Origin of the sequence: Hymenobacter montanus (genome assembly GCF_014699115.1) — a bacterium.
Lineage (GTDB): Bacteria > Bacteroidota > Bacteroidia > Cytophagales > Hymenobacteraceae > Hymenobacter > Hymenobacter montanus.
The window spans coordinates 115344-173014 of sequence record NZ_JACXAD010000004.1 but is presented as its reverse complement, the minus strand read 5'-3'; the positions used below and the strand labels follow the sequence as shown (position 1 = coordinate 173014).

47 protein-coding genes, 4 tRNA genes and 2 pseudogenes (2 of these 53 cut by a window edge) are annotated in these 57671 nt (G+C 57.2%); 15 read left to right on the top strand and 38 right to left on the bottom strand.

Translation table 11 applies throughout. The features are described 5' to 3' along the window. From IC235_RS04965 to IC235_RS04850, 24 genes are all read right to left on the bottom strand, one after another. Positions 1-3518: the 5' end (the start) of a T9SS type B sorting domain-containing protein gene (locus tag IC235_RS04965; RefSeq protein WP_191004062.1), read on the bottom strand. It extends 10273 nt beyond the left edge of the window; 3518 of the gene's 13791 nt are visible here — the first part of the coding sequence; its start codon is at positions 3516-3518; its stop codon lies off the left edge, out of view. Between the two features lie 1037 nt (positions 3519-4555). Then, positions 4556-4861: a 30S ribosomal protein S10 gene (gene rpsJ, locus IC235_RS04960; protein ID WP_035567915.1), complete on the bottom strand. Its 306-nt coding sequence runs from the start codon at positions 4859-4861 to the stop codon at positions 4556-4558. 38 nt (positions 4862-4899) lie between these two features. Beyond that, complete coding sequence (fusA, locus tag IC235_RS04955; protein WP_191004061.1) at positions 4900-7038, bottom strand: elongation factor G; 2139 nt, start codon at positions 7036-7038, stop codon at positions 4900-4902. 111 nt (positions 7039-7149) lie between these two features. Next, on the bottom strand, positions 7150-7617 hold the full coding sequence (gene rpsG / locus IC235_RS04950) for a 30S ribosomal protein S7 (RefSeq protein WP_046245256.1): 468 nt from the start codon (positions 7615-7617) through the stop codon (positions 7150-7152). A 102-nt stretch (positions 7618-7719) separates the two neighbouring features. Beyond that, entirely contained in the window at positions 7720-8148 is a 429-nt protein-coding gene (rpsL, locus tag IC235_RS04945) for a 30S ribosomal protein S12 (protein ID WP_190925666.1), read from the bottom strand. 329 nt (positions 8149-8477) lie between these two features. Beyond that, on the bottom strand, positions 8478-8801 hold the full coding sequence (locus tag IC235_RS04940) for a DUF3467 domain-containing protein (protein WP_191004060.1): 324 nt from the start codon (positions 8799-8801) through the stop codon (positions 8478-8480). A 7-nt stretch (positions 8802-8808) separates the two neighbouring features. Beyond that, positions 8809-9387: a GNAT family N-acetyltransferase gene (locus tag IC235_RS04935; protein WP_191004059.1), complete on the bottom strand. Its 579-nt coding sequence runs from the start codon at positions 9385-9387 to the stop codon at positions 8809-8811. Beyond that, entirely contained in the window at positions 9372-9605 is a 234-nt protein-coding gene (locus IC235_RS04930; RefSeq protein WP_191004058.1) for a hypothetical protein, read from the bottom strand. The genes IC235_RS04935 and IC235_RS04930 overlap by 16 nt, the downstream gene beginning before the upstream one ends. Positions 9606-9651: 46 nt before the next feature. After that, complete coding sequence (locus IC235_RS21965) at positions 9652-9804, bottom strand: DUF3467 domain-containing protein (RefSeq protein ID WP_223847087.1); 153 nt, start codon at positions 9802-9804, stop codon at positions 9652-9654. Between the two features lie 7 nt (positions 9805-9811). Next, positions 9812-10237, bottom strand: a complete 426-nt coding sequence (locus tag IC235_RS04920) for a hypothetical protein (protein WP_191004057.1) — start codon at positions 10235-10237, stop codon at positions 9812-9814. A 127-nt stretch (positions 10238-10364) separates the two neighbouring features. Further along, on the bottom strand, positions 10365-14717 hold the full coding sequence (gene rpoC, locus IC235_RS04915; protein ID WP_191004056.1) for a DNA-directed RNA polymerase subunit beta': 4353 nt from the start codon (positions 14715-14717) through the stop codon (positions 10365-10367). A 416-nt stretch (positions 14718-15133) separates the two neighbouring features. Then, positions 15134-19003, bottom strand: a complete 3870-nt coding sequence (rpoB, locus tag IC235_RS04910) for a DNA-directed RNA polymerase subunit beta (RefSeq protein WP_191004146.1) — start codon at positions 19001-19003, stop codon at positions 15134-15136. A gap of 277 nt (positions 19004-19280) precedes the next feature. After that, entirely contained in the window at positions 19281-19664 is a 384-nt protein-coding gene (rplL, locus tag IC235_RS04905; RefSeq protein WP_191004055.1) for a 50S ribosomal protein L7/L12, read from the bottom strand. A 65-nt stretch (positions 19665-19729) separates the two neighbouring features. Then, on the bottom strand, positions 19730-20278 hold the full coding sequence (rplJ, locus tag IC235_RS04900) for a 50S ribosomal protein L10 (RefSeq protein ID WP_191004054.1): 549 nt from the start codon (positions 20276-20278) through the stop codon (positions 19730-19732). Positions 20279-20293: 15 nt separating this feature from the next. After that, the gene (gene rplA / locus IC235_RS04895) at positions 20294-20992 is read right to left on the bottom strand and encodes a 50S ribosomal protein L1 (protein WP_191004053.1); all 699 of its coding nucleotides are present in this window, start codon (positions 20990-20992) and stop codon (positions 20294-20296) included. Between the two features lie 18 nt (positions 20993-21010). Beyond that, positions 21011-21454, bottom strand: coding sequence for a 50S ribosomal protein L11 (rplK, locus tag IC235_RS04890; RefSeq protein WP_191004052.1), 444 nt, complete (start codon positions 21452-21454; stop codon positions 21011-21013). A 194-nt stretch (positions 21455-21648) separates the two neighbouring features. Further along, on the bottom strand, positions 21649-22215 hold the full coding sequence (gene nusG, locus IC235_RS04885) for a transcription termination/antitermination protein NusG (protein ID WP_068191701.1): 567 nt from the start codon (positions 22213-22215) through the stop codon (positions 21649-21651). A gap of 12 nt (positions 22216-22227) precedes the next feature. Further along, positions 22228-22422 carry a preprotein translocase subunit SecE gene (gene secE / locus IC235_RS04880; RefSeq protein WP_191004051.1) on the bottom strand — a complete coding sequence of 65 codons (195 nt, stop codon included), beginning with the start codon at positions 22420-22422 and terminating at the stop codon, positions 22228-22230. A 64-nt stretch (positions 22423-22486) separates the two neighbouring features. Beyond that, positions 22487-22557 (bottom strand) — tRNA-Trp (locus IC235_RS04875). Between the two features lie 362 nt (positions 22558-22919). Continuing rightward, complete coding sequence (gene tuf / locus IC235_RS04870; protein WP_046245268.1) at positions 22920-24110, bottom strand: elongation factor Tu; 1191 nt, start codon at positions 24108-24110, stop codon at positions 22920-22922. A gap of 167 nt (positions 24111-24277) precedes the next feature. Then, positions 24278-24349, bottom strand: a tRNA-Thr gene (locus tag IC235_RS04865). Positions 24350-24441: 92 nt separating this feature from the next. Further along, positions 24442-24514 (bottom strand) — tRNA-Gly (locus IC235_RS04860). Between the two features lie 68 nt (positions 24515-24582). Then, a tRNA-Tyr gene (locus tag IC235_RS04855) sits at positions 24583-24662 on the bottom strand. Between the two features lie 170 nt (positions 24663-24832). Beyond that, a complete protein-coding gene (locus IC235_RS04850) occupies positions 24833-27451 on the bottom strand; it encodes a M1 family metallopeptidase (protein ID WP_223847086.1) in 2619 nt (872 codons plus the stop codon). A 67-nt stretch (positions 27452-27518) separates the two neighbouring features. Here IC235_RS04850 and IC235_RS04845 point away from each other — a divergent pair, with 67 nt between their 5' ends. From IC235_RS04845 to frr, 3 genes are all read left to right on the top strand, one after another. Further along, a complete protein-coding gene (locus IC235_RS04845; RefSeq protein WP_191004049.1) occupies positions 27519-28022 on the top strand; it encodes a biotin/lipoyl-containing protein in 504 nt (167 codons plus the stop codon). A 41-nt stretch (positions 28023-28063) separates the two neighbouring features. Further along, positions 28064-28864, top strand: coding sequence for a UMP kinase (gene pyrH / locus IC235_RS04840; RefSeq protein ID WP_191004048.1), 801 nt, complete (start codon positions 28064-28066; stop codon positions 28862-28864). 102 nt (positions 28865-28966) lie between these two features. After that, the gene (gene frr / locus IC235_RS04835) at positions 28967-29530 is read left to right on the top strand and encodes a ribosome recycling factor (RefSeq protein ID WP_191004047.1); all 564 of its coding nucleotides are present in this window, start codon (positions 28967-28969) and stop codon (positions 29528-29530) included. Between the two features lie 77 nt (positions 29531-29607). Here the strand turns inward: frr and nadD are convergent, their stop codons facing one another. The 6 genes from nadD to IC235_RS04805 all read right to left on the bottom strand — a co-directional run bounded on the left by nadD (position 29608) and on the right by IC235_RS04805 (position 33949). After that, positions 29608-30204, bottom strand: a complete 597-nt coding sequence (gene nadD / locus IC235_RS04830; protein WP_191004046.1) for a nicotinate (nicotinamide) nucleotide adenylyltransferase — start codon at positions 30202-30204, stop codon at positions 29608-29610. Further along, positions 30201-30785 carry a guanylate kinase gene (gmk, locus tag IC235_RS04825; protein WP_191004045.1) on the bottom strand — a complete coding sequence of 195 codons (585 nt, stop codon included), beginning with the start codon at positions 30783-30785 and terminating at the stop codon, positions 30201-30203. Before gmk ends, nadD begins: the two co-directional genes overlap by 4 nt. A 29-nt stretch (positions 30786-30814) precedes the next feature. Continuing rightward, positions 30815-31114 carry a hypothetical protein gene (locus IC235_RS04820; protein WP_191004044.1) on the bottom strand — a complete coding sequence of 100 codons (300 nt, stop codon included), beginning with the start codon at positions 31112-31114 and terminating at the stop codon, positions 30815-30817. Between the two features lie 75 nt (positions 31115-31189). Further along, positions 31190-31834: a sigma-70 family RNA polymerase sigma factor gene (locus IC235_RS04815; RefSeq protein ID WP_191004043.1), complete on the bottom strand. Its 645-nt coding sequence runs from the start codon at positions 31832-31834 to the stop codon at positions 31190-31192. 295 nt (positions 31835-32129) lie between these two features. Further along, positions 32130-33188, bottom strand: a complete 1059-nt coding sequence (locus IC235_RS04810; protein ID WP_191004042.1) for a glycosyltransferase family 9 protein — start codon at positions 33186-33188, stop codon at positions 32130-32132. Continuing rightward, complete coding sequence (locus tag IC235_RS04805) at positions 33185-33949, bottom strand: glycosyltransferase family 2 protein (protein WP_191004041.1); 765 nt, start codon at positions 33947-33949, stop codon at positions 33185-33187. The genes IC235_RS04810 and IC235_RS04805 overlap by 4 nt, the downstream gene beginning before the upstream one ends. 130 nt (positions 33950-34079) lie before the next feature. On the opposite strand from IC235_RS04805, the gene IC235_RS04800 reads away from it, so the two are divergent. From IC235_RS04800 to IC235_RS04790, 3 genes are all read left to right on the top strand, one after another. Next, a complete protein-coding gene (locus IC235_RS04800; protein ID WP_191004040.1) occupies positions 34080-35279 on the top strand; it encodes a hypothetical protein in 1200 nt (399 codons plus the stop codon). Positions 35280-35407: 128 nt separating this feature from the next. Beyond that, on the top strand, positions 35408-35638 hold the full coding sequence (locus IC235_RS04795; protein WP_191004039.1) for a hypothetical protein: 231 nt from the start codon (positions 35408-35410) through the stop codon (positions 35636-35638). A 103-nt stretch (positions 35639-35741) separates the two neighbouring features. Then, positions 35742-36284, top strand: coding sequence for a GNAT family N-acetyltransferase (locus tag IC235_RS04790; RefSeq protein WP_191004038.1), 543 nt, complete (start codon positions 35742-35744; stop codon positions 36282-36284). Between the two features lie 66 nt (positions 36285-36350). Here IC235_RS04790 and IC235_RS04785 read toward each other — a convergent pair whose 3' ends face one another. From IC235_RS04785 to IC235_RS04775, 3 genes are all read right to left on the bottom strand, one after another. Beyond that, positions 36351-38363: a T9SS type A sorting domain-containing protein gene (locus IC235_RS04785; protein ID WP_191004037.1), complete on the bottom strand. Its 2013-nt coding sequence runs from the start codon at positions 38361-38363 to the stop codon at positions 36351-36353. Between the two features lie 289 nt (positions 38364-38652). Further along, positions 38653-39630, bottom strand: a complete 978-nt coding sequence (locus IC235_RS04780; protein WP_191004036.1) for a glycoside hydrolase family 43 protein — start codon at positions 39628-39630, stop codon at positions 38653-38655. A gap of 41 nt (positions 39631-39671) precedes the next feature. Continuing rightward, entirely contained in the window at positions 39672-39890 is a 219-nt protein-coding gene (locus IC235_RS04775; protein WP_191004035.1) for a hypothetical protein, read from the bottom strand. 995 nt (positions 39891-40885) lie between these two features. On the opposite strand from IC235_RS04775, the gene IC235_RS04770 reads away from it, so the two are divergent. From IC235_RS04770 to IC235_RS04740, 7 genes and pseudogenes are all read left to right on the top strand, one after another. Further along, entirely contained in the window at positions 40886-43627 is a 2742-nt protein-coding gene (locus IC235_RS04770) for a T9SS type A sorting domain-containing protein (RefSeq protein WP_191004034.1), read from the top strand. 3 nt (positions 43628-43630) lie between these two features. After that, positions 43631-43828 (top strand): M36 family metallopeptidase, encoded by a 198-nt coding sequence (locus IC235_RS22445; RefSeq protein ID WP_191004033.1) that lies wholly within the window; start codon positions 43631-43633, stop codon positions 43826-43828. An 83-nt stretch (positions 43829-43911) separates the two neighbouring features. Further along, positions 43912-44433: pseudogene (locus tag IC235_RS22440) on the top strand (M36 family metallopeptidase); the annotation flags it as partial. A gap of 4 nt (positions 44434-44437) precedes the next feature. Then, positions 44438-44626: a T9SS type A sorting domain-containing protein gene (locus IC235_RS04755; RefSeq protein WP_191004031.1), complete on the top strand. Its 189-nt coding sequence runs from the start codon at positions 44438-44440 to the stop codon at positions 44624-44626. A gap of 593 nt (positions 44627-45219) precedes the next feature. Beyond that, on the top strand, positions 45220-45696 hold the full coding sequence (locus IC235_RS04750) for a hypothetical protein (RefSeq protein ID WP_191004030.1): 477 nt from the start codon (positions 45220-45222) through the stop codon (positions 45694-45696). A gap of 741 nt (positions 45697-46437) precedes the next feature. Then, entirely contained in the window at positions 46438-46794 is a 357-nt protein-coding gene (locus tag IC235_RS04745; protein WP_240540699.1) for a glyoxalase superfamily protein, read from the top strand. A gap of 462 nt (positions 46795-47256) precedes the next feature. Next, the gene (locus IC235_RS04740; RefSeq protein ID WP_191004028.1) at positions 47257-47745 is read left to right on the top strand and encodes a carboxypeptidase regulatory-like domain-containing protein; all 489 of its coding nucleotides are present in this window, start codon (positions 47257-47259) and stop codon (positions 47743-47745) included. Positions 47746-47771: 26 nt separating this feature from the next. Here IC235_RS04740 and IC235_RS04735 read toward each other — a convergent pair whose 3' ends face one another. From IC235_RS04735 to IC235_RS04720, 5 genes and pseudogenes are all read right to left on the bottom strand, one after another. Then, positions 47772-48977 carry a hypothetical protein gene (locus tag IC235_RS04735; protein ID WP_240540698.1) on the bottom strand — a complete coding sequence of 402 codons (1206 nt, stop codon included), beginning with the start codon at positions 48975-48977 and terminating at the stop codon, positions 47772-47774. 228 nt (positions 48978-49205) lie between these two features. Next, positions 49206-49511 (bottom strand): annotated as a pseudogene (locus IC235_RS22750) (DUF4974 domain-containing protein); the annotation flags it as partial. A gap of 46 nt (positions 49512-49557) precedes the next feature. After that, complete coding sequence (locus IC235_RS04730; protein WP_191004026.1) at positions 49558-50613, bottom strand: FecR family protein; 1056 nt, start codon at positions 50611-50613, stop codon at positions 49558-49560. 101 nt (positions 50614-50714) lie between these two features. Beyond that, a complete protein-coding gene (locus IC235_RS04725) occupies positions 50715-51446 on the bottom strand; it encodes a head GIN domain-containing protein (protein WP_191004025.1) in 732 nt (243 codons plus the stop codon). Between the two features lie 125 nt (positions 51447-51571). After that, positions 51572-52147, bottom strand: a complete 576-nt coding sequence (locus tag IC235_RS04720) for an RNA polymerase sigma-70 factor (RefSeq protein WP_191004024.1) — start codon at positions 52145-52147, stop codon at positions 51572-51574. Positions 52148-53244: 1097 nt separating this feature from the next. On the opposite strand from IC235_RS04720, the gene IC235_RS04715 reads away from it, so the two are divergent. Both IC235_RS04715 and IC235_RS04710 read left to right on the top strand, forming a co-directional pair. Next, entirely contained in the window at positions 53245-53970 is a 726-nt protein-coding gene (locus tag IC235_RS04715; RefSeq protein WP_191004023.1) for a thioesterase II family protein, read from the top strand. 336 nt (positions 53971-54306) lie between these two features. Further along, positions 54307-57671 carry the beginning of a non-ribosomal peptide synthetase gene (locus IC235_RS04710; protein WP_191004022.1) on the top strand. Its footprint extends 4387 nt past the window's final position, so only the first 3365 of its 7752 coding nucleotides appear in the window; the start codon lies at positions 54307-54309; its stop codon lies off the right edge, out of view.

Sequence of the window (57671 nt, the reverse complement as noted above, 5' to 3'; positions counted from 1 at the left end):
GCTCCCGTAAGGAGCAAGGTGCTGCCCGGCCGAATAATGGCTACACCCTGAGCCGAAAGCTGATTGACCACGCCGGCCCGCAGGCCCGGGTGAGCCTGGCCATCAGGAATCATAAAAATGCTGGTTTCCTGGCCCGTCGGCAACGGTACCGTTGCCCCAGTCACCAGGTCGGTGTACGACCCGCTTTGCGCCAAATTTGCCTCACCGCCCAAGGCGTTGCTGTTGAGCACGAACTGGCGCAACGAGCCCTGGCCGGCGTCGTTAGTGTTAACGATGGTCGAAAAGTTGAAGCCGAAGTCAACTCCGGGCGCCCCTGCCGTCACGGTGGCCACGCTCTGGGCCACGGTTGTGGGCGTGTTCAAGTCGCTCAAGCGCTGGCTCCCCGTATTGGCCGGCGCGTCCGCTTTCTCGGGTGCCTCCCCGCCCACCCGGTCCGGGCTGCCGTTGTAGGTCGGCACCGGCAGCAGCCCGGCTATGTAACCGGGCCGGCTGCTGCTCACCGTGCCGCTCACCACCCGCACCGTGTACGTGCCCGCCGGCACACTGAAGCTGTACTCCCCCGCGGCGTCGGTCGTCGTCGAGCTCAGGAAAGTGCCGGTGTTATCGTATAACTCGACGGTGGCACCAGGCCGGGGCACGCCCGCGCTGGCCGCCAAGCTGCGCCCGGCGCTGCCGCCGTAGTTTACGTCCTCGAACACGACGCCCGTAAGCAGCGCGCCCACGGCCACGTTACCCCCAAACTCGCTCGTGTTGCCGCCCAGCGTAGCCGTGGCCGTGAGCCGGGCCCCGGCCGCGGTCACGGCCGCCTGCTGGGCGGGCGTCAAGCTGCTGAGCGGCACGCTGAAGGCAAACTTGTTCGTGTTGTCTCGGCCCTGGGCCAGCCCATTGACGGCTCCTGGCCCGTAAGCGCCGGTAGTATTGTCAGTGTCCTGGGCCGAGCCCTCGGTGGCGGCGAACAAATAAGTCTGGCCCTCGCCAAAGCCCGTCGGGTCAACTGCGGCCGCGTAGAGCTCCACCAAAGCACCCGGCCGAGCGAAGCCCCGCACCATCAGGTTGCCCCCCGCTATAGTGACCGTAGCCAGCACCGGGAAGTTAAGGAAGTTGTTGGTGCCAGTGTCGGTGTCGTTCAGGTCATTGAGCGTCGGGCCATCTCCCAGATAGTTGCCTAACGGTACGAGGTCCAGGCCCAGGCCACCGTTGGCGGCGAAGCTGTTTTGGGAAAATACGTTGCCCGTGGCCCCGGTACCAACCAACACCCCGTTAAAGCGGTTACCCGTAATGCGGTTGAGCGTGGTAGCGTTGTTACTGCTCCAAATATGGATGCCCTGACCTTCGAGCCCAGCCACACCATTGTTGCTGACGGTGTTGTTGCGCAACGTGTTATTGCCGCCCCAGGTGAGGTCGTCGTTATTAAACGTATCGATTCCTTCGCAAGCGTTGTTGATAAAAAGGTTACCTACTATGGTTATGCGGTCCGAGCGGTCGTTCACTTCGATGCCATCGCCATGGCGGGCGCTCTCCAGACCGTTGCCGCGAATTTCATTGTTGCGTACCACGTGCCCGGTCCCTCCGGTGATAACCGAGACCCCTGCCGCGCCAGCAAATCCAATCAGGTTCTGGCGCACCACATCGTTGGCCGACTCCTGCAGCATCACGTTGCTGTACGACGTGCGAACGCCCGCGCCGGGGTCAGTGAATGAGGTGGCCGGTGTACCCAGCACGTTGCCTTCTATAAGCACCTGTTGGCTGTTTAATCCGGCGGAGGCGAACACGTTGATGTTAAAGCCATAAATTGCCAGGCCGCGCACGGCTGAGGTAGTAGCCGTTTGGCTGAACTCCACCCCATTGCCAACGCGCGCCCCGCGTAGCTGCACCTCGGGGCCGTCGAGCTGCACCAGCACCGAATCCTGCACGCCTACGGTGCCGCCCGTGCCCAGCACCACATTATTGGTATTCCCGATGTTGGCCGTTTGGGTGGTGCCGTCCACCACCGTGTTCGGGCTACTGATGGTGGCAAAGGCCGCGGACGAAACAATGTCGACTAACCCATTGGAATTTAAGCCACTGTTGGGCCCACCCTGGGCGGTACCATCGTAGGGCCGGAAGCCGGGACGCACGGTGCCGGCGGCCGTGGTGCCCCCGTTGGGTACCATGAAAATGCTGGTTTCCTTACCCGCCGGCAACAGCTGCAGGCCCCCGGTGGCAGTCCGCCGCGTGCCGCTCTGCACTAAGCTTGCTTCGTCGCCCAAGGCGTTGGCGTTAGCAATGAACTGGCGCAAGGAGCCTTGCCCGTCGAGGTTAGCGTTAACAATGGTCGAGAAGTTGAAGCCGAAATCGACCCCGCTGGCCCCAGTTGCCCCCACCGTCACGGCGGCCACGCTCTGGGCCACGGTTGTGGGCGTGTTCAAGTCGCTCAAGCGCTGGCTCCCCGTGTTGGCCGGCGCGTCCGCTTTCTCGGGTGCCTCCCCGCCCACCCGGTCCGCAGTGCCGTTATAGGTCTGTATTGGCAGCAGCCCGGCCACGTAACCGGGCCGGGCCGAACTCACCGTGCTACTCACTACCCGCACTATATAATCGCCAGCAGGCAGGGTATCGAACAGGTACTGACCAATACTACCCGGCGTAGTACTGGTAGTGGTGGTCCCGATCAAAGCCCCGGTAGTGGCGTTATACAGCTCCACAGTAGCTCCACCCAGCGGGGTGGTACCGCTCGTATTCAGCGGACGTCCGCCCCCCCCCCCGTAGTTGGGGTCTTCAAACACTGTTCCTGCAATACTGTTGACGGCTCGTAACCCGATAGCCGCTATGCCCAGGTCGTCACCATACGGTCCGATGGCCAGATCCTGTACGCGCAGCACGGCGCTGGTCTGGCCGGGGGCGGTAGCAAAGATTGCCTGGCGCCGGTCCCATAAATCGGTTCCTTCATGGCCACTAAGCGGGTCGCTGTCTTCCCACACCTGAAAAGAAGCGTACGTAGTGAATGCCGTGCCCGCCTGATCAGAAACCTGCAACTCCAGGATGGGATTAACACCAAACGAAGTGGTCGGCGCAATCGCATTAGAGGTGTATAACGAGAAGGCGTAGGCGGTGTTAGGGCTCAAGCCATTTACCGTTTGCTGCCAGAACGTGAAGGCCGCGTCGGTAGAGTTTCCATTGCTGTAGAGCCAGGTTTCCGACGCGGGTACGTTATAGCGCGAGTCGCCAGGAAAAGGCTGCTGCAGTGCCGCTCCACCTGCGTAGCTACGAATCCCACACTGTATGCTGATCCCGTTATCTTGCGGATGCTGGTTAGCCCCCACGTAGACGCTATTGCTGGAGAAGTACCCTAGCTCGGAGCCAGGGGGCAGGGTAACGAGGTTGGTCGGGCAGTTGTCGACTCCAGCCGCCTCATAGCTCGTCGGCTCTTCGTCCGGGTTACTGCTTGGATTGTCGCTGCTAACCCGATAAATACTAAAGGTGCCATTCTTCACCAGGTTTTGGCCTACCACTCCAGACCCAAAGCCTACGCTGAGAATCATGCCTAGCCAGCTCAAACATCGCACGAGCCATAGCCGGGACCAAAGAAGGGCCAGGGATTTAAATCTAATAGGCTTATAAATATGTTGCGGCACTAAGCCCCTTAAAATCTCCCTGCGAGTGGTCGATTCTAAAGAGGAAAATGCTGAAGAAATTGGCCAGCCGACATACCTTGCCGTGAAGCGTAGAACATGCTCCATTTATAAAAAAATTTATAAAATAGAATAATGATAGACTCTTAATTTATCCTGCGGTAGCAGAAAATAGATATAGTACAAATAGCTTATTACAAAGCTACCCCGGCCCTGGAGGTTCTGGATAGTAATTCGCCCAATACCAGCTTGGGCAGTCTAAAGAGCGGGGTTTAAGCTGTCAATGCTCACCCACAGTTTCTGTTCACGTGAGTTTTGGGAACAGAAGACACTAGTTAAACCGGGGCGTGGGCGTATTGGTCCGAATCGGCTCTATTCCCACTGCTTAGATTCATCCTACCAGGCTAGGTTTAAATCTAATGCTGCCTATTTCGTGATTATAGACGATTCTAAGGTGCTTTGAATACTGGAATCTATACCAGTAAATAGCGTTAAAAAGCTTGTTGTAAGCTAATCATTTGAATAGCAGGCGCTGTTGTTCTCATAAGTTTCAGAGTATCAAGTTTATAGTAATAACAGAACAATTTTATTATACACTAACTTTCTTTGTTGCTAAATTTAACCATAAGTATTTCTCCTCGCTAACAAATGTATCCTTAAACTTATATCCGTGCAAGTCCCCTGTGGTAAGCTGTAGCCCTCTCAGCTGTGGGCCTGCTTGCCGTTAGTTCATTGCTGTAAAGCAGGCGTAACAATGCCTCAGCATAAGGCCATTTGCTTATTCTGTACCATACAACGAAGCGGCGAATCTTCCCGGGAGCCGCGAATACCCGCTGTGTAGTCGCTGTTTTTGTATCATGGGAAATACTTACCTGAAGCCAGACTGTAAAGCAATAAAAAAGCCCCTTAGCGTGCTAAGGGGCTTTTTTATTGCTTTCCGCTAAAAATCAGACTTTGATTTCCACATCCACGCCGCTGGGCAATTCCAGCTTCATCAGGGCATCCACCGTCTTCGACGAAGTCGAGAAGATATCCACGAGGCGCTTATAAGTACAAAGCTGGAACTGCTCCCGGCTCTTCTTGTTCACGTGGGGCGAGCGCAACACGGTGAACTTCTCTTTTTGGGTCGGCAAAGGAATCGGACCGCTCACGATGGCACCGGTGGCCTTCACTGCTTTCACGATTTTCTCGGCCGATTTGTCCACGAGGTTGTGGTCGTAGGACTTCAGCTTGATGCGAATTTTCTGATTCATTAGGGTTTTTGGTCCGATTGACCAATTAGTGACCGGTGTTATTTACCTCCTTTGGTTTTAGCAACAATGGCGTCGGCCAGGTTGCTGGGAACTTGCTCGTAGTGCGAGAACGTGAGCGAAGCCGAAGCCCGACCCGACGAAATCGTCCGCAGGGCCGTTACGTAGCCGAACAGCTCCGACAACGGAACATCAGCTTTGATAACCTGAGCACCACCTTTGGTGTCCATGCCTTTCATCAAGCCACGCCGACGGTTCAAGTCACCGGTTACGGGGCCGGTGTACTCGTCGGGGCATACTACCTCAACGGCCATGATGGGCTCGAGCAGCTTGGGACCAGCCTGACGGGCCGCCTCGCGGAAACCACCCCGAGCAGCTAGTTCGAACGACAAGGCATCCGAGTCAACGTCGTGGAACGAACCATGGAACAGGCGCACTTTCATGCCCTCGACCGGGAAACCAGCCAACGGACCCTGACGCATGGCCTCTTCAAAGCCTTTCTGAATCGGCGGAATGAATTCGCGCGGGATAACCCCACCTACGATGGCGTTTTCAAACTCGAAGCCGGGCTTTTCCGGCTCGGTCTCTTTCGGGCCGAGTTCAAACACGATGTCGCCGAATTTACCGCGGCCACCCGTCTGCTTCTTATAGGTTTCGCGGTGCTCAACCTTCTTCGTGAGAATCTCTTTGTATGCAACCTGAGGAGCACCCTGGTTGATTTCCACTTTGAATTCCCGACGCATGCGGTCGATGATGATTTCCAAGTGGAGCTCGCCCATGCCCCGCAACACCGTCTGACCAGTCTCAGGGTCGGTGTTCACTTTCAGCGTGGGGTCTTCCTCAATGAGCTTGGCGATGGCCATGCCCATTTTGTCCACGTCGGCCTGCGTCTTCGGCTCGATGGCGTAGCCGATTACCGGCTCGGGGAAGCTCATCGACTCCAGAATGATGGGGTTCTTCTCGTCGGTCAGCGTGTCGCCGGTTTTGATGTCTTTGAAACCAACCCCCGCCGCGATGTCGCCCGCCTGAATGCGGTCAATCGGGTTCTGCTTGTTGGAGTGCATCTGCATGAGGCGCGAGATCCGCTCCTTCTTGCCGGTACGGTTGTTAAGCACGTAGGAGCCCGATTCCAGCACCCCGCTGTAGCAGCGGAAGAAGCACAGCCGACCGACGAAGGGGTCAGTAGCGATTTTGAACGCCAAAGCCGTGAAAGGCTCGTCGTTGTCGGGATGACGCTCCAGCTCAGTGCCGCTATCGGGGTGGGTACCAACGATGGCGGGCATGTCGAGGGGCGAAGGCAGGAAGGCCATAACGGCATCCAGCATGGTCTGTACGCCCTTGTTTTTGAAGGCCGAACCGCACAATACCGGCGAAAACTTCATGTCGATAACCGCCTTGCGGATAACAACCATCATTTCCTCCCGGGTAATGGAGTCGGGGTTGTCGAAGAATTTCTCCAGCAGCGCATCGTCATACTCCGCTACGCTTTCCACGAGCTTCTGACGCCATTCGGCCACCGTCTCCACCAAATCCTCGGGCACGGGGATTTCGCTGTACGACTTGCCTTCGGTGGCATCGTCCCACACAATGGCTTTGCCAGTCAGCAAATCCACAGCGCCTTTAAAGGTGTCTTCTGCGCCAATCGGAATCTGCAACGGCACGGGGTTGGCCCCCAGCTTGTCTTTGATTTCGCTAACGGCTTTGAAGAAGTCCGCGCCCGCCCGGTCCATCTTGTTGACGAAGCAGATACGGGGCACTTTGTATTTGTCGGCCTGACGCCATACCGTCTCCGACTGGGGCTCCACGCCCGACACGGCGCAGAACAAGGCCACGGCCCCGTCGAGTACGCGCAGCGAGCGCTCTACTTCCACCGTGAAGTCCACGTGGCCGGGAGTGTCGATCAGGTTGATTTTATACTGCTTGGTTTCCGAAGTAGGGTCGCCCTTAACGTCGGTCGGATAGTTCCAGAAGGTGGTCGTGGCAGCCGAGGTAATCGTGATGCCGCGCTCCTGCTCCTGCTCCATCCAGTCCATCGTGGCGGCACCATCGTGCACTTCCCCGATTTTGTGGGTTTTACCCGTGTAGTACAGAATACGCTCCGACGTCGTGGTCTTACCGGCGTCGATGTGCGCCATAATCCCGATGTTGCGGAGGTATTGTAGGTCTTTATTAACGGCCATGGTGGTTAGTGATGAGACAATGAAGTAATGAGGTGATGGAGAAATCAAGTCGGCAACATCAAAATGGCCTCCTTCATTACCCCATCACCTCATTACCTCGTCACTTATTAGTTAGAAACGGAAGTGCGAGAAGGCCTTATTGGCCTCGGCCATGCGGTGGGTGTCGTCCTTTTTCTTAACGGCGGCACCTTCTCCCTTGGCGGCGGCGATGATTTCACCAGCCAGCTTGTCCTTCATGGTTTTCTCTCCACGACGACGAGCGTACTGAATCATCCACTTGGCACCTACCGAAATGCGGCGGTCGGCGCGCACTTCAATCGGAACCTGGAAAGTGGCGCCCCCTACGCGGCGGCTCTTCACTTCCACGGTGGGCATCACGTTGTTCAAGGCCTTACGCCACATTTCGAGGCCATTCTCCTTGGTGCGCTGCTCCACGAGGTCGCAGGCGTCGTAGAAGATGGTGTACGCCAGGTTTTTCTTGCCGTCGTACATCATGTAATTCACGAAACGGGTTACCAGCGTCTCCTTGTACTTCGGATCCGGCAGCAAGATGCGCTTCTTCGGTTTTGACTTTCTCATGATTGGTGTTAGGGACTTGGGGTCTCGGGGTCTTGGGGACTTAGTGTTGAACCTGGCTCAAAACCAAGTCCCTAAGTCCCCAAGACCCCAAGCCCCTAATAATTATTTCTTTTTGCCGGGAGCTGGTTTGCCGCCTTTGCCCGTTGCGGCGGGTTGGCCGGGCTTCGGACGCTTGGCGCCGTACTTCGAACGACGCTGGGTCCGGCCGTTTACACCGGCGGTGTCCAGGGCGCCACGGATAATGTGGTAGCGAACCCCTGGCAAGTCTTTAACCCGGCCTCCACGAATCAGCACGATGCTGTGTTCCTGCAGGTTGTGGCCTTCACCGGGGATGTATGCGTTCACTTCCTTACCGTTGGTAAGGCGCACACGGGCCACTTTGCGCATAGCCGAGTTCGGCTTCTTAGGCGTGGTGGTGTACACACGGGTGCACACGCCCCGACGCTGCGGGCACGAATCAAGAGCGGGCGACTTCGACTTGGTAGTCAAAGCCTCACGGCCTTTCCGTACTAACTGATTGATGGTTGGCATTTAGCGAATGGTTTGTTTGGAGCCGTTTGCCCCTAAAATTTGGCTTGCAAAGGTAAGATTATTTCATTGCAATAGCAAACACAGTGAGGATGTTAATTTTTAGCTTCTTGTCGAAAGTCCCACTGCCGGGACCTCACCCCCCGGCCCCCTCTCCCAAGAGAGGGGAAGCCTGACGATTTCAACCAGTGCATGACCGGTGCCCCCTCTCCTGTGGCTTCGCGCATAAAGCGAACCGGAGGTTAGGGGTGAGGTTCCCGAAGTGAGCTATACGAAAAAGCACCTTCATTCTTCAATGAAAGTGCTTTCGCAGCGGGCGTGTGATGTTCAGCCTACGCCTCCCCGACCGCGCCGCCGAAGTTCATGGGGTAGCTTGGGGCTTCGTTCTGCATTTTGATGGCCCCGAAGGCGGCCTCGAACCGCTCGACGTTTTCCGTTAGTGCCTGCAGCAACCGCTTGGCGTGCTCGGGCGTCACGACGATGCGCGCCTTCACCTTGGCTTTGGGCAGGCCCGGCATCATGCGGATAAAGTCAATTACGAACTCGCTGTTGCTATGCGCAATCATGGCGAGGTTAGCGTATTCGCCCTCGGCCATAGCTTCGGAAAGCTCGATGTTGATGGCGTTCGGGTCGGGGTTTTGGTCAGTTGGGTGCATGAGGTAGTTAAGGTAAACGGTTAATTATTTCTTCGCGGATGATAGCCATCGACATCACCATACGGCGGGGCTGCTGGTCCGTGGGCGCGGGCACAAACCCACGCTTGCCGTACCAATGCAGTAAGCTTTCCTCACCCGCATCGAGTACTACGGCGTAGCAGCCTTTGCCACCATCGGTAATCTGGTAGGCTTGGAGCAGGGCGGCGGTCAGCAACTTACTACCCAAACCCTGCCCTGCCAGCTTTTCGCTCACGGCCATCCGGCCAAGCAGAACAGTTGGTACTTCGCGGTAGCCCAGCTTGGCCGCTACTTTTTTGGGTAATGAGTCTTTGGAGATAGACTGATTGCAGAGCGTGAAATAGCCCAGCACTTCCCCATTACCACCATCTACCAACACAAACGGGCGCGCCAGCCCATACTTCAAATCTTGGTCGAGGGTACGCTTGGCCGCCGAGTCGCCAGTAAAATATTGCGTCAGATGGGGCTTGGAGCAAACAAAAGCCGCCCGGTCATGCTGAGGACCAAGCGGCTCGATGCGAATCTGCGCAGGCAGACCCGGTCTGTCATCATCTATTTCTTGAACCATTGGGCCACTTCGGGCAAGTGTTCAAAAATGTTTATCTCCGCTCGCAACGGTGCTTCGCAGGCTGCGAAGAACACGGCCGCTTCCTGTTTTGTCATCTCCATGCCACGAGCCGTGGCGGGCTTTACCAGCCGCACCGCGCTGGCGTTTATCTTGCCGGGCACGCGGCGCACCACGAACGCGGTAGGCCGAGAATGATTTAAGGTGAATGACGTTGCCATAGTGTAAAGGTAACGCGGGCCAGAGTTTTTTGGTTTGAGTAGCTTGCTACTTGTGGATGAAGTCAATTACGAACTCGCTGTTGCTATACGCAATCATGGCGAGGTTAGCGTATTCGCCCTCGCTCAATGTTGATGGCATTCGGGTCAGGATTTTGGTCAGTTGGCTGCGTAGCAATGTCTTGTACGAAGTTTCAGTCATGTATTGGCTAATCCTTAGTCTTATGCCCATTCAGCACAGCTGTTTCCATGTATTCTACTGCCTTTCCAACTGTAATGGTAAACACTCCAGCATGGCCAGCATCGAAGCTTCGACGCCATTCATCGTAGCCTGCCTTGAAATCAGGAAGCTTAGTTACTGTTCCGATTTGCTTAGTCACACTTGAATCAATAGCAGCTTCAGAAAAAGGCATATGCGAAATCGTCTCACTGTACTTATCAGGATCCAATGACGTTTTAATCTTCACATTGCTCACGTAAACGTGGATAATGTTGCCAATGCTGTCTTGACCCTCAACTTTAACAATCGTCAACTTTGCATCAGGCTCTGATGAGCGGGTAGTGTATGTCCATACTTGTCCCACTTGATACTTTGACTTTACAGTTTCTCGCAATGATGAATGTTTGGAATCCATAGAACAGCCGGTTAGAAGAATGAATAAGCCTAAAAGCAACGGGAGTTTCATTTATACGAAGATTTAGACAAAGAAAAAGCCGACCGGTTTACCCCAGTCGGCTTTTCCATTACAAACCTACAACAGTTTACTCAGCCAGCATTTCGCGTTTGCCAGCGCGGCTGGGCCGCTTGGTGGGAGCGGTAGCTTCGGCGGCCTGGGCAGCTTGGGCAGCCTCCATTTCCTCTTTCGAACCTACTACCTGACGCGTGTACTCGCGCAAGCCAGTACCGGCCGGGATGAGGTGACCGACGATTACGTTCTCCTTCAGGCCTAGGAGCTGGTCGGCTTTGCCGCGGATAGCAGCTTCGCTCAGCACCTTGGTCGTCTCCTGGAAGGAAGCGGCCGAGATGAACGAGGCCGTGCCCAACGACGCCTGCGTGATGCCTTGCAGCGTGGGCCGCGAAACGGCGGGCTGGGCGTCGCGCACTTGCACGAGGGCGAGGTCGCGGCGCTTCAGGCTGCTGTTCTCGTCGCGGAGGCGGCGGGCCGTTACAATCTGACCAGGCTTCAGGCTGGTCGAGTCGCCAGCATCGGTGACCACTTTCATGTCGATAATCATGTCGTTCTCGGCCATGAAGATGATTTTGTCAATCACCTGATTTTCGAGGAACGAGGTGTCACCGGCATCGAGGATTACCACCTTCTGCATCATCTGGCGGACGACCACCTCGATGTGCTTGTCGTTGATTTTCACCCCTTGCAAGCGGTACACTTCCTGAATCTCGTTCACGAGGTACTCCTGCACGGCCCCGGGACCCTGAATGCTCAGAATGTCCGAAGGCGTGATGGCGCCATCCGACAGCGGCATGCCGGCGCGGATGAAGTCGTTGTCCTGCACCAGGATGTGCTTCGACAGCGGCACCATGTACTTCTTCTTGACGCCGTCTTTTGACTCCACGAAGATTTCCCGGTTGCCACGCTTCACGGTGCCATAGGTTACCACGCCGTCGATTTCCGATACTACGGCCGGGTTCGACGGGTTACGGGCTTCGAACAGCTCGGTAACGCGGGGCAGACCACCGGTAATGTCGCGGGTTTTGCCCACGGAGCGCGGAATCTTCGCCAGGATATGACCGGCGGAGATTTTCTCGTTGTTCTCCACGTTCAAGTGCGAGCCCACCGGAATGCTGTACGCCTTCTGGCCTTCCACGTCACCCTTCTTACCGGGGCGCACAATGATGGACGGGTTCTGGTCCTTGGCCTTCGATTCGATGATGACTTTCTCGCGGTGGCCGGTCTGTTCGTCCGACTCCTCGCGGTAGGTCACACCTTCGGTGATGGCGTCGAACTGCACGGTACCGTCGAACTCCGCCAAAATAACGGCGTTGTACGGGTCCCAGGTGTTCAACTCCTGGCCTTTCTCCACTTCCTGTCCTTCCTCTACCAGCATGAACGAGCCGTAGGGAACGTGGTTGGTAGTGAAGACGCGGCCGGTGCCTTTCTCCACGATGCGGATTTCGCCCGAGCGGCCCATTACCACCGCTCCCTTCTGCCCCTCGGGCAGCGTGGTGGCCACGGTACGAACGTCTTCGAACTCTACTACACCGGCGAACTTGGCCTTGATGCTCGACTCCACGGCAATGTTAGAAGCCGTACCACCGACGTGGAAGGTCCGCAGGGTCAGCTGCGTGCCGGGCTCACCAATCGACTGCGCGGCAATAACCCCGACGGCCTCGCCCCGCTGCACCATGCGGCCCGAAGCTAGGTTGCGGCCGTAGCACTTGGCGCAGATACCCCGCTTGCTCTCGCAGGTCAGCACCGAGCGGATTTCCACCGACTCGATACCAGCGGCATCGATGCGACGCGTGAGGTCTTCCTTGATTTCCGAGCCCGACGTCAGCAGCACCTCGTTAGTGTTCGGGTCGATGATGTCGTGCACGGTCACGCGGCCGAGGATACGCTCCGACAGCGGCTCCACGATGTCCTCGTTGTCTTTCAAGGCGAAAGTCTCGATGCCGCGCAGGGTCCCGCAGTCTTGCTCGTTCACGATTACGTCCTGCGAAACGTCTACCAGACGACGAGTCAGGTAGCCGGCGTCCGCCGTCTTCAGAGCCGTGTCAGCCAGCCCCTTCCGGGCGCCGTGGGTGGAGATGAAGTACTCGATTACGTCCAGGCCTTCTTTGAAGTTAGACAGAATCGGGTTTTCGATAATCTCCCCAATCGAGCCTTGCAGCGACTTCTGCGGCTTGGCCATCAGGCCCCGCATCCCACCGAGCTGACGGATCTGCTCACGCGAGCCGCGGGCTCCCGAGTGCATCATCATGTAGATGGAGTTGAAGCCCTGGTTTTCGCGCTCCAGGCGGCCCATCAACGTTTCCGTGATCTGGTTGTTGATGCGCGTCCAGATGTCGATAACCTGGTTGTAACGCTCGTTGTCGGTAATCAGACCCATCTGGTAGTTCTGCGTCACGGCTTTCACGTCGTTCTGCGCCTGCAGCACCAGCTCATCTTTCTCCTTTGGAATCTGGATGTCACCCAAGCCCATGCTCAAGCCACCTTTATAGGCCGACTGGAAGCCCAGAGTCTTGATGTCGTCCAGGAACTGCGCAGTGCGGGCCATGCCCGTGCGCTTGAACACCAGCGAAATAATTTGCTGGAGCTTCTTCTTAGTCAGCAGCTCATCTACGAAACCAACTTCCTCGGGCACGAGCTGGTTGAACAGCACCCGGCCCGCGACGGTCTCCACGACCTTAGTTACCAGGTCGTCGTTCTCGTCGCGCACCTTGGTACGCACTTTAATGTAGGCGTGCTTCGAGAGCTGGCCTTCGTTGATGGCGATAACAACCTCTTCGTCCGAGTAGAACACCCGGCCTTCGCCGAGAATTTTCTCGTTCTCGGTGCTGCGCTTGCCTTTGGTTACGTAGTACAGCCCCAGAACCATGTCCTGCGACGGCACCGCGATGGGCGCGCCGTTGGCGGGGTTCAGGATGTTGTGCGAGGCCAGCATGAGCATGGAGGCTTCCAAGATCGCGGCCGGCCCTAGGGGCACGTGCACAGCCATCTGGTCACCGTCGAAGTCAGCGTTGAAGGCCGTACAAACGAGGGGGTGCAGCTGGATAGCCTTGCCCTCGATGAGGCGCGGCTGGAAGGCCTGAATGCCCAGGCGGTGCAGCGTAGGAGCCCGGTTAAGCAGCACGGGGTGGCCTTTCAGCACGTTCTCCAGGATGTCCCACACCACGGCGTCCTTGCGGTCCACGATTTTCTTGGCTGACTTCACCGTCTTCACAATGCCGCGCTCGATGAGCTTGCGGATGATAAAGGGCTTGAACAGCTCGGCCGCCATGTTCTTGGGCAGGCCACACTCGTGCAGCTTCAACTCAGGGCCTACCACAATTACCGAACGGCCTGAGTAGTCAACCCGCTTACCGAGCAGGTTCTGACGGAAGCGGCCCTGCTTGCCTTTCAGCATGTCGGACAGCGACTTCAGGGCGCGGTTGCCTTCGGCCCGCACGGCATTCACCTTGCGCGAGTTGTCGAACAGCGAGTCCACGGCTTCCTGCAGCATGCGCTTCTCGTTCCGCAGAATCACCTCCGGCGCCTTGATTTCAATCAGGCGCTTGAGGCGGTTGTTGCGGATGATAACGCGGCGGTACAGGTCGTTCAGGTCAGACGTGGCGAAACGGCCACCATCCAATGGCACGAGGGGGCGCAGCTCCGGCGGAATAACCGGCACCATGCGGATAACCATCCACTCAGGCTTGTTCTCGATGCGGGTAGCGGCGTCGCGGAAGGCTTCTACCACGCGCAGGCGCTTCAGGGCCTCGGCTTTCCGCTGCTGCGAAGTTTCGTGGGCGGCGGAGTCCCGCAGCGAGTAGCTCAGCTCGTCCAGGTTGATGCGCTCCAGCAGCATGTGCAGGGCATCGGCTCCCATGCGGGCGATGAACTTGTTGGGGTCCTCATTGGGCAGCATCTGGTTCTCCCGGGGGAGCTTGTCGATGATGTCCAGGTATTCGTCCTCGGTGAGGAAGTCGAGCACCTGCACGCCTTCTTCAGCCAGCGTACCGGGCTGAACGACGACGTAGCGCTCGTAATAGATGATTTGGTCGAGCTTCTTGGTGGGCAGGCCCAGCAGGTAGCCGATTTTATTGGGGAGCGACTTGAAGTACCAGATGTGCGCTACGGGCACCACCAGCTCGATGTGGCCCATGCGCTCCCGGCGCACCTTCTTCTCGGTCACCTCCACGCCGCAGCGGTCGCAGATGATGCCCTTGTAGCGGATGCGCTTGTACTTGCCGCAGTGGCATTCCCAGTCCTTTACCGGACCGAAAATCCGCTCGCAGAACAAGCCGCCCATCTCGGGCTTGTAGGTGCGGTAATTGATGGTTTCAGGCTTCACAACCTCGCCGGTGCTACGCTCCAGAATTGCTTCGGGCGAGGCCAGGGAGATGGTGACTTTGGAGAAGTCCTGAACCAGTTTCTTATTTTTTGCGAAAGCCATTTGATTGGTTTTAAGCTGTTAGCTGTTGGCTTTGAGCTGTTTGTTTCCTCACTCTTCGCCAGAAGAGCGCAAGAGAATCAAACAGTTTGACACTTAGAAAAGTGCCTTTGCAGAACAGATAGGTATGTTTGGCAAAAACTCCTTTAAAAGGTCGGATTATTAAGTCTGACTGGCAGAGCTAAATCGTGAGAAGGCCTCCGATTAGGGTACTTGAGGAATTTTAGTGCTGAACTGACCATATCTCGGAACCGCTTCCCCAGCTTCTTTCACCGAAGCGTTTTCTCACCTTTATTACCGGAGTCGCTCAATCAGCGCCTCCCTATTGCTTGCCAGCAGGATTTTAAATGTTAGTTGCTCGTTATCAGGAAGTCTTTGCGCCAGGCTAACAACTGACAACAAGCAACCAACATCTAATACTATTCCATCGTGATTTCGAGGGCCAGGCCACGCAGTTCGTGGAGCAGCACGTTGAACGACTCGGGGATATTCGGCTTGGGCAGTACGTCGCCTTTTACAATGGCCTCGTACGCTTTGGCGCGGCCGACCACGTCGTCCGACTTCACCGTCAGGATTTCCTGGAGGACGTTGGAAGCCCCGAAGGCCTCCAGTGCCCACACCTCCATCTCGCCGAAGCGCTGGCCACCGAACTGGGCCTTACCACCCAGCGGCTGCTGCGTGATGAGCGAGTACGGCCCGATGGAACGAGCGTGCATCTTGTCGTCAACCAAGTGGCCCAGCTTGAGCATGTAAATCACGCCCACGGTCACCGGCTGGTCGAAACGGTCGCCCGTCAAGCCGTCGTGCAAGTAGGCGCGGCCCCACTCGGGCAGGCCTGCTTCGGCCAGCTCACGGGCAACTTCGTCCTCGGTAGCACCGTCGAAAATGGGGGTAGCGTAGGTGCGACCCATTTTCAGACCCGCCCAGCCGAGTACGGTTTCGTAAATCTGGCCGATGTTCATGCGGCTTGGTACCCCGAGCGGGTTCAGCACGATGTCCATGGGCGTACCATCCGGCAGGAAGGGCATGTCCTCATCGCGCACGATGCGGGCAACTACCCCTTTGTTACCGTGGCGGCCGGCCATTTTATCGCCCACTTTCAGCTTGCGCTTCTTGGCGATGTATACTTTAGCCAACTGCACGATGCCCGCCGGGAGCTCATCGCCTACTTCCAGGGTGAAGCGCTGCCGCTTGAACTTCGCGGTAATGGTGTTGCGGCGCTTGGCGTAATTACGCACCAGCTCCAGCACCAAGCCATTTACCCGGGCATCAGCCGTCCAGCCCTCCAGAATCAGGTCCTTGAATAGGTTCACTTCTTCCGGAACGGCGTAGTTGCTCTCGTCCTTGTAGGGGTTTTTCTCGGGGAACAACCCTTCGGTGATGTTCTTGCGATTGAACTTCACGCCCTTGGCAATCATCTCCTCGCCAAAGCGGTGCTTGATGCCCTGCGACGTCTTGCCTTCCAGCAGCTGCACGAGCTTGTCAATCATCACTGCCTTCACACCGCGGAGCTCCTGCGCGTACTTATCCTTCAGGTCTTCGACTTCCTTCTTCGACTTGGCCCGCAGGTTTTTGTCTTTCTTGGGCCGCGAGAAGAGCTTGGTGCCGATAACTACCCCCTGCAGAGAGGGCGGCGCCTTCAGCGAGGCATCCTTCACGTCGCCGGCCTTATCGCCAAAGATGGCGCGCAGCAGCTTTTCCTCCGGAGTAGGATCGGTCTCCCCTTTTGGGGTGATTTTGCCAATCAGGATGTCGCCTTCCTTTACTTCGGCCCCGAGGCGGATGATGCCGTTGTCGTCGAGGTTGCGGACGGCTTCTTCGCTCACGTTCGGAATTTCCGAAGTCAGTTCCTCCTCGCCACGCTTGGTCTCGCGCACTTCCAGCTCAAACTCCTCAATGTGAATCGAGGTGAAGATGTCGTCGCGCACCACGCGCTCCGAGATGACGATGGCGTCCTCGAAGTTGTAGCCCTGCCACGGCATGAAGGCCACCTGCATGTTGCGACCCAGAGCAAGTTCGCCTTGGTTGGTGCCGTAGCCTTCGCAGAGCGCCTGGCCTTTGGTTACCCGCTCGCCGCGCTTCACGAGCGGCGTCAGGTTGAGGCAGGTGTCCTGGTTGGTGCGGCGGAACTTGATCAGATCGTACGTAATCCGCTCCGCGTCGAAGCTCACCATGATGTCGTCCTCCGTGAGGTCGTACTTCACCACGATTTTGTTGGCGTCAACGTAGTCAATCACGCCCTCGCCCTCGGCCATAATCAGTGTGCGCGAGTCGGTGGCGATGCGGCCTTCTAGGCCCGTGCCCACGATGGGCGCCTCGGGGCGGAGCAGCGGCACCGCCTGGCGCTGCATGTTCGAGCCCATCAGGGCCCGGTTGGCGTCGTCGTGCTCCAGGAACGGAATCAACGAAGCCGCCACCGATACAATCTGGTTCGGGGCTACGTCCATGTAGGAATACTCCGTGGGGTTCACCACGGGGAAGTCACCTTCGAAACGTCCCTTTACCAGCTCCTGCGTCAGGTTGCCGTTTTCGTCGAGCAGGGAGTTGGCCTGGGCGATGTGGTGGGTATCCTCTTCCTCCGCCGTCAGGAACTTCACGTTCTCGCTCATGTCCACCTTGCCGCCCTTCACGTCGCGGTAAGGCGTCTCGATAAAGCCCATGGCATTCACCCGAGCATGCACGCACAGCGACGAAATCAACCCGATGTTGGGTCCTTCCGGCGTTTCGATGGTGCACAGCCGGCCGTAGTGGGTGTAGTGCACGTCGCGCACTTCGAAGCCTGCGCGCTCCCGCGACAGACCTCCCGGCCCAAGGGCCGATACGCGCCGCTTGTGCGTCACCTCGGCCAGCGGGTTGGTCTGGTCCATGAACTGCGACAGCTGGTTCGTGCCGAAGAACGAGTTAATCACGCTGGACAGCGTTCGGGCGTTAATCAGGTCCACCGGCTTAAAGTCCTCGTTGTCGCGCACGTTCATGCGCTCCTTAATGGTCCGCGCCATCCGGGCCAGGCCCACGCCGAACTGGGCGTAGAGCTGCTCCCCTACCGTGCGCACCCGACGGTTGCTCAGGTGGTCGATGTCGTCGACAATAGCCTTGGAGTTGATGAGACCAATCAGGTACTTTACAATCAGCACAATGTCCTGGTTGGTCAGCACCCGCGACTCCTGGTCCATGCCAATCTGCAGCTTCTTATTGATACGATAGCGGCCTACTTCCCCGAGGTCGTAGCGCTTGTCCGAGAAGAACAGCTTCTGGATGATGTCCCGGGCCGTTTCTTCGTCAGGCGCCTCCGTGTTTCGAAGCTGACGGTAAATCTGCTCAACGGCTTCCTTCTCCGAGTTGGAGTTGTCCTTTTGCAGCGTGTTGTAGATAATGGCGAAGTCCGCGATGTTCACGTTCTCGCGGTGCAGGATGACCGACTTAGCACCCGCCTCCAGAATTACGTCGATGTCGGCGTCCTCAATCGTGGCATCGCGCTCCAGCAGCACCTCGTTGCGGTCGATAGACACCACTTCACCGGTGTCCTCGTCCACGAAGTCCTCGGTCCAGGTGCGCAGCACCCGGGCGGCCAGCTTGCGGCCCACGATTTTCTTGAGGTTCTTCTTATCGGCCTTCACCTCTTCCGACAGCCCGAACAGATCGAGGATGTCTTTGTCGGTGCCGTAGCCGATGGCGCGCAGCAGCGTCGTCACCGGGAATTTCTTTTTCCGGTCGATGTACGCGTACATCACGTTGTTCACGTCCGTGGCGAATTCTATCCACGAGCCCTTGAACGGGATAATCCGGGCCGAATACAGCTTGGTACCGTTCGTGTGCTTGCTCTGGGCAAAGAACACGCCCGGGGAGCGGTGCAGCTGCGATACGATGACGCGCTCGGCCCCGTTGATAACGAATGAACCCTTCACGGTCATGTAGGGGATGTTCCCGAGGAACACCTCCTGCTCGATCGTCTCGAAGTCCTCGTTGTCCTTATCATTGCAAATCAGCCGCAGCTTGGCCTTCAGCGGAACCGAGTAGGTCAGGCCGCGGTCGATGCACTCGTCAACCGAATATTTCGGCGGGTCGACGTGATAATCGATAAAGTTGAGCACGAAGTTTTCGCGCGAATCCGAAATCGGAAAGTTCTCAGCAAATACTTTGAACAATCCCTCGTTAGAACGGCGCTCGGCGGCCGTTTCTAACTGAAAGAACTCCTGGAACGAGCGTACCTGCACGTCCAAAAAGTCCGGGTATTCAATAACCTTCTTAATCTTGGCGAAATTGATTCGCTCGGCGGCCGTTTTCTTCAGGGCGGCCGTCTGTGCTTTCGGTGTAGCCAATGCGATGGGAGTTAAGAGATGGACACGGAAGCGTAAAAATGGGTACCACCAAAAGCGGTAGGTCAGTAACGCGGACTCTGTAAGTCCGCGACCCCAACCAGCCTGAAAATCAGACCGATACTGACGCACAAAAACGCAGGCTAGCCAGCCCGCGCTGCTGACACGCTACAAACAGGAAAAGACCTGGCTAAGTTGCCAGGTCTAATCCTTATTTGAAGCGGGTCCGGAGATGCTTCAGGAGCAGAAACTACTTAACTTCTACTTCAGCACCGGCTTCTTCGAGCTGCTTCTTCAGCGACTCAGCCTCGTCCTTGGCTACGCCTTCTTTCAGGGGCTTGGGAGCACCGTCAACCAGTTCCTTAGCCTCTTTCAGGCCCAGACCGGTCAGGTCTTTCACCAGCTTCACTACCGCCAGCTTGGCGCCACCGGCAGACTTTAGGATTACGTCGAACGACGTCTTTTCCTCGGGAGCCTCGTCAGCACCAGCACCAGCGCCGCTGCTAGCCATCATTACGGGGGCAGCAGCAGCAGGCTCGATGCCGTACTCGTCCTTCAGGATGCCTGCCAATTCGTTTACTTCTTTCACCGTCAGGTTTACGAGCTGCTCAGCGAATGCTTTCAAATCTGCCATTTCTGTAGATTGTTAAAAAAAGTGTTGTTGAAAATTTAAGTTGAAGTCGAAAAAGAGCAGGGCGCTTAGGCAGCCTCTTTTTCGGAAAGCGTTTTGAGGATGCCAGCCAGCTTGTTGCCACCGCTCGACAGAGCGGAGATAACGTTCTTGGCAGGCGACTGCAGCAGGCCGATGAGCTCACCGAGCAGCTCCTGCTTGCCTTTGATGGTGGTCAGGCCTTCCAGCTGGTTCGAGCCGAGGTAGATGCTGGCATCCACGTAAGCGCCTTTCAGCACGGGCTTGGGCTCAACCCCGCGGGGGTAAGCCTGGGCTTTGTAGAAGTCGCGCAGCAGCTTGGCCGGAGCCGAGCCGCTCTCCTGCGAGAACAACACGCCCGAAGCACCTTTCAGCGCGGCATCCATCTCCGAGGTATCGTGGCCGAGGGTGTCCAGCGCTTTCCGGATAAAGGTGTTCTTATACACCTTGTATTCCATCCCGCGGTTGAAGCACAGACGACGAAACTCGTTGATTTTCGCCACCGTCATCACCGAAGCATCGACGATGTAGAACGAGTTGTGCGATTGGAATTTTCCGCTCAACTCATCCACGAGGGCTTGTTTTTCTTCCCTGGTCATGTTTGGTTGGGTTAATTAGTTAGCGGAATTGACTTGGCTGTCCACCGGAACGGCGGGCGACATCGTGCTGCTCAGGGTGATGCTGCGGATGTAGGTGCCTTTCGAGGAAGAAGGCTTCAGGCGACCCAGCGTCTGGATTACCTCCAGAGCGTTTTCGGCCAGCATCTTCTCGTCGAACGATACTTTACCCACGGAGCAGTGAATGATGCCGGTTTTGTCGACTTTGAAGTCGATTTTACCAGCCTTCACTTCCTGTACTGCCTTGGCTACGTCGGTCGTAACGGTGCCCGACTTCGGGTTCGGCATCAGACCACGGGGGCCGAGCACGCGGCCCAGGCGACCCACTTTAGCCATAACGGCCGGCATGGTGATGATGACGTCGATGTCGGTCCAGCCTTTTTCGATTTTCGAGATGTAGTCGTCCAGACCTACGAAGTCGGCGCCGGCGGCCAGGGCTTCGGCCTCCTTATCGGGAGTAACCAGGGCCAGCACGCGAACGGTTTTGCCGGTGCCGTGGGGCAGGGTGGCCACGCCACGAACCATCTGGTCCGCTTTGCGGGGGTCCACGCCGAGGCGAACGTCAATATCTACCGAGGCATCGAATTTGGTGTAGGTGATGTCCTTCACCACTTTGGCGGCCTCCAGGAGGCTGCGCACTTCCGTCAGGTCGTGCTTGGCAAGGGCTTCCTTGCGCTTTTTGCTGATTTTTGCCATCTGTCGTTTTCCTTTTAATTATTCAGCAAAAGGAGAGTCGCCCTTGATGGTAATACCCATGCTGCGGGCCGTACCGGCTACCTGCTTCATGGCGGCTTCCACCTTGAAGGCGTTCAGGTCAACCATTTTGGTTTCGGCGATGGTGCGGACCTGGTCCCACGTCACGGAGCCGACCTTGTTACGGTTCGGCTCTTTCGAGCCGCTCTGCAGCTTGGCCGCTTCCATGAGCAGCACCGGAGCCGGGGCCGTCTTCACTACGAAGTCGAACGACTTGTCGGTGTACATGGTGATGAGTACAGGACAAACTTGGCCGGCTTTATCTTGGGTGCGAGCATTGAACTGCTTGCAAAACTCCATGATGTTCAAGCCTTTGCTACCAAGTGCAGGTCCTACCGGCGGCGAAGGGTTCGCGGCGCCTCCCTTTATCTGCAAACGCAGATAACCTTTGATTTCTTTGGCCATTTGATTGATTAGGCTGTGGCTCCTACGTCGTAACTCGTACTCGCCTCAGTTGGTATAAACTCCTGATTGGAAGCCCCGCCAGTTCGGAGTGAATAACTGACGTGGTTGTTTTTATAGAGCTTAGATAGTAGAGCTCAGAATATAGAAGCCAGAACGTCTCTAAGTTCTAAGCTCTAACATCTGAGCTCTTCTAATTACACTTCTTTCTCCACCTGAGTATAGCTGAGCTCTACCGGCTGTGAGCGGCCGAAAATCTTCACCACTACGTTCAGCTTCTTGCGCTCTTCGAATACTTCGTCCACGTTGCCGGAGAAGCCGTTGAAGGGGCCGTCCACTACTTTCACGAGCTCGCCCACTACGTAGGGCTTGTCGAGGGTAGCGGTGGTCTGTTGCTCGGCTTCATCCACGATGCCGAGGATGCGGTTCACTTCGGAGATGTGCAAGGGAACGGGCTTGTTGTTAGCCGCGTCTTTCTTGTCTTTGTCGCCCAAGAAGCCAATCACGCCCGGCGTGCTGGTGATGATATGGTCAACTTCACCGTGGCCGAGGTCGGCGTGGATGATGATGTAGCCGGGGTAGAGGTTCCGCTCGCGGACGCGCTTCTTGCCGTTGCGCATCTCGAACACCTTTTCCACCGGAATCAGTACCTGCGGCACAAGCTCGGTCAGGTTATGCCGGCCGAGCTCCGTTTCGAGGTAGTTTTTGGCTTTCTTCTCCTGGCCACTCACCGAGCGAACCACGTACCATTTCAATTCGCCCATCTTCGACTCTGATTAGCGAAACGAGTTATAAAACGCTTTAAGTATCGACTCAAAGCTGATATCCATGACGCCGACTACGATGGCAAAGACCAACGAACCAATCAGCACGAGGCCGGCACTCTTTTGCAGTTCCGTCGTCGAAGGCCACGTTACGTTGTAGCGCATCTCCTCGACGGTAGCGCGGAAATAATTGCTCAGTTTGTCCATTGGTTGAGGAAAAAACAGCGTTGCCACTGAAAACGACACGGAATGGACCGACTGGCCCAACTTGCACGAGTGGAGAGATTCGAACTCCCATCAAAGGTTTTGGAGACCTCTATTCTACCCTTGAACTACACTCGTTGATCAACATTCCCGTTAAGCGCATTTCGCCAAAGGGAGTGCAAAGGTAAGAGAAACAGCGAACAAAACAAATATGCCCTTCTGTTCCAATATAAAAAACCTGCTCCCGGTCCTTGGGACGCGGCTTTTTTATGGTTAAGCTGGGTCCTAGTTGAAAGCTTCGGCTACCTGACCGGTACCTACCGGCTACTTCCACCCACCCTATGCGACCTGCACGCTGTCGCAAAATACCCGCACAGCTGCCGCAGAAACGAGCATGTTTGAGCCCATTAGAATGTCATGCTCTATCTAGCCTAAACAAGAACATAAAAAACGCCCCCGATTGCTCGGGGGCGTTTTTACATTCAGCGATTACGCTAGAACTAGTCGAGAACTTCGGTTACCTGACCAGCACCTACCGTCCGGCCACCCTCACGGATAGCGAAGCGGAGGCCCTTCTCCATTGCCACCTTGTTGATGAGCTCAACAGTGATGGTGATGTTGTCGCCGGGCATTACCATTTCAACACCCTCGGGGAGGGAGATGATGCCGGTAACGTCGGTGGTACGCAGGTAGAACTGCGGGCGGTAGTTGTTGAAGAACGGGGTGTGACGGCCACCTTCCTCTTTCGAGAGCACGTACACCTCAGCCTTGAACTTCTGGTGGGGGGTTACCGAACCGGGCTTGCAGATAACCATACCGCGACGGATGGCTTCTTTTTCGATACCACGGAGGAGCAGACCAACGTTGTCACCAGCTTCGCCACGGTCAAGGATTTTGCGGAACATTTCCACCCCCGTTACCGTCGACTTCAGGCCGGCGGCGGCACCCATACCAAGGATGTCAACTTGCTCGCCCGAGTTGATGATGCCGCGCTCGATACGACCGGTGGCTACGGTGCCACGGCCCGTGATCGAGAACACGTCTTCAACCGGCATCAGGAAGGGCAGGTCGGTCAGACGAGCGGGAATTGGAATGAACGAGTCAACTGCGTCCATCAGCTCGTTGATTTTGGGAACCCAGTTGGCATCGCCGTTCAGGCCGCCGAGGGCCGAACCCTGGATGACCGGAATGTTGTCGCCGTCGAAGTCGTAGAACGAGAGGAGCTCACGGATTTCCATTTCCACCAGCTCGAGCAGCTCGGGGTCATCCACCATGTCCACCTTGTTCATGAACACCACCAGCTGAGGAACCCCTACCTGACGAGCGAGCAGGATGTGCTCACGGGTCTGGGGCATCGGGCCGTCGGTAGCGGCTACCACGAGGATAGCGCCGTCCATCTGGGCCGCACCGGTAACCATGTTCTTTACGTAGTCGGCGTGGCCGGGGCAGTCAACGTGGGCGTAGTGACGGTTTTTGGTCGAGTACTCGACGTGAGCAGTGTTGATGGTGATACCACGCTCTTTTTCTTCGGGGGCATTGTCAATCGAAGAGAAGTCACGCTTTTCGGCCAGGCCCTGGTTTGCCAATACCATCGTGATAGCAGCCGTCAGGGTCGTTTTGCCGTGGTCAACGTGGCCGATGGTGCCGATGTTAACGTGCGGCTTGGACCGGTCGAAATTTTCTTTAGCCATTGTAAAGAGTAAAAAAGAGGTGGTGAAGTGAAGTTGAAGGTAAATCGGGCCCTACAACAAGAAAGCGAGACTCAGCCCCTACGTAATAGAAAACTGTGCGTCGCTTACCGGAGAGAACCGCGCCGGCTGCCTGAAGCTTCAGGCGGCCGAGTAGTAATTGTAATCTGAGCCATTTATGGGATTTGAACCCATGACCTCTTCCTTACCAAGGAAGTGCTCTACCACTGAGCTAAAACGGCTGGTACCTTTTTAAGCTGACAGCCAATTGCTGTTAGCTTCTCAAATATTCCGCCCGATAGCGAATAGCTAAAGGCCGATAACCAACATAATGAGCGGGAGACGAGGTTCGAACCCGCGACCTGCAGCTTGGAAGGCTGCCGCTCTACCAACTGAGCTACTCCCGCAAGAAAGTGAGGTGGTGGATTGGCAAGCTGGTGGGTGCACCAACTCACCTTTTCACTTACTCACCGAGTGGGGGTAACAGGACTCGAACCTATGAACCCGAAGGAGGTGAGTTACAGTCACCCGCAATTGCCGCTATGCGATACCCCCAATTTGATGCTTTTTGGCCGATTGCCGAGAAGCAGAATCCCTTCGCTCCGACCACTGCCGGGGCAGTAGTGTTTCGTAAGGAGTCGCAAAATTAAGGCTTTTCTAACACCGGGCAAGCGCTAAGGCAAAAAAAGCCTGGACTTTTTTGAAAAAAGTCCGCGCCAGCCCTCCTACATCAGATTATAAAAAGTCTTGAGCCGGTCGTCGGTCTCCTTTTCCCGAATGTTTTTCATCAGAGCTTTCACCTGGGGGCTCGTAGGTGCAAGCAGGGCCAGGCCCCGGTAGGCTCCTAAACGAACTTCGTACCGGGAAGCATTGCGGGCATAATCTTCCAGGACCTTCAGCCCCTTATCCCGCTCCACCGGAGGGATGTGCGTCATCAGCGTGCCGAAGGACTGGAAAAACACGTACAGGTCGGCTTCGGGCACGTCGGGCAGGCGACGCAGGAACCAGGGGTACTGGTCGAGGCCCCCGTTGAGGGAATAGAAACTTGCTATTGCCAGCAACAGGGGGCCGCTGGCAGTATTATCAATCGCCGCAATCTGCTGGCGGGAGTTGGCTTCGGGCCGCTTAGAGAGAATCTCAACCGCCGCGGCCGCTACCAAAGCCGAACTGTCGGCCACCGCCTTGCTGTACAGGGGGCTGTACTTGCCGTCGGGGAGCGTCGCCATTGTAGTAAGGGCCTGGGCCCGGACGCGGGAGTTGGGGTCGGTGGTGGCCACGCGCTGCAGGTCTTTGCGTACTCCTTCGGGTTCGGGGCCGCGGTAATGGCGAAGGTGGTCGAGCGCGGCGCGGCGTACCGCCCAGAACCTATCGTTCAACGCGGCGCGCATCAGGCTGCTCACGCCTAAGTCAGCGGTTTTGTTTTGAAGCAATTCCAGGGCTTCTGATTTCTGCTGGTACGATTGGGCGTGGTAGAACTGGAAGATCAGCTCATCCTGGCTCCGCTCTTCGTTGAACTGCGCCAAAAGCTGGCTTTGGCTGTCGAACTTCACCAAAAGGGGCTTCTGGCTGGCCGGCAGCAGAAAGGTCTGGTCAGCTTTGGTAACGTTGATGCGGTGGTCGGTAGGCGCGGCGCCGTTGGCCCACACACTTACCGTAACGGGCAGACGGAAGATGGGCTGGAACACCGTATCCTGCACCTGTTGCACGCGCAGCGCTACCTGGCCGCCAGTGTAGCTGTGCGTGATGCGCAGCTCGGGATGTCCACGCTGCATGAACCACTGGTTGAAAAACCACATCAAATCTTCGCCGGTGGTTTCTTCAAAGGCTACGCGCAGCTTGGAGACTTCGACGGCCGTTTGCTTGTTCTCGACGAGGTAACGGTTCAGGGAAGCAAAGAAGGCATCGTCGCCCACGTATTTGCGCAGCATGTGCAGCACCCGCCCGCCCTTGTCGTAGGAGTGGCGGTCGAACATGTCCTCGCGGTTGGTGTACCGGTAGCGAATAAGCGGCTCGCGCTTGGACTGCGCCTCTTCTAAATAATTATTGATTTTGGTTTCCTGCAGGAGGCTGGCTTCGGCGGCTCCGTACTTGTGCTCGGCCCACAGGTACTCGGAATAATCCGCGAAAGACTCATTCAGGGGCAGATTGGCCCAGGACTCGGTGGTGACATAGTCGCCGAACCACTGGTGGAACAGCTCGTGGGCAATGGTCGATTCGGCCGTCTGGTAGTTGGCATCGATCAAATCGCGGCGCGTTGCCTGAATGGTCGCCCCGTGAATGGTGGCCGTGGTGTTTTCCATGGCGCCGCTTATGTAGTCGCGCACGGCTACCTGGGCGTATTTCGCCCAGGGATACTCCACGCCCAGTTTTTTAGAGAAGAACTCCATCATTTCGGGCGTGTGTCCGAATACGGCTCGCACGGTACCGGTATACTGCGGCTCGACGTAATACTCAACGGGCTTGCCGTGCCAGGATTCACTGATTACCGTAAAGTCGCCCACCACCATCGCGGCGAGGTAGGGCGCGTGCGGTTCGCTCAGCTTCCAGGTATCGGTGCGGGTACCATCGGTATTGGCTTTCGAAGAAACCAGCAGGCCGTTGGAAAGCGTCTTGAATTGCTTTTCCACCGTCATGCTGATTTCCTGGGTCATGCGCTGATTGGGCTTATCGATCGTGGGAAACCAGCAGGAGCTGGACTCCGTTTCGCCCTGCGTCCAGATTTGGCGCGGCTTATTTTTCTCGAGTCCTAACGGATTAATAAAGTACAAGCCCTTGTCGGACCGGATGGCCGCCGAGCCGCCCTGGGGCAGCTCATTCGGCTTGGCCACGTAGGCAATGCGCACCTGATAGGAAGTGCTTCGGGGGTACGCATGGTCGAGGGTGATGACCAGCTTGCGCCGGTTGTAGTTGTAATTGAGGGTCTTGTTTTTCTTATCCCCCAGCAGCTCCACTTTCTGGATGTCGAAACCCTTAGCATCGAGCACTAACTCCGACTGCGGATAGAAATGAGAGCGTAACGTGAGGACGGCGGTGCCCAACAGGTATTGCTTTTTGTAGTCGAAGCGCACGTCGAGCTTGGTGTCGAGCACATCGGTGAGGATGGTCGCGGCGGGTTGGTAGGGTGCGTCGGCGGGCAGCCAGGAAGGCACTACCAGGCCCGCGGACGCGGGCGCCGGGGCCGCCGCGGGAACGGCTTTCTTACGAGCGGGAGCCTTGGGAGTGGGCTTGCCCGTAGTGGACGACGGCGACTGGGCCGTCGCCAGCAAGTGTACAAATAACAACAGGCTGGTAAGGCCCGAAACCAGATACTTCATGCCGACAATAACGGACGAAAAACGCTTCAATTTCCGAATTAATTTGAGATTTGGGCTACCTTTAACCTCCACTTCCCTCGCAACCTACTCGCTTAAGATGTTTCAAATCAGCACCGGCCCGGCCCAGCTCTGGGAAGTTGACTACCGCAACGCCAATGACGTCTCGCTTAATGGTCAGCCTTTTACCTGGGATATCGCGGATTTAGGAAGCGGTCAATACCATGTGCTACACGAGGGTCGCTCCTTTACTGCCGAGGTCGTGTCGGTCGATTACGCCACAAAAAATATTGTGCTCAAGGTAAACGGGCTACGGGTGGAGTTGAATGCCAAAGACCGTTTCGACTTGCTGCTTGAGCGCTTAGGCATGAGCAATGCCGTCAGCGCGAAAGTAAACGAGCTCAAAGCCCCGATGCCGGGCCTCATCGTCGACATTCGGGTAACGCCGGGCCAAGCCGTGCAGAAGGGCGACCCGCTGCTGGTGCTGGAAGCCATGAAAATGGAGAATATTTTGAAAGCTCCGGCCGATGGCACCGTGGGCAGCCTCAAAGTAGCCCTGCGCGACAACGTGCAAAAAGGCCAGGTACTGGTGCAGTTTTCATAGCTCACCTTTATCGAAATACCGAACTACTCAACTATTCTGACTTGAAATACAACCGCATTCTTCTTAAGCTCAGCGGCGAAGCGCTGATGGGCGAGCAGCAGTACGGCATCGACCCCGAGCGGCTGATGCAGTACGCCTCGGAAATAAAATCGGTCGCCGCCAGTGGTGTGCAGGTAGCCGTCGTGATTGGGGGTGGTAACATCTACCGGGGCGCCGAAGCCGAGGCGTTCGGCCTCGACCGGGTCCAGGGCGACTACATGGGCATGCTGGCCACGGTAATTAACTCCATGGCCCTGCAAAGCGCCCTGGAGAAGCTGGAGGTAAGCACCCGCCTGCTGTCGGGCCTCACCATTCAGCGGGTGTGCGAGCCCTACATCCGGCGGCGTGCCGTGCGGCACCTGGAAAAAGGACGCGTGGTGATTTTTGGGGCGGGCATCGGCTCGCCTTACTTCACCACCGACTCGGCGGCGTCGTTGCGGGCTATTGAGATCGAGGCCGACGTAGTGTTGAAAGGCACCCGAGTGGATGGCATTTACACCGCTGACCCGGAAAAGGACCCCACGGCCACCCGCTACACCGCAATCACTTTTGATGAGGTGCTAAATAAGAACCTGAACGTGATGGACATGACGGCCTTCACGCTCTGCAAGGAGAATAATTTGCCCATTGTCGTGTTCGACATGAACACACCCGGCAACTTAGAGCGTTTGCTGAATGGGGAGTCCCTGGGCACGCTCGTTAGCATGGGCGATACGGGAACCCATAGCACCAAGAAGCCGGTTATGGCGCCTATTCTCACTCCCCTGCAGCCGCTGGCGGGTAATCAGCCGGAGCAAGCGTAATTTTTAGTTGTCGGGGGCGGGCCGTCGGTTGTTAGTTTGCATCGCAAAACGAATGCCCGGGCCTGACAACTGATAACCAAACAACTGACCAACCTAAAGAAGATGGACGAAGAAATTCAGTTTTACCTCGATGAGCTTGCTGAATCGATGAGCAAGGCGATAGCGCACGTGAGCGTGGAAATGAGCCGCATCCGCGCTGGCAAAGCCTCGCCAGCGATGCTCGACGGCCTGCGCGTGGATTATTATGGTTCTCCTACGCCTATTAGCCAGATTGCGACTATTACTGCTCCGGATGCCCGCTCGCTGCTCATCAAGCCCTGGGAAAAGAACATGGTGGGTGAAGTCGCCAAAGCCATCAAGAACAGCGACCTGGGCCTGAACCCGGTTTCGGATGCCGACGGGGTGCGCCTCAACATTCCGGCCATGACCGAAGAGCGGCGGCGGGAACTGGTGAAGCAGGCTAAGAACGAGTCGGAAGCCGGTAAGGTACGGGTGCGGGGTATCCGCAAAGAAGTGAACGAGTCGCTACGGAAGCTGCTGAAAGAAGGAGCTTCGGAAGATGCGATTAAGAGTGCCGAGGAAAAAGTGCAGAAGACCACCGATAGCTACATTGCCGAAGTGGAAAAGGCCTTCAACAAGAAAGAATCAGAGATTATGACCATCTGATTCGGCTGGTCCCCCACCCCAGAGCCCCGACTGCCTTAGGCAGCGGGGCTTTTGCATTAGCAGCCTGGCTTCTCGCGCTAGTCCGCCGCGGGCCAGGTAGGAGTCCGCGGGTCCAGGAGCACTTCTTCGACAGCAGCGGGCACGAGGTAGCGGATGCTCCGGCCAGTCCGCAGGCTTTCGCGGATGTAGGTGGCGGAGATGTCCAGCAGGGGCGCATTCATAACCTGGGCCCGGGGGAACTGAGTTAAGTCCGGCAAGGTGGTACCGGGGCGCGGATACACATAGATATCAACCTCGGATAACAGGCGCGCTGCTTCCTGCCAGCGGGGAAGGCCAGGGAGATTGTCGGCACCCATCAGCAACACGAAGTCGTGAGCGGGGTGGCGCCGGCGCAGGGCCTCGAGCGTGGCAATGGTGTAGCTGGGCCGTGGCAGATTGAACTCGATGGGTTCGGCCCGGAGGCGGGGGTTGCCGGCCAGGGCTAGCTCAACCAGGCGCAGACGTTCCGCCTCGGGCAGTAAGTCGGCCGCAGCTTTGAACGGGCTATGGGGCGAAACCACCAGCCAGACTTCAGTTAGATCGGTTCGCGTAGCAAAGTGCTCGGCCAGGATGAGGTGGCCGGTATGAATAGGGTTGAAAGAGCCGAACAGCAGCCCTACCCGAGCGGCACTCATACGATGGGCGACCCAGCACTGATGAATTGGCGCACCAGCTTCTCGGCCTGGGCCGTGGCCTCGTCGAGGTCATCGTTGACAACGGTCACGTCGAACCGGTCTTCGAAAGCCAGCTCGAAGTTTGCTTTGTATATCCGCGAAGAGATGCTGGATTGCGAGTCGGTAGCACGGGCTTGCAGGCGCTGCTCGAGAACGGCAATAGAAGGCGGGCGAACAAAAATTGCTAGCGCCCGGTCCTTGTAAAACTCCTTGATGCTGAGCCCACCCTTCACGTCGACGTCGAGGATAGCATGCTTGCCGCTGTCCCAGATGCGCTCAATCTCTGATTTCAGCGTGCCGTAAAAGGCCCCCTCGTACACTTCTTCCCACTCCACAAACTCGTCGTGACGAATCTTGTCCTGGAACTCTTGTACCGAAATAAAATAGTAGTCTTTGCCGTTCTCCTCGGCCCGGCCGCGGCGGTCGCGGGTGCAGGCCGAAATAGAAAAGCTCAGTTCCGGCACGCGCTCCATGAGCCGATGCACAATGGTGGTTTTGCCCGCGCCAGACGGAGCTGAAAACACGATGATTTTGCCTTGCATCGCGCAAAGCTAACCAGTAGTGTTCGGTATTAGGCTACCTGGGCGGCTACGCGGGCTACGATGGCGTCGTGCAGGTGGGTCGGAATGGGCCGGCGGGAGACGCGCTGATTCAGGAAGTCAATGAAGATGCGCTGCTTCCGGATGTCGTCGAAGCAGGGAGAGCAATCGGTGGCGTGGTCGTAGAGATAGTCCTCTTCTTCCGCCGTCACGGGCTGGCCTTCGATGAGTTGGTCTAATACAGTATTCACGCGTTCGCAGTCGGGGCCATTGTCAGGGGTAGTGACAACGGGGGCCGACGTATTGGTTTGTGTAGTAGCAGATAGATTCATAATTGAGAAACCGGGAAAGAAGTGAAAGACAACAATGACGAACGGACCAGCAGAGCCATGCTCTTCTTGGGTTGGTTAATTCTTATCGAGCGCGGTTAGTTCCGTTTCGTCATCCATTGCATCATTTCCATATCCCATTGACTGAGCGTATTTCTCCAGCTTATCCTTCAGAAAATTACGGGCCCGGTGCAGGCGCGACCGAACCGTACCTATCGGGATATCAAGTACTTTGGCCATCTCCTCGTAGGTAAATCCTTCCAGGTCGCACAGGATAATAACGGTGCGAAAATCCACTGGTAAAGAATTTAAGGCGCTGGCTACTTCGTCGCCAATTAAATCGCGGGCCGACTGCTGGCGCAGGTCGGAAGAGGAGGCGCCTACCTCACCTTCGGATTCGACGTCGTCGGGGTTGTAGTAGCCCTCAATCTCGCTGTAGTCGACCTTGGCCGGCTGCTTGCTTTTCTTGCGGAAGTCGTTGATGAACGAATTCTTCAGGATGCGAAAAAGCCAGGCCTTAGCGTTAGTGCCCGGCTCGAAATATTCGAAAAAGCGGTACGCCTTGAGGTAAGTTTCTTGCACGAGGTCATTGGCATCATCCTCATCGAGGGTGAGCCGGTAGGCAAAGTTGTAGAGCGGGTCAAGCACAGGCATCAGCTCAGCCTGGAACCGTCGGTCTTTTTCCTCTTTGCTCAATTTAGCCCGTTCGGGAGAATCGCTCATACAAGTGGGCGGGGGAATGAATTATAGGCCGAAACCTACGAATATAATGGCGAAATGGTGCAAATTTAGCTAAAACTACTGGTTGGCCGCGTGGGCTACCGAGCGCTTCGACCGTCAGGACCACTGGCACCTAACAACTAGTGCGCGGGCTGGCCAGCTTACCTTTTTCAACGGCAAACTGCCCCTGCCGCTACGCTTAGCCAGTCAGGCACTGCTCGCTGTACGGATTACGGCGCTCAGTAGGTTGCGCTACTGACCAAGGCTCGCGGCTCTAAGGGTGCGGATTCGCCATTGTTTACCGCCCCGATGGCTCTACTCTTCCGAAAAGTAACGGGGCCCACTGCTGCACACGGGCAGCTACGGCCGAGGCTGCGATGGCACGAATGCAAGTACAAGCGGCAGGCTGAGTTCGGCAATCCTCGCAGCCAGGCTTATCAAACACTAGGAACTCGGCGAATGCGCCCAACGGCCCCCAACGGCCGGGATGCATGGGCCGAATGGGTGGGTAAAGCCCCAGCGCGTGACGGCCCAATGCGGCGGCGAGATGCAACGGCCCCGTACTGCCGGCCACTAACCCATCAGCAGCGGCGATGAAAGCCATAAACTGAGGCAAGCCAAGCTGCCCGGTGAGGTCGGCTGTGAGAAAGGCGGCGTGCTGGGCCAGCCAAGGCCCCAGCTCCTCCCCTTCCGCCGCCGTGCCGGTGATGAAGACGCGGTGGCCGGCCTGGTGTAGCTGGCTGGCAAGCTGGCCATAATTAGCAAGCCCCCACTCGCGGGCGCTGCCGCGGCTGCGAGGGTGCAGGATAACGTTGAGCTGGCCAGGCTGCCGCGCCTGCAATAATTGCTGCACGTGCGGCGGCAACACCTCGGGTGAGCGCAGACGGACCAATTCGGCTACCTCCGGCAAGCTGGAAGGGTGGATGAAGCCCAGCGGCTGGAGGAGCTGCAGGTTCAGCTGGGCCTCGTGCAGGGAGGAATGGCGCCGGCTCAGGGCCACGAGGCGGTTGCAGGTAAACCAGTGCCACCAACGGTTGCGGGTGCCAATGCGAACGGGAATTCTGGCCAGCCGGGCCAGACGAGCCAGGTTCTTGTTGGGGAAAACATGGATAATGGCGGCGGCCTGGTACCCGCGCAGGGCTGCTACCTGCGCGGAAGGACGCAGTTGCAGCAACTCATCCAGGTTGAGAAAGTCATCGACCCAGGGGCAGGCAGCAGCGACGGGTGCGGTGTAGGTGCGGCCAATCAGCACCACCCGACAGGCCGGGAACCGCTGCTTGAGCTGGCCCGCCACTGGTAAAGTCAGCACCACATCGCCAATGGCATCGGTCCGGGAAATGAGAAAAGTAGGGCTCATGCCTCTGCGCGTTCGGTCCGGGTTTTCAGCTTGGCAAATTTCAGGAACACGCCCCAGGCCGAAATGCTGGCGATGCACAGGCCGGCAAAGCCATCGAGCAAGCCCAGCCGGAACACGTAGCCATGCACAAACTTCCAGAGGGGCTTCAGCAGCAGATGAAACAAGCCGACGTTGGTTTTACCACGCAAAGCCAGCTCCTGGGCCGTGATGCTGGTGAATTTGTTGAGCTGACTGACGTGTTGCGCGATGGAGGTGTACGAATAATGCAGGGCATCGCCAGCGAGGTGGCCGGTGGTCTGGCCTTCATCGACTTCGTAGCGCTCGTGCAGGAGCAGGCCCGTCCAGCGGCCGAGGCGGCGGTCGTAGAGGCGCAGCTTGCGGTCGGGGTACCAGCCGCCGTGGCGCACCCAGTGGCCGCAGTAGTTGGTGAGGCGGGCCAGGGAGTACGCCGCGTGCCGCCAATCGTGTTTCGCGGTGCGAATGGACTCACGGAGCTCGTTGGTTAGCACTTCGTCGGCGTCGAGCTGAAGCACGTGGTCGAATCGAGCTTGGGCCGTGGCGTAGTTTTTCTGCTCCACGTAGCCAGCAAACGCATGCTGGATCACCCGAGCCCCGTGCTGCTCGCAGATTGCCACCGTGTTGTCGGTCGAGAAAGAGTCGACGACGACGACATCATCGGCCACATCGCCCAGCGCTTCGAGGCAGCGGGCAATGTTAGCTGCCTCGTTGAAAGTGATGACGACGACGGAAAGAGAAACCACGCAAAAAACCGGCTAATTGGCTGGTCATGGACAAAGATAGTAGCACTTGGCGGGGCTCCGGCCGGGTGGACCTTAAACCTTTTTCCGCCACATCCCGTCTTTACATTTTCACATCTTCGACGCTACCCGCATGCTTCCCAGACAGGGCACCGACGCACAAGAGTACCGCACCGCTAAAATCGCACGCATCCTCATATACGTGCTGATACCACCGCTAACGCTACTATCTCTGGTGATGCCCTTCTTACTGATGCAGGTCAAGAACCCATCGCTAGTGGTGAGTAGTGGCTTTGGCGTCCTGGGTGTGGGCCTCGCTGTTTTCTTCATCTATGGTTTGATTGAAACGGTTAAGGGCCTCATCATTCTCAATGCTAGAGAGATAACCCAGATAGGCGCATTCAAAATCAAAACCCTGCTCTTACAGGAAATAGCCGGCTACCGAATTAGCGCTTACTACACCCACGTTTTTCCCAAAGGCCCTTCTCTGCCCACCCTGAAAATCGGCAACACCACCGAGCGCTACCGTGAGCTTCAGCAATGGCTCGCCGCACAGTACCCTGACCTCGACCAAGTGGATACCGACCGGGCCATTGCGTTCATTTTGGAAGATCACAACCTTGGCCGCACCCCCGAGGAGCGAGCTAAAGCCCTGACGCAAGCCAAAACTACGGCGCTTATCCTCAACATTGCCGGCGGCGTAGCCGGCGCTTGGGCCATTTTTTATCTTCCTCCTTACGAGTGGGTTATTGGAGCATGCTTGCTGGTGCCAATACTAGCTACGATAGCCCTGTGGCGATTCCCACACACGCTGCGCATCGACCAAAAGAGCAATAGCGGCTATCCATCGCTTTTGATAGCTACCTTAATACCATGCCTAGGATTGCTGATACGGGCCCTATTTGATTACCAATTGCCGAGCTATGCGCCCATGTGGCCACTGGTAGGTACGGCTGCGACGGGGGCCGCGCTAGCCCTGGCCATTGGCAGCCGGCAGTTCTTGTTTCGGGCGTGTTCACGGGTCAGCGTTGCGCTTACCATTGCGTTACTGGCACTGCTGTATGGTTATGGAGCTACATCCACCATTAATGTAGTATACGACACGGCTGAGGGTGCTACGTTCAGAACCAAGGTGCTAGGCAAGCACTACACAAGCGGCAGAAACAACAACAGGACCTACTACCTCAAAGTAAGCCCTTGGGGACCAGTGACCTCAGCCGAAGACGTAAGGGTAAGCCACGACTTCTACCGGCAAACCCAAGAGGGGCAGGCCATCACTATTATGCTGTTGCCCGGGCGCCTGGGCGTACCGTGGTTTTTGGTGGTAGAATGAGGTGCGGGGGTCGGCAGCGGGCCCAGTGGTCAACAGTTGCTGAAATATTGCCGTAGGAAGAGTCGCTATTCTTCGCCTTGCAAGCCGCACTCCGTGCGTAACTTGCGCCCGCAATTGTTTCCCCACTCATGAAAAAAACGCTTCTTCCTGGCCTGCTGGCCGCTGCTTTGCTGTCGCTCACGCTGCCCTCGTGCGGCCCATCCGCCACGGAAGGCGACGACGACATTCCTACCTCCGCGCTGCCTCCCTTGCCCGCCGCTCCCGACACCACTAAGGGTGCCAAGCAGCCCGAGCAGTTTCGCGAATTGAACTCGGTGAATGCTACCGAAGACATCAAAAAGATGCAGCAGCAGATGTAATAGGCCGCTGGCAATTATATCAATGAGCAATGAACAGGGCGCCGACAGGACTCTTTCATTGCTCATTTTTTGTTACTGATTACCACCCTTTTCACTCCTAATCGTGCCCGGTACTTCGACGACTGCCAACTATAATTTGCGCCGCGGCGTGGAAGCCGATCTGCCGCGGGTACTGGCCCTTATTCAAGAGCTGGCCGCCTACGAACGGGCGCCGGAAGCGGTAACGAATACGCTTGCCGCCATGCGACGCGACGGGTTTGGGCCCGCGCCTATTTTCAGCTTTTTCGTGCTGGAAAACAGCGCGGCCGAAATCATCGGTCTGGCCTTGTTCTACACCGCTTATTCCACCTGGAAAGGCCGGATGCTGTACCTGGAAGATCTGGTGGTAACGGAGTCGGCCCGACGCAGCGGCCTCGGCCAGCGGCTGTTTGATGCGGTGGTAGCCGAAGCCCGGGCCACCGGAGCCGTGCGCCTGAAATGGCAGGTATTGAACTGGAACGAGCCCGCCATTGCCTTCTACAAAAAGCTGGGCGCATCGATTGAGGATGAATGGTTTAACGGCAACCTCGACGAAGCCCGGTTAGCCAGCTATCCGGTGGCACCGGAAATAGCCGCCGCGACGGCCCTTGGCCAACAACACGGTTAGGATGCTCCTAAGGGCATTAGTCGGTGGAGAGGCTGATTGGTATTCTTGATTATTTGCTAGCGGTCGTTATTGCCGGACAAACTTGCGGCTCCCAGTACCACCTTGGGCATCTTGCCAGCGTAGCACGTAGAGGCCCGGCGCCAGCCCTGCCACATCCAGCCGGAATACGTTCAGGCCCGCCACCGCACTGGCTCGAGTAGTTCGGATCTGCCGCCCCAGCACGTCATAAAAACGAAACACGAGGGTGCTTTCTACCCCCGCCGGATACTGGAGCAGCAGTTGGTTGCCGGATACCGGGTTGGGAAAAATGAAAGCGGCAGTCCCGCCTTCAGTTGTTAATACGATGGGGGCCACAGCATCGCGTGAGCCATCAGGCCGAATCAGCCGCAGGCGGTAATAAAGCAGTCCCTCGGGGTTGCTGGCATCTAAAAACTGGTATTGCCCCGTAGCCGGCAGGGGGGTAATGGTGCCGAGCTGTACCCAGGCCGTGGTGTCGGCCCCCGCACTACGCTCCACCACGAAGCCGCTCAGCAAGCACTCATCGCGCGTGGCCCAGGTCAGCGTAACTCCCACCCCAGCCGCAAACTGCGCGTTAAAGCTGGTGAGTGGAGCTGGCAGCAACGCTGGTTTACCACACCCCAGGTTTTTAAAGCTGCGCACCCGCAGTACCTGGCGCCCACCCACCACGTCGCTGGCGGGGTTGAGCGCCCGGGTGTTTTGTCCGCGCGCAATAGCATAGTGCATCACCGCCCCGGGCAAGATGAGATGGTTGAGCTGTTGGGCATGGCCCAGCTCATGCACCGCTACGGTTTCAAAATCAGTCTGATTGAGTGCCCCAACCGCTGGCGCGGGCCCAAACTGAAACAGGGTGTTGTCGTCGAACTGCATGTCTATTTCATTCACCCAGAACACGACTTGGTTGTCGGCGTCGTAGCAGCCGCGGTAGTAGCTGGTGGTGCGGCCGAGAACCCGGGCGGGCAACTCCGGCCCGGCATCGAAGGCCACCACGTTCCGGCCGTCATCGCCAATGGCATTGGTGGTGGCGGGGGGGCCTACTTCCCAGTTCATGCCGGTCTGGCAGCGCCACGTATTCAGCGCCCGCCGCCACGAGGCCGCAGCCGCGGCATTGGCGGCCAGATTAGGTCCGAAGAGGAAGGTAATGCCCCCGGAGCTATTCTGGGCTATATGGTTAGGCCGCTGCACGAGGGTGCCATCGGTGTTTTCTACGTTGGTGAGGGCATAAATAATCGTAACCCGGTCCGCCGTTTCAGCAGTTTGCTGGTCGCTGGTGGTGACGCGCACGGGGCCTGAGCCCGCCGGGTGGCCGCCACTCACGGGCAGGCCCCCACTGGCAGCCGATGGCACCCGCACCTGAATCTGGGTATCGGTCCAGCTGAGGTAGTCGGCATTGCGGACTTGTACGCGAGTCGCCCCGCCGTCGTCAGCATTACGAAATTCCACCGACCCACTGCCCCGGCTGTTGCCGAAGCCGCTACCATTGATAGTGAGCACGGCCCCGGCTCCGGACGGCAGGGTTTGCGGCGTGAAGCCGGAGATAAGGGGAGCCAGGGTGCCCCGGTGGGCCGTACCCGAAACGGGCCCCAGGGCCGGATTGGCTTGAAGCACTTGGCGCGACTGGCCGGTAAACTGGCTTATCTCCGCGTAAAAAGCCGCATCGAGGGCCGGGTAGCGGCGGAAGGGCTCGGAGGCCGTCCGCTCGGCGAGGTTATATTGAATGAAGCCTTGCTCACTGCCGAAAGGCGTCCAGGCGCGGCCGGGGGTAGTCGGCAGGTCGCGCCACGGCGCGGGGGTCAGGAAGAAAACACCCTGCTGCCCAGGCACCAGCCGCAGGGTATTGGTGAGAATTTGTTGGTCGAGCCCCACCCGTCCCCCCTCCGTAATGAGGACGAGGCCCGTGGTATCGGCAACCTGACCCTTCAGGAGTGCAAACACCCGCAGCCGGTGCCGGGTAAACAGCCGACGGTGACTCGCATCCCAAAACCCCTGCGCATCGAATACCTGGGCCTCAACTACCAAGGCCGACTGCTGGGCCCGGCTCGCAGGCTCAAGGGGCTGCATTAGGCAGTGATTTTCGGAACCAGGCACTTGGCCGATTGCCGGCCTGGCAGCAGCCAGACCCAGGGCCAAGGCCAGCCCTAATCGACAGCTAATAAATCGAAAAGAAGATAGTGTAGACAGCATGAATGGCAGAAGAGAGGCAGTACAGATTCTGGTCAAGGTAAGTAAAAAGGCTGCTTATGCTTGAGGTGAGCTAATTCCCAGCCCGGAAAAACGTTTGCCAACCCCTCACCGAGGGGGCGGTGAAACCACACTAGGCCCCGAGCAGCCAGGCTGCGGGCGGTACTTGCTACTGCCCCACCGGCGCCGGCTGGGGCTGCCAGGAGGGCGAGCCGCCCCGCACCATGGGCCAGCCCTCGGCGTATTCGAGCTTGTCGAGCAGCAAGATACGGCGGGAGTACCCTTCGGCATCATCAATGGCATCGAACGTCGGCTGGCGGGGGTCGATGGCGTGGTAGGCCAGCCAATCCTGCCCGGCGGCGTCGGTCACCACACAGTTGTGGCCGGGAGCGTGCCAGTGAGCGTTAGCCGCCAGCAGAGCCGCATGCGGGTTGGCGGTAGCGGCGGCGTAGGTTTCGAAGGGCCCGGTGGCCTGACGAGCCCGGGCCACCAGTACGGCGTAGTGGGCTTGGGCCCCGCAGCAGTTATCGCCCGAAAAGAACAAGTAGTACCAGCCATCATGGTAATGCACCCAGGCGGCTTCTACCAGGCGGTGGTAATCGTCGGGGTCGTCGGAAACGCTGGGGTAAACGACGGCTTGCGCTGTACTACCCGGCTGGAAGCTAAGTCGGTCGTCGGCTAACTCGCGCACCCAAATCGGCCCGAAGCCCGAACCCCAGTACAGCAGCCGTCGGCCAGTAGCGAGGTCATCAAATGCCATGGGGTCGATACAGGTGAAGCCGGGACCAGCAAGCAAGGGGTGCCCACTATCGACGAACGGGCCAGCGGGCGAACTAGCCACCGCCACGGCTAAGCTGAGGTAGTCGGCACCATCGGGCCGGGCAGAATAATAGAGGAAGTAGCGCCCATTGTGCTCACTGACGTGCGGTGCCCATATTTTCTGGCTTTGCCTGGCCCAAGTTGGTTTATCAGGCAAGCCCTCGCCCAGGTATTCCCAGTTAATCAAATTCCGCGACTTGGCTACCTGGAGGTTAATAATGAGGCCGGCGCGTTTAGTTTGGGTACCGTACGCGTAATACCAGCCATCGGCGGCGCGAATGAGCGTAGGATCCGGAAAATTATCGTCGATGATAGGATTGGTGTACATGAGTGGTCGGTTGGTAGTTAACCGGGGCAATTAATAACGGATCACTGCTGACTATCGACGGCTATCTGCTGCTGTTGTAGCCATACATAGGCGGAGGCAACATCATCAAACGTGCCCACGTACGGATTCTCGATGGTTTGCGCAATGGTCTCGGCGGTTTGTCGGGCCACGAGGTTGCTGGGCAGCACCCAGGCAATGTACTGTAAGCCGGCCTCGCGCATCTCATGCAGCCACCAGGCGCCCCGCAGGGTAGGCTGCATGGTGAGGTGGGTGATGTTAGAAGTATCGTTAAGAATCTTGTGACACGGCCACGCTCGTAAGGCATCCAGTAGCCGCCGACAACCTGTCCGTGCCGAATGCCGATCGTGCTCTCCTTTCCAGTCGGCATAAAGCCACTGGTTTTGCGCATCGTATCCAATAAATATTCCGGGAGAATCAACGATGGCGTGTAACTCCATAAAAGTAAGCTCAGGCTCCGCACTCAAAATACGAAGGTATTTGAGCGGCCAAATTATACATTCACAAACGATTCATACCGCAAAGGCTCGGCGATTTTCGCAACCTTGGCCGGACACTGGCATAACCAGGGCCCTTTCTAGCTACCTACTATGCCAACTCTCCGGGCCAGCTTTATGCAGCTGGAGTACTCTATTAATAATTTTACAAAAAAGCTTGACAATCAACCATAAATCCAACCCATATACGGTGCTTATTGGGTTCGTCACGTGCTTTTGCTAAACCGCTGGTCTGGGGAGGAGTAGGGTGGAAACCGATGTCCGGGATCAGGGAAATTTATTTTTCAAGCTCCGTCTATTGAGGAGCATCGGACTTTTTAAAGCAAGTCGTCAATTACATTACTGCTTTCTGCTCAGTTTCCCTGGAATGGCCCGCATACCGACTGCGATAAGGCGATAAAATCAGTTTTGCATTGCGAAAATCGATCTAGCTGGAGTGGAGAGTTGCTATGCTGGTCGCAGCCGCTCTACCTATACCAACTTCGACCCAACGAATCGAGCGAGGCTTGCGCGGGCTTAACCGCCCATTGCTTTTCCTCTTTTTACCAATTGCCCACAGGCACTGGAAAAATTTGGCTAAGCCGTAGTTCAGAGGCACTTCGCAGTTGCCAGCATAAACTATTTGTAGAATATTCCGTGCAAAATTTGCATATTGCCTCCCCTAAGGTCGCCCTACCTCCCTTCTGATGAGGCGGCGCGACTTTTCCGTTCGTTTTTCACTTTCCATCCTGCTTTTCTTTATGGTTAATTCCTACGTTTTGAGAACACTGCCCCGTCGTCTACGGCACGTCGGCTTAGCCGCGCTGCTGGTAGGCAGCTCCGCAGTACTGGTACAGGCGCAGGCGCTCAACTACATTACTACGGGGGCAACTAACGTAGTCACCACGTATACAGACTTAACTACCACGGGCACGGCCATCGCCACGGCCAACACCGACGATGCTAATTCCGCCGCCCAGCCCATCGGGTTTACCTTCAACTATAATGGGGCGACCTTCACTCAGTTCGTGCTCAACACCAACGGCTTCATCAAGCTGGGCAACCTGGCCCCCTCGAGTACAGCCATGTTCCTGAGTGAAACCCCTGGTACCCCCAGCACTGACCCCTTTCAAAGCGCCGACGCCAACATCATCGCGCCTTTTAACATCGACCTGACCGCGGGCGCGGCCGGCAATACCGAATACCGGGTGGCCACCACGGGGGCTTCCGGCTCCCGCATCTGCACCATTCAGTGGAAAAACGTGCGGGACAAAGCCAGCGTCAACCCGACGCAGTACACCAACATGAGTTTTCAGGTGCGCCTTTACGAAGGCACCAACGTGATCGAGTTGGTGTATGGCCCTGCCACCGCTAGTGCTTCAGCGACGTTTCGCTCCACGCAAGTTGGACTTAAAGGCACCTCCTTCGCAGACGGGCAAATTTTACAAGCCAAGAAGCAGCCCACGGATCCCTGGAGCGCGGCCACATTTGCTAGTGTTCTGACCGCTGGTTCCCTCAACACTCTTAACGCCAGCGCTGCCTCTCCGCCTACTGCCGGGCGCACGTTTCGATTCACGCCGATTCCGCCAATTCCGAATGACGTCGCGGTGCAGGCCGTTTACACCCTGGGCAAAATCGCCAGCCCCGGCGCCCTGCCCCAGGCCGTGCGAGCCATCATAGCCAACGTGGGCACGGCCACCCAGAATAGCGTCGTCGTTACGCTGTCCATCACGGGGGCCAATACCTTTACCAACATCCAAAACCTCGCTATTCTGCCCGCGGGGGCGCGGGGCACGATAAATTTTGCCAACCTGCCGGCCACGCTCAATGCTGGCACCAACACAGTCACCGTCTCCGTAGCGGCTGATGGCAACAATACGAACAACTCCGTGACCGTGTCCCAGCTCGTCACTACCAACCGCATCAGCTATATCGAGCCCGCCTTACCCAATGATGGCCCCGCTGTCTATTACAGTAATGCCTCGGCCGGGGGCGTACTGAGCGTAAAATATACGGTCCCGAGTCTGCTCGTACTCACCGACGCGGTCGTCACGTTCGCCGCGGTGCCTTCGAATCCCACTACCGCTTTTCAGGTTATAGTATATGATGCAACGGGCGCGGGCGGTGTTCCGGGTAACGTGCTTTACACCTCGCCCACTCAGAACCGGCCGGCCGCTGGGGGCCCCGTCACCATTACCCTGCCCAACGTACAGGTCAATGGTCCCTTCCACGTGGGGGTGAAAGAAGTTGGCACCACAGGGGCATTTATTGCCTCGCAACGAGAGACCCCGTTGCGAAACGCGATTTTTTACTCTTCTAGTAATGGACTAGCTCCCTGGAGTGACTTAGCTTTAAGTCCAACACAGAGTCGCTTGGCCATTGAGCTAGGCCTGTCCTCCGTGCCTAATTGCACCGCGCCCACGAATTTGGGCATCACGGGCTCGACGACGACGACCGCTACTGCCACCTTCACGGTCTCCAGCAACACCAGCAGCCAGGAGCTGATATACGGACCGGCCGGCTTCGACCCCACCACGGGCGGAACCACCGTCACGGCCCCGGCCTCGCCCTTTACCATCACGGGCCTGCAGCCCAACACCAGCTACCAGGCCTACATCCGCGCCGCCTGCACGAACGGCGGCACGACCTTGCCGGCCGGCCCCGTGACCTTCAGCACCAGTTGCGATCCGCTGACTAGCCCCATCAGCAGCTTCCCCTACAGCGAAGACTTCGACAACGTCCCCACGGGCCCGTCCCTGCCCTGCGGCATGAGCATCCTCAATGCCAATGGCGACGCGGCTACCTGGGCTCTGACCACCTCCACCCCGTTCTCCGGCCCACGCGCCATCCGCTACAATGGCGCGACAGTCAGCGACGTGGCAGCCGATGACTGGCTCTTCACCCCCCCCCTGGTGCTGACGGCCGACAACCGCTACCAGGTGGCCTTCCGCTATCGGGCCGAGGGCATCGCGGGCAGCCCCTCGCCCTTCACCGAGCGCCTGGAGGTCCGGTCGGGCACCAGCGCCACGGTAGCCGGGCAGACCAACCTGCTCTACACCAACACGGCCATCACCAACACAACCTACGCGCTGGCCAATGGCGCCTCCCTCCCGGTAGTAGCGCTGCTGCCGGCCGGGGCCAGTACCCAGTATGTGAGCTTCCACGTGAACAGCGCCGCCAATCAAGGCGCGCTCTACCTCGACAACATTGCCGTAACGGCCATTCTCGGCGCGGCCAACTCCGAGGCCCTGCTGCGCGCCGTGAGCGTGTTCCCGAACCCGTCGGCGACGGGGGTCTTTGATCTTGAGATCCACGGGGCCAACGCCAAGGGAGGGCTGGAAGTGCTCGTCAGCAATGCCCTGGGCCAGCGGGTGCACACGGGCTCGGCCCGCGACAACTTCACCAACCCACTGGATCTGAGCCGCCTGCCGGCCGGCCTGTATACCCTGCGCCTACGCAACGGCGCAGAAACCATGACCAGCCGACTGAGCATTGTTAAGTAAGTTTTGGGAATCGACAACCCGGACATCGATGGCTCGCTTGACAATGGCGTGGTTTCGCACGAATTTGGCCACGGCATCAGCAACCACGTGACCGGCGGCCCCGGTAATAACAACTGCCTAGACAGCGCAGATGGCTCTCAAACGATGGGCAAGGGCTGGAGTGATTTCTTCGCCCTGTGGATGACCACCCGGGCGACGTAAGAAGCACTAGCTGCTACGTGAGTATCTACGTTTTGAAGCATACTTATGCCGACGGCCCGGGCATCTGACGGAAGCCCTACAGCACGGATTTCACCAAGAATAACTGCGTGTATTCGCAGCTCAGCATGGGCACGGGCCAGTACCAGAAAACCCACAATGTGGGGGAAGTGAGGGACACGGTGCTCTGGGACCTGAGCTGGCAGTTCATCTACAAATACGGCTACAAACCCGACTTCTTCAGCGCCCCGGGCGGCAATAACAAAATGCTCAAGCTCGTGCTCGACGGCTGCAAGCTGCAGGTCTGCCAGCCCGGTTTCCTCGACGGACGCGATGCGCTGCTGCGGGCTGACACGCTCACTAACCGCGCGGCCAACGCCAGCCTGATCTGGAACGTGTTCGCCCGCCGTGGTATGGGCTACCGCGCCGTGCAGGGCGACCGAATCAACGGTAAGCCCCGCGTTACCGGCCTGACTCCCGCCTTCGACCTGCCGCCCGCGGCTCAGGTTATTGTCCTGAACAACCACGGCGTGGTGGCCGGCAGTGCCCTGGAAGCCTATCCCAACCCGGCCCAGGGCCGGCTCACTGTGCGCCACTCAACTCAATAGCACCATGCCGATGGAAGTGACCCTGCTCGACCTGCTGGGCAAAGCTGTGCTGACACCCACCTGTGTGTCGGCCGCGCAGATGCAGCAGAATGGCGTGGAGCTGAACACCAGCCACCTGGCCGCGGGCCTGTACGTGGTGCGCGTGACTACCAGCGACGGTATCTTCACTACCAAGGTGGCCATCGAGCACTAAACCCGCCACTGCTTCCCGTTTAAAAGAGCCCGGCCTCGGCCGGGCTCTTTTGTGCTCTTCGGCCAACCGAGCGCGCTCTATTTGGTTATTGTGTCCGTCGTTCTCTAACTCAGGATTAGCAGGCCAGTACCACTTATACAAAAGCACTACTCCTTGACTCGGTTAGCTTCTGCATACTAAAAGGTCCCGCCGATTCAGTTCTGTGCACCTTAACGCCGGGAGGGCCGATAATGGCTACGGTGGTCAGCCCTCAGCCGAGTGGTCTGCCCCCACTGCGGCTGGCGGTTAGAAACGGCACCCAGGCTAGCGGGCCGGAGCGGCTTGGTCCATATCCCATACGCTGGGTCGTCGAGCCCCCATCAGTTGGCTTCACTGGGAATTCTAACTAAGCCGCGACTGTGAATGCGAGACCGGCTGCACGGAAGCAAGCTTCCTCTAGCCAGCAGCGGCACTCTATTTGCAAATATATAAAATACTCTATTACAGCATCTTATTAAACAAATTGCATTATGCAGTACAATTTATCATTGTTCAAACAACATTCTAACCCTTTATGCGTTGATATGTCTATTTTTCAACTTTTACCCCCTTCCATGAAAATCATTACCCTGAACGCGCTCACATTGGCTATGGTGGCTAGCTGCTGCCTCTTTACTTCTTGTGAAAAGGATGAAGAGAAGGAAGAGTTTATACTCAAATCCAGAACGGATTTATTGACGACTAAAAACTGGCGTGTTTCCGCTGTCAGTTTTGTTGCTGGTACCACCACGACAGATGTATATGCGCTCCTACCTGCTTGCGAAAAGGATGACTTTGTAAAATTTAATACTAATAAATCTTTACTTTTCGATAAAGGCCCACTAAGGTGTGACCCAAGTAGCCCACAAACGACTACCGGGTCATGGGATTTAACGGTCAACGACACGAAGTTGACGACTAGAGAGTCACCTACTGCTTCTGGTAAATTGTTCGATGTTGTAGACATCTCAGAATCCACGCTTACACTCTCGAGACCTACTACTTTTCGTGGCGTTGCGGGAACGGAAACCCGAATTTCGACCGCCTTTTAACTTAGGACTTCTGCTTTGCAGATATTCCACCTGAAGTATCTTATGAAGCAAAACTCCCACTCTGGCAGGCCAGGGTGGGAGTTTTATGTTGATTGCTTTTCAGATCTTCACGAAGACGTTGGCTCCAGCTGTAGTACCGTCAGCAACTCCGGTGTTGTCTCATCAGCCAGGGGCAGCCGCGCCACGATAACCCACGCCTGGCAGCCGTTGTTTTCGATGAGCTAGCCGCTGGCGTTCAGGCTACCTGGGATAGCTAGCTATCAGCGTTTTCGACATTGTGGGTGGGTTTGAGCGAGGCCCGTGTAGTGGGTGATTCCGAGCTGCGAGAAATACTGTATTTGGTTGGGTAGCCAATGAACGGAGCAACCCACCATTACCAGAGCAATTCTATAGGGTTATACGCTCTTAACGCGAGCAATGGCAGCCTCTCACAGCGCAGTGGCAGCAAGTTAGCTCTGTGAAGGCGAAGGTCATAACCAAACCATCCGGCAGGCCTTCTTCGGTAGCGAGAATCGTCTACTGAATGGAGGCACCCCCTCATTTGCCGAGCACCACTTAGGCTAAAAGCAACGGCTATGAAGCTAAAAAGGTAACGTGCAGAAAAATAACCGAGTGCTTATACCGCTAATTACCTGTGATTTGAGTAGATTCGCTCATCATTAAGGAGATTATATTATTTAAAGCGTGAGCATGTTATATTCTAAGTGTGTAGATTTGCGAACTATTATAGTCGTATTTTTTATGGTTATTCCTATTTTTCGGATTTTCGATTATCATAAGGCCTGTGAATTTTACGTTGGATGGCTGGGTTTTCACATCGACTGGGAAGAGCGGTCTGATACCGGGCCGATGTACATGCAGGTATCGCGTGGCGACATTGTGCTACACCTGATTGGGGACTGGGGTGAAAGCTGCCCCGGCTCAAAAGCAGTGGCCGAGATCAACGGCTTGCTGGCTTATCATCGGTTGCTACTCCAGAAAGATTACCCGTTTGGGCGTCCTGGTTTGGAGAAGACAACCTGGAGCGAGCGAGTTATGCAAGCCGAAGTCACGGACCCGTTTGGTAACAGCATCGTCTTCATAGAGGCCTGTGTTTAGCCGGCTGGTGTGAGCAGCGCAAGCGTATCGACTGAGCCAAGATACTTCTGAAAAGGTAGCACTTATTAGCGCGTCCTCACCGGGGCCATAGCAACGGTTAGGTGGGTGCTCATGTCGTGCTTTATCAGCTTTGGTCGCCTGGAAATGGGAGTCCAACCGGCAGAAAGGCCCATTACACAAGGTGATAGACGACTTAACGCACAAGGTTTGCTGTCAGCCATTAGCTTTGCTTTTACCACCGATTTTCGTAGCTTCGAAGCCTTGGTGGATATAGCTTCCAGCGGTGGTAGTACCGTTTCTGATTGAGCGCTACGCTAGCTGGCTACCCAAGTATCACGTTATCATCTGTTCCTCATTAAATAAGAGTTTGTTTTACATACACGCTAGGCGAGTTTGTCGTCGGCGCGAAGCTTATACGGCCTGTGGCAATCCCTCCCTGGCCCATCATTCCCACCTTGAATTATGCGCTTATTCCTTTTTCTCATAGCTATTACTTGTGCCGGCATCACGCAATCGGTCATGGCTCAAAGCACCAGTCGGTCAGATAATTCTGTCGATACTCAGGGCCGCATTACTTTGTCGACCCAAACAAATGCGCCGGTACCTGCTCCCGCAGCTACCCGCCCGATGCGGCTGGCCTGCGTACCGCTTAGTGGTGAAGTGTTCGATCCGAACGGCCGACCTTTGGCCGGGGCTACGCTGCATGTAAAAGGCACCCAACAAGTATACGTGACCGATTCGGAAGGAATGTTTCTGTTTACCGGCCCCGTGTACGACGGCCAGGAGGTGACGGTTGGAGCAGCTGGGTACATCCCTCAAGATGTAGCCCTGACCGATTGCAACCTGCCGCGCTTGGTGTTGGAGCAGGAACCCGGCGCGCGCATCAAGCGGAGCGGCAAGCGGTCGGGGCAAGTATTAAGATTGAATAACAGAAACACCAACTTGAAATAACGCCCGCATCACGCGGACTTCAGCCCTTAAAAGCGAAGGCCCACGCAGTAGCCAAACCAGCCCCAAACACGGGTAGTAGCGCTTCCCTCGTCGAGCCACAGACGGCGGCCTTGCACGAGGCTGGAGTAGACCTGCCCACGCTCTGCGTCGTAGCGCTGCGTAACGAGCACACTCACCGTAGGGCCGGCTACTAGGCGCAAGTGCCCTCCTGCTTTGAACGGAGCGAAGCCGACCAGCAAGCGGAACTGGTTGTGCAGGTTAAGGTCGTCAGTCCAGCTGCGGCCTTCCTCATTCACATGCAGAGCTGCTAGGTCGAGGTTGAGATTAACGCGGTGGCGAGTCAGAAACTCCGCACCAACGCCATAGCCCAGGGCCCAGCGCCGCTTACCGTTCCCGAAGCCGTCGTAGGCCCCGGCGAAAAAGGTGTAGAAGGCTGGTGAGCCGCCCAGCTTCAGACTGGCGCCCAAAGGCCACGTCTCCGTGTTTACCACCTCGACGCGATGGTATCCGTGGCGCACGAAGTTGAGGGGAGCAATACTGACGCCATCCACCGAGTCGGCAATGTTGAGCAGCCCGGCGAACTGCACGCCCTGTACCTTGCCAGCGACGTTGAACAAGCCCGCCGCCTGCACGCCTCGCACTTCGCCGGACGACACGTTAAATAAGCCCGCTGCCTGCACGGTCTTCTGGGTGGTGGGCGAGATGGAAGCCGCATTTGCCTCCCTGGCAGGGGCGTCCGTCATTTTTGCCGGGCCGTTATAATTAAACAAGCCAGCTGTTTGCACCCCGCTCACCCGCTGGGCAGCCACGTTAAGCAGGCCCGCGGCTTGCCAGCCAGTTCCAGGGCCGCCCACCACGTTGAGCAAGCCAGCTCCCTGAAAGCCGTTGAGATAACGGCCCACGATATTGAACAGGCCCGCCACCTGCACGCCCCGCACGGAGTCGCGGTCTACGTTGAATAACCCTGCCGCTTCAAAGCCGTCGACTCCAGCCGCGTAGCCGCCCAGCAGATTCACTGACAATTTATTCACGGTCTGGCCGCTACGTAAGCCATTCGAGCCCAAGGGCCCAAGGAAAGAAATCTGGGCTCGCCGGGTGCGAGCGGGGCGGGCTATCTCCTCGGGCTCTGGTTCGGGAATAGCCAGCTTGGTAGCGGAGTCGGGAGCAGCAACGGCCTTCACGGCGACTGAGTCGCGGAGCGCAACGGCTCCCGTTGGTTGGTCGGCTTTCACCGGTTGGTCTCCTGATTTTGGCGCCCTTAATCGCCCATCCGGCGAGGCCCGGGAAATGGACTGCTTCGCTGAAGCTGATTTAACTACTGCTTTGCCTGGTGGCAAGCTAGGCGCTGGGGCATTAGCAGTAGGAAGGGCCGTTAAGTTTTTGCTTGCCACACCGGGCGGTGCTTCACTCCCTGCAGCGGGCTTCGGCCTGGAGGGCCGCACTGCGTGCAGCACAACCTGGTCGCCAACCAACTCATAGCCGATGTTTTTGTTGGCTAACAGCGTGCTGAGCACTGTCCGCAGGGACTGGTTTTGCACGCTTAGCGTCACGGGCTGGCGTAAGTCGAGCGCTGTGTTGCTATAGGAGATACGCACTCCATACTGACGCCGGAGCGTTCGAAGAACCGATTCGAGGGGAGCCTGGCTGAAGGTCACCGTCACTTTACGCTCAAGCACGGAGACAGCACGGGGCTGGGAATAGGCTGACTGTGGTGCGCCAGTTAAGGCAGCCAGCAGAGCCAGCAACAGACGTATGCGATTTCGCATGGCGAAAAGGAAATCTACAGTGACAGATGGAAGGAAAGCCGCCCTGCTAGTGGCAGCCAGGGCCGTCGAGGGTGTAACCGGCAGCCGATTGGCGCACGGTGAGGTTGGTCGACAAGCTCACTACGCGCAGCACCTGGGGCAAGCTGGCCCGGACGAAGGTGCCGGTGAAACGACAACTGCCAATACCCGGGTTAGCCAGGGTCACGGGGGTGTCGTAGTAGTGCGACAACGTTTGGGCCAGTTGCGCTAGTTGTTGATTATCAAAGACCAGCTCCTCGCGTTGCCAGGCGCGGAAATTGGGGTCGACAATGAGCTTCTGCACGGCCGCCGTGGGAGCTACCCGGTGAATCACGCCCCGCTGGCCCGGGGTAAGCAACACCGAATCGGCCCCGGTGCCAACGCGCCGTACTGGGCGGAAAGCCACGCGCCCGGTTACCACGGCCACTTCGACTGAATCTTCGGCCCCGTAGGCGCGCACATTGAAGGACGTGCCCAGCACCTGGGTTTTGGTCTCGTTCGCGAGGACCGTAAAGGGTCGGCCGTGGTCTTTCTTCACTTCAAAGAAAGCCTCTCCTTGCAGCTGCACCACCCGCGCCGCCTGGTTGAAATCGGCGGCGTAGCTCAGGGTAGAGTGGCGGTTTACCCACACGCGGCTGCCATCGGGCAAGGTGGTTTGCTGGCGCTGGGGGCCGGCGGCTACCGTTACGGTTTCCAGTTGGCGGCTCAGGGGCCAGAAAGTGTGCAGAAGGCTCCATACCCCTAGAAGGAGCAGTACTGCTGCCGCCATTTGAAACAAGGGCCGCGTGGTGGGCCATAGCGGCACTACCCGGCCTTCCGCCACGGCGGGTGCGGGGGCCGGAGCTAAGTCGGCCGCTACCCGGAAGCGCTGCCAGGCCTCGTCCACGTCGGCTTCCGAAAAAGCTTCGGCAGCACTGCCCCCGCGCTCCCAGGCCCGGGTGGCGGTGGTAAGCAGAGACAGGTGGTCGGGGGTGGTGGTAATCCAGGTATACAGAGCTTGCTCTTCCGACGCAGATGCTTCACCGGCCAGGTGTTTGGCCAGGAGGTCCCAGGGGGCTTCTGCATCAGAATACAAGTCGGACATGAACGAGGGCGGCAACTGTGCCGGCTAAAATCGGTATTTTTTGGCTACCGGCGCGAGAAGGTAAGAAAGGCAGCAATCATTGCCAAGCAAAATAAGTTCGGTCAGTTGTCGGCCAGCACCCTGCCTGAGCCGGTAACCCGGCTACTAATGGTGGGATTGCCTTTGTAATAGACCGAGCCGCTGCCGGTGATGTCGACGTTGAGGGTACGGGCGGTTCGCACGTAGCTGCGGCCCGACCCGCTGATGGACACGTAGGTATCCAAGGCGGTCAGGTCGTAGGCGCTGACGCGCCCCGAGCCGCTGATATTGACGTTGTGGCTCGGAGCGTTACCGCTGAGTTTCACCTCGCCCGAGCCCGTCACGCTGGTCCGTAGAGCATCAACCTGGGCAAAATTACAGTTGGCTTCGCCCGAACCGGATACGCCTAGTCGGAAGTTGGTGGCCGTCCAGGGTGCCGTGGTACTTGCTTTGCCGGAGCCCGATACTTCTAGCTCCGTCAGGTTGGGCACGGTGATGTGGATGCGAATGGGGTCGTGGCCGCGAACGTTGTAGCGTCCGTACTCAATTTGGAGCTGGTCGTTGTTGAGTTCGGTTTCGAGTACATCCAGAATATTGCGCTGAGCTTCTATGCGCACCTGCTGAGGGCTGCCTTGGGTGAGTAGCAGTTCGGCGTCAATCTTTAGATCGAGCCGGCTGAAGCTGTTGAGGGTTCGGGTTTCCGACTGGGTGGGTCCGGTACCGCGCACACTGGGACCGAACAGGTCGCCTTCGTGAGAGCAGGCGGTGGTGAACAAAACCACCGAGATGGCCAATAGGGAAAGTATCTTATTCATGGCTTACAATACAAGCTTACAACGAGCTAATGGGTGGTGGATGGGAGTACCTTCAGCAGTAAGAATCACATTCGGGCCTTTACCCCTACGCCTGTCGAAAATATTTTTTTTCGATCTACCACCCGTTATAACAGGAAAGTGGATAATATGCCCTGCAGGCCCTTCCGGAGCAAGCGCAAGGCTTTACCCATCTGGTTCTCTACCGTTTTAGGAGCCACTTCCAGCGTATCGGCTATCTGCTGGTAGCTCAGGCCCTCCTGCCGGCTGAGCAGGAACACGGCCCGGCACTGGGGCGGCAGCGTAGCCAGGGCCGCGGTTACGGCAGCCTCAGCTTCCTGGCCGTGCACCTGCTCGTCGGTGGTGTTGCGGCCCGGGTCCGGCAAGCGCACCTCATCCCAGGCTACCTGGCGCTTGTGCCGGGCCACGTGGCGCAGGGCCGCATTCATGGCTGCCCGGTAGAGGTAGGCTTGGTAAGTAGAGGTTACGCGGAGGGTGTCGCGGTTTTTCCACACGTTCAGGAGCACATCCTGCACCAGGTCTTCGGCCACGGCACGGTCTTGCACCACCCGAAAGACGACGTTGCCCAAGGGGCGGTAGAAAGCCCGAAACAATGCTTCTATAAATGCCTCCGCGTCGGTGCCCTGCAACTTCGCTAAGCGAAGCTCAAGGGCAGCAGCAGCAGGATCGGAGGCAACAAACATACGTAATCCAGAGTAGCAACCGAGGCTTGGTGGTTATCAGGTCGTTCCCGCAGGGGGCGCGTAAGCTTTATTCGATTAGCTGGTTATAATTCCTTAAACGGCTATACCGGGTTTTGAGTGGGAAAAAGCTCTGCCAGGTTAATAAATCAGGCTGAAGTTATCGTCTGACGACTTCCTAAGTCACCTCAAAGCTATCTATTTCCTGGTTATTAGGGTATGGCAAGCGAGTTAGTTAGGCGGGCAGCAACTGACTTTCAGCCATCTGCTGACGAACCATTGGGCACGTGAAAGGTGTCGGACAAACACTTAATGCCGGTCAGCGCCACTGGTCTTACTCTTAAGATGGGGAAGCAGTTCAACTGGTCGGTGTCGACCCTACGCCTGCCTCACGGGTGGGATTCAGTCCATCATCGTTGTGGACTTACATGACTCCTCAAGATGACGGGGCGGCAGGTTTGGTTGCAAACTCTGTTCCCTCGGTAAGCCTCTCACCGTCTGCATTACAGGTTGCCGTGCCCACTGTGCTTACTGGTGCTTCCTAGCTTAAGCCACCACCTTACACAAGGGACCCTAAGCCGAAGTTGTCCACCCACAAAGTAAAAATGCCTTTTCTTAACTATCTAGTTATCATAGTATAATAACGTCATGTCCATCCTATTGTCCGCATTATGTCCACCCTCAATTTCATCGAAAGTCCACTCTAAGTCTACGCTGGCCGCTCAAGACGTCCATATAAAGTCCACGGTAATTAAAGCTTAAGATCCTTATAACAGTGATAGGTTTGTGTAGTGTTTCAATGTGCCCGCTTGAACACCGTTTGATCCTGTCGACCATATCGGCAATCCCCCGGAAAAGGCTTTCACTTGCAGATCACCCGTGGCTGCCTTTGGAGCCCTTAGATCTATCATGGCGTGGTAAAACATCAAAAGCTTGGGCTTACCTAGCTGGGTAGCTAAACGGTCTTATTTCCGAGGAAACACTACGACCATCCCCTTTGGATATGGGATAGTATAATTTTTACAACGAAATAATCTAAGGTAGAAGCTAGGTCGACTGGCTACTGAAGTGAGGAAGGCAGTGTACTAACCAACACCATCATGAGCTTTATTGAGCTATTTGTATTCCCACACGCAGGCGGGCACAAGCATAACTACAGCTTGTTTGCGCCGTTGTTTCCGGCCAATATCAGTTTGAACATTCTGGAGTATCCGGGCCGGGGAGAGCGCGTTCAAGAGCCGCTACTGGAGGATAGAGAGGAGTTGGTAGACTACTTGTGTGAACAAATAATATCACGAAGCCACACTCCGTACGCTTTTTGGGGACATAGTATGGGCGCCACTCTTGGCTATGCAGTAGCCAGGCGCCTGAAGCTGTTAGGATACTCTTTACCGCTCCATCTGTTTGCCTCCGGCCGTCAGGCACCCTCCGTAGAGCCAGCGGAAACCATCCATAATCTGCCTTCAAAAGATTTCTGGGCCAAGCTCATCGCTATGGACGGCATTTCTGAGGCGTTCCTGGAGCACGAGGAACTGCGGAATTACTTCGAACCCATTCTTCGGGCCGACTGTAAAATCGCGGATGCATCCTCTTATCAGCCGGGAGCACCACTGCCACTGCCTATTTCAGTTCTGCTAGGCCAAGCAGACTTGTTTGTAGACGCCATAAAAGTTGCCCCCTGGCAAAAGGAAACGACCCATCAGCTTCGAGTGCAGGAGTTTGCCGGTGACCATTTTTTCGTTTTTCAGCGGCCTGAAGAGGTCGCTCAACTCATTCAACGTACGCTACAGCAGTCGTTAACGACTGTAAAACAGGTTGATGCTTAGCCTGTGGTGGTGAATCAGGCGCAAACTATTCTCTTCTGAGACAAACGAACCTAGCTATTCCATCCAACTACTGCTGTCGAGGCTTGACCCATCCGGCATAACCAGGAGAAGTTTCTTGTGCAGTGCAAGTACTGACAAACCCACCCGAGGGCTGCTTGCCTTAAAATAACCTGTTACTGAAACATTTATCAGAACAAAAAACGACTATCAACCCAATCATCGAGCCACTATTAAATTCCGTCATGACTATCACGCCATCTATCCGCTATCGCGCTCAAACTCCTGCTTTTCGTCCTCGCCCATCCCACCGATTAGCATCGGTGTCTACCCCAGCTTATGAAAACCAACCAATTAAAACGCCTCAAATTATCAGAAGGGCAGAAAGGCCTTTGGGTTAGCGATCAGCTAGGCCGAGGCATCAATCGGGTAGCCGCTTGGAAAATACCCGCGACAATGGACATCAAGCAGCTTGAAAATGCTATTGCGTATGTGACGCAACGGCATCCCATGCTTCGCACGACGGTAAAAGTTGAAGACGGCGAACCAGTATTAGTTGTTCACCCACAGCCCATTCAGTCGCTTAGCTATATTACCCTACCAGCAGGCTCAGACGCGGAGCTTCAGCAGAAGCTGGCGGAATTAGCCGGGCAACCATTTGATCTTAAAAAGAATGGATGGCGGTGGATTTTATTAAGAAAAGGGGAAGAGAGCTACTTCCTGCTTAATTGTCATCATATCTTTTATGACGGTTTTTCCATTCCCGTCCTAATGTATGATCTGCGGAAGGCCTACAACAGCTCATTGGGTCTGAATCAACTTTCTAAGTTAGAAGGTCCGACGCTTGAGGTATTTAGCCAATTCCAGCAAAAAGAAGCGGATAATTTATTGCACGGAAATGCTGAGCAGGCTCAATCGTTTTTCCGGGATCAGTTTAACAACGGGTTTTCTTCGGCTACTTTACTAATAGACCATGAACAGGGGCTAGTAGCAAAGAACAAAAGTGCCTCTCTGGCATTTAAAATTCCTTCGGCAGTCGGCCAGCGGGCAGAAAAATTCAAGCAGGAATCCCAGAGTACTTCTTTTAAAGTATATCTGGCAGCTTACGCTTGCTTGCTTTATCGTTATACGGGAGAAGAGCAGATCCTCCTTACTTTCCCGGCATCTAACCGGGGGAAAGAAACCCGCGGGGAAGTAGGGTACTTTGCCAACCTTCTCCCCATCCAGCTGCAAGTGCATGGGGCGTTGACTTTCCGAGCATTGCTTGCCTCTATTGACAAGAAAGTGGAGGTAGTACTGCCTTACAAGGACTACCCCTACAGCCGGCTGATGCAAGACCTGGGGCTAACTAGGGAGCAAAACCAGCAGGTGATGTCCAGCGGAGCATTTTCCTGGATTTCGATGGACCGAGTTGCCAACGAGCTCCTAGCGGATCAGTCCTTTATTCAGCTACAGGATGGCAGGGAAGTGTGGGACCTGGGAGCGGAAAAGTGGGAGTGGGTAGACGGGCCTGCTACTACCGAGGCCAGCTTGCAGCTAAGAATGCGCTCGGTAGGAGGGCAAGTGTGCGGAGTAGTAGATTATAAGCCCAGCTTATTCAGTGAGGCAACAATTGATCGGTTTGTTCAACATTTCCTTTTACTGTTGGAAGGACTAGTTAGCAACCCCGAAACGGCGCTTAGCGAAATCCCATTCTTAACCAAACCGGAGCGGCAGCAACTGGTTGAAGAGTTTAACGCGACGCACTGCGAGTATCCGCGGGAGCAAACCATTGTGGCCCGCTTCGAGGAGCAAGCAGCGCACGCGCCTGAAGCGGTGGCGCTGGTCTACGAAGACCAGCAGCTGAGCTACGGGGAGCTAAATGCGCGGGCCAACCAGCTGGCGCGGGTGCTGCGGACGCGAGGGGTGGCGGCGGAGGTGCCCGTGGCCCTGCTGCTGGAGCGCTCGCTCGAGCTGGTGGTGGCCATCCTAGCCGTGCTCAAGGCCGGCGGCTGCTACGTGCCCATCGATCCGGCCTACCCCGCCGCGCGCATTCGCTACACGTTGCGCGACAGTGGCGCCCCGCTGCTGCTCACCAACGTGGCCGCGGCCCAGGCGTACGCGCCGGATGTGGCGGTGCTTGACGTGAACCAAGCCGACATTTATCAGGGCAACAGTAGTAACCTGGCGCTGGTGGCGGGGCCGAGCAACCTAGCCTATATCCTCTACACCTCGGGTACGACGGGCCAGCCCAAGGGCGCCCTGATCGAGCACCGCGGCCTGCTCAACCTGGCCTGTGCTCACCAACATGCTTTTGATCTCAGTTCCTCGGACCGGATACTGCAGTTCGCCTCCATCAGCTTCGATGCCTCTACCTGCGAAATCTTTATCACGCTAGGCGCCGGGGCTACGCTCTACCTGGTGCCCCGCGCCACCATCGAGGACTACCGCGCCTTCGAGCACTACCTCAACCAGCACCGCATCAGCGTCGCTATTCTTCCCCCCACCTACGCCGCCTACCTTGAGCCCGCCCGGGTGCAGACCTTGCGCATACTCAACACGGCCGGCTCGGCCAGCACCCCGACCCTGGCCGAGCGCTGGCGCCACCAACTAACCTACGTCAACGCCTACGGCCCGACCGAAGCCAGCGTGGCTGCCACCCTCTTCCCCTACACCCGCCACGAGCCGCCCCTCACTTCCCGCTACGCCTCGGTGCCCATCGGCAAGCCCCTGGCCAACGTGCAGGTCTACCTGCTCGATGCCGACGGGCAACTTGTGCCCGTGGGCGTGCCCGGCGAGCTCTGCATTGGCGGAGCCGGCGTGGGCCGCGGCTACCATCACCGCCCCGAGCTGACGGCCGCCAAGTTCGGATCCAACCCGTTCGGGGCGGGACGGCTCTACCGCACGGGCGACGTAGCCCGGTGGCTGCCCGATGGTAACCTTGAGTACCTGGGCCGGCAGGACGAGCAGGTCAAGATTCGCGGCTTTCGCATCGAGCCTGGTGAGGTCGAGCAGGTGCTGCGCCAGTGCCCGCGGGTGCGGGAGGCGGTGGTGGTCGCCCGGCAGGAGCTGGGGCAGCCGGAGCCGTATTTATGCGCCTATTTCGTGCCCCAACCGGGAGAACCGGCCCTCAACGGCGAACAGGTGCGCGCCTACTTGAGCCACCAGCTGCCCACCTACATGCTCCCGGCGCACTTGATCGAGATGGCCTCGCTGCCACTGACGCTCAACGGCAAGCTCGACAAGCAAGCCCTGCCCGCGCCGGACTGGCAGCAGGCAGAGCAGATCTACGAAGCCCCTGGCACTGAGCTGGAAGAAACCTTGGCCAGCATCTGGCAGCGGGTGCTGCAGCTGGAGAGGGTGGGCATCCACGACGACTTCTTTCGCCTGGGGGGGCACTCGCTCAAAGCCATCAGCCTGGTGAGCCAGGTGGAGAAGACCCTAGGCAAACGCTTGGTGCTGGCCGACGTGCTGGCTTATCCCACCATCCACGGGTTGGCGGGGGTGCTGCAGCAGCGGCAAGCTGCTGAGCAGGAGTCGACCATTACCCCCGCCCCGGTGGCAGCGGTGTATCCGCTCTCGTCGGCCCAGCAGCGGCTCTACGCGCTGCAAGCGCTCGACCGACAGAGCACGGCCTACAATATGCCGCAGGCCCTGGTGCTGCGCGGCCCAGTGGAACGGACGCGTCTACAGGACGCCCTGCAGACCTTGGTTAAGCGCCACGA

Bases quoted from the DNA above. Each gene is read 5' to 3' on its own strand.
- IC235_RS04725 (WP_191004025.1), bottom strand. From the start codon at position 51,446: ATGAATAAGATACTTTCCCTATTGGCCATCTCGGTGGTTTTGTTCACC.
- IC235_RS04795 (WP_191004039.1), top strand. From the start codon at position 35,408: ATGAAAAAAACGCTTCTTCCTGGCCTGCTGGCCGCTGCTTTGCTGTCG.
- IC235_RS04935 (WP_191004059.1), bottom strand. From the start codon at position 9,387: ATGGTTCAAGAAATAGATGATGACAGACCGGGTCTGCCTGCGCAGATT.
- IC235_RS04785 (WP_191004037.1), bottom strand. From the start codon at position 38,363: ATGCAGCCCCTTGAGCCTGCGAGCCGGGCCCAGCAGTCGGCCTTGGTA.
- gmk (WP_191004045.1), bottom strand. From the start codon at position 30,785: ATGCAAGGCAAAATCATCGTGTTTTCAGCTCCGTCTGGCGCGGGCAAA.
- IC235_RS04770 (WP_191004034.1), top strand. From the start codon at position 40,886: ATGGTTAATTCCTACGTTTTGAGAACACTGCCCCGTCGTCTACGGCAC.
- IC235_RS04720 (WP_191004024.1), bottom strand. From the start codon at position 52,147: ATGTTTGTTGCCTCCGATCCTGCTGCTGCTGCCCTTGAGCTTCGCTTA.
- IC235_RS04940 (WP_191004060.1), bottom strand. From the start codon at position 8,801: ATGCACCCAACTGACCAAAACCCCGACCCGAACGCCATCAACATCGAG.
- nadD (WP_191004046.1), bottom strand. From the start codon at position 30,204: ATGAGTGCCGCTCGGGTAGGGCTGCTGTTCGGCTCTTTCAACCCTATT.
- rpsG (WP_046245256.1), bottom strand. From the start codon at position 7,617: ATGAGAAAGTCAAAACCGAAGAAGCGCATCTTGCTGCCGGATCCGAAG.
- IC235_RS04745 (WP_240540699.1), top strand. From the start codon at position 46,438: ATGGTTATTCCTATTTTTCGGATTTTCGATTATCATAAGGCCTGTGAA.
- secE (WP_191004051.1), bottom strand. From the start codon at position 22,422: ATGGACAAACTGAGCAATTATTTCCGCGCTACCGTCGAGGAGATGCGC.
- nusG (WP_068191701.1), bottom strand. From the start codon at position 22,215: ATGGGCGAATTGAAATGGTACGTGGTTCGCTCGGTGAGTGGCCAGGAG.
- IC235_RS04815 (WP_191004043.1), bottom strand. From the start codon at position 31,834: ATGAGCGATTCTCCCGAACGGGCTAAATTGAGCAAAGAGGAAAAAGAC.
- IC235_RS04820 (WP_191004044.1), bottom strand. From the start codon at position 31,114: ATGAATCTATCTGCTACTACACAAACCAATACGTCGGCCCCCGTTGTC.
- IC235_RS04740 (WP_191004028.1), top strand. From the start codon at position 47,257: ATGCGCTTATTCCTTTTTCTCATAGCTATTACTTGTGCCGGCATCACG.
- IC235_RS04750 (WP_191004030.1), top strand. From the start codon at position 45,220: ATGAAAATCATTACCCTGAACGCGCTCACATTGGCTATGGTGGCTAGC.
- IC235_RS04780 (WP_191004036.1), bottom strand. From the start codon at position 39,630: ATGTACACCAATCCTATCATCGACGATAATTTTCCGGATCCTACGCTC.
- IC235_RS04715 (WP_191004023.1), top strand. From the start codon at position 53,245: ATGAGCTTTATTGAGCTATTTGTATTCCCACACGCAGGCGGGCACAAG.
- rplA (WP_191004053.1), bottom strand. From the start codon at position 20,992: ATGGCAAAAATCAGCAAAAAGCGCAAGGAAGCCCTTGCCAAGCACGAC.
- tuf (WP_046245268.1), bottom strand. From the start codon at position 24,110: ATGGCTAAAGAAAATTTCGACCGGTCCAAGCCGCACGTTAACATCGGC.
- IC235_RS04810 (WP_191004042.1), bottom strand. From the start codon at position 33,188: ATGAGCCCTACTTTTCTCATTTCCCGGACCGATGCCATTGGCGATGTG.
- IC235_RS04920 (WP_191004057.1), bottom strand. From the start codon at position 10,237: ATGGATTCCAAACATTCATCATTGCGAGAAACTGTAAAGTCAAAGTAT.
- rpsJ (WP_035567915.1), bottom strand. From the start codon at position 4,861: ATGAATCAGAAAATTCGCATCAAGCTGAAGTCCTACGACCACAACCTC.
- frr (WP_191004047.1), top strand. From the start codon at position 28,967: ATGGACGAAGAAATTCAGTTTTACCTCGATGAGCTTGCTGAATCGATG.
- IC235_RS04800 (WP_191004040.1), top strand. From the start codon at position 34,080: ATGCTTCCCAGACAGGGCACCGACGCACAAGAGTACCGCACCGCTAAA.
- rplK (WP_191004052.1), bottom strand. From the start codon at position 21,454: ATGGCCAAAGAAATCAAAGGTTATCTGCGTTTGCAGATAAAGGGAGGC.
- rpoC (WP_191004056.1), bottom strand. From the start codon at position 14,717: ATGGCTTTCGCAAAAAATAAGAAACTGGTTCAGGACTTCTCCAAAGTC.
- rplL (WP_191004055.1), bottom strand. From the start codon at position 19,664: ATGGCAGATTTGAAAGCATTCGCTGAGCAGCTCGTAAACCTGACGGTG.
- IC235_RS04775 (WP_191004035.1), bottom strand. From the start codon at position 39,890: ATGCAGCCTACCCTGCGGGGCGCCTGGTGGCTGCATGAGATGCGCGAG.
- IC235_RS04930 (WP_191004058.1), bottom strand. From the start codon at position 9,605: ATGGCAACGTCATTCACCTTAAATCATTCTCGGCCTACCGCGTTCGTG.
- rplJ (WP_191004054.1), bottom strand. From the start codon at position 20,278: ATGACCAGGGAAGAAAAACAAGCCCTCGTGGATGAGTTGAGCGGAAAA.
- IC235_RS04755 (WP_191004031.1), top strand. From the start codon at position 44,438: ATGCCGATGGAAGTGACCCTGCTCGACCTGCTGGGCAAAGCTGTGCTG.
- fusA (WP_191004061.1), bottom strand. From the start codon at position 7,038: ATGGCCGTTAATAAAGACCTACAATACCTCCGCAACATCGGGATTATG.
- IC235_RS04845 (WP_191004049.1), top strand. From the start codon at position 27,519: ATGTTTCAAATCAGCACCGGCCCGGCCCAGCTCTGGGAAGTTGACTAC.
- IC235_RS04730 (WP_191004026.1), bottom strand. From the start codon at position 50,613: ATGTCCGACTTGTATTCTGATGCAGAAGCCCCCTGGGACCTCCTGGCC.
- IC235_RS21965 (WP_223847087.1), bottom strand. From the start codon at position 9,804: ATGACTGAAACTTCGTACAAGACATTGCTACGCAGCCAACTGACCAAA.
- rpsL (WP_190925666.1), bottom strand. From the start codon at position 8,148: ATGCCAACCATCAATCAGTTAGTACGGAAAGGCCGTGAGGCTTTGACT.